The following is a 56,753-nucleotide window of genomic DNA, read 5'->3' on the forward strand; positions in this document are numbered from 1 at the left end:
GACTCAGAAGAAAGCCGCCGCGGAGCTCGGCCTGTCCGCAGCCACACTCGGGCACTTGGAACGGGGGAAACGGCGGTCGACGAAACTGGAGAGGAGGTATTACGAGCTCCTGTGCGAATTGGAGAGAGCGCTCCCGCAAACTGCCTCTTGACAACTTATAGGAGCGTCGGTTTTGATATTACCGATGACGGCATGCTCGGGGGGGGGTTCCCGGCCCGGCCCCGTAAACCGGCATGGTTTTGAAATCGCCGGGTCGGCGGGATCGCGATTGGCCCCGGTAATGGGCCCGGCGCCGGCAAGACGGCCGTTGGGCGGATGGCGGCCCGTGGGGTGGAAGCGAAAACCGGCGAGCGGCGGAACCCGAGATGCCCTGGGCGCGCCCCGCGGGCCGGATCCGGCATCGCGGGTCCCTTGCCCTCGAGTCCGTGCCGCGCTCTCGTCCCAGCGGCGCCCGCGCCTCCGGAAAGTTTTTCCAAAAATGTCCTTGCATCGTGGTCCGAGTTCCCGTATAGTACTTCTTCGCACGGGGGCGTAGCTCAGCTGGGAGAGCGCTTGACTGGCAGTCAAGAGGTCAGGGGTTCGATCCCCCTCGTCTCCACCCGAGCATTGAATGAGGCTCCAACGCAAGTTGGGGCCTTTTTTCATATTGGCACACAAGGTCAAAGGCGGCACCATGATCCTCCTGGTCGACAAGATCGTGCGTTGAACGGGCGCCGCGTGCATGGTAGTATTTCACGTCGTGGTTCAAGATGGGTGGCCTGTTCTATTGGCCTCTATTGCACGCGCCATTTTATAAGGGCTCTTGGCGCAACGGTTAGCGCAGGGGACTCATAATCCCTGGGTTCTGGGTTCGAATCCCGGAGGGCCCACCAGAGAATCAGAACCACCCTTAAAAAGGGTGGTTTGCTCTTAGGGTATAACCCACGGGCCCCGGGCTCGCGTCTAAAGGCGCGGGCCCGGACTTCGTCCAGGCCTAGTGCATCTTGACCCGTGGCGCGCCGGTCGAACCGGCAGCATCACCCCCTCTTGAAGGGGTCCTCGTACTCCTTCACGCTCAGCTTGTCCAGCGCGATGCCGTGGGACTCCTGCTCCCTGATGTACTTGGCGATCGTCGCCTCGTTCAGGCCGACGGCGGACACGTAGTAGCCCTCCGCCCAGAACTTCCTGTTGCCGAACTTGTACTTGAGGTTGGCGTGCCTGTCGAATATCATCAGCGAGCTCTTCCCCTTCAGGTAGCCCATGACGCTCGCGACGCTGTACTTCGGCGGGATCGCCAGCAGCACGTGCACGTGGTCGGGCATCAGGTGCCCCTCGATTATCTCGATCCCCTTGTACTCGCACAGCCTCCTGAGGATCTCCCCTATGTCGCTCCTGATTTGGTTGTAGATCACTTTGCGCCTATACTTCGGCGTGAACACGATGTGGTACTTGCACATCCACTTCGTGTGGGAAAGGCTGTAGGCCTTCTGGGCCATGGCGACCACCCCTTCGACTCGAATTCTTGACGGCCTGAACAATCGTCAATATCGGTCGGAGGGGTGGCTTTGTAAAGCCGTTTGTCTCCACCCGCGTAGCGGGTGGTTTAAAGCTGGCCGCTGCGCGGCCAGCGGACTAAAGTCTTGAATCAAGAAGCCGGGCAAATAGCCCGGCTTCTTTTTGCTAAAGTTCCCACTCCACATGCCTGCGAAATTGTCTTGATAAACGTTTTCGGTCAAATCCACGCAATAGTTAATGCTGATTGACAAGAACCATTTCAAAACTATGCCGGATTACGGGGCTGGACCCGGACCGGCCGTCCATACCCTGCATTTCACGGAATGCGCAAGTCATCTACCTGCGGTTTTGATTTTACCGATTACGGCATGCTCGGGGGTTCCCGGCCTGGCCCCGTAAACCGGCATGGTTTTGAAATCGCCGGGTCGGCGGGAGCGCGATTGGCCCCGATAATGGGCCCGGCGCCGGCGGGATGGTCGTTGGGCGGATGGCGGCCCGTGGGGTGGAAGCGAAAACCGGCGAGCGGCGGAGCCCGAGATGCCCTGGGCGCGCCCCGCGGGCCGGATCCGGCATCGCGGGTCCCTTGCCCTCGAGTCCGTGCCGCGCTCTCGTCCCAGCGGCGCCCGCGCCCCCGGAAAGTTTTTCCAAAATTGCCCTTGCATCGCCGTGAGAGTTCCCGTATAGTACTTTTTCGCACGGGGGCGTAGCTCAGCTGGGAGAGCGCTTGACTGGCAGTCAAGAGGTCAGGGGTTCGATCCCCCTCGTCTCCACCCGAGCATTGAATGAGGCTCCAACGCAAGTTGGAGCCTTTTTTCATATTGGCACACAAGGTCAAAGGCGGCACCATGATCCTCCTGGTCGACAAGATCGAAAAAAGCTTCGGCGCACGCGTCCTCTTTAGCGGCGCGTCCTTCCAGATCAACCCCGGCGAGCGCTTTGCGCTCGTGGGACCCAACGGCGCCGGCAAAACCACCATGCTCAAGATCATCATGGGCATCGACAGCCCAGACGCCGGCCAGGTCCAGTACGCCAAGGACTGCCAGGTAGGCTACCTAGAGCAGGAAACTAATCTGGAGCAAAAGGACACCACCATCCTTGCCGAGGTCATGGCCGCCGCCAAGGAAATCCGCCGCATGGGCGAGCGCGCCAACGAGCTGCAGGCCCAGATCACCGAGCTCTCCGAACAGGGGAAGGACGTCAACGCGCTCCTCAACGAGTACGGCCAGGTCCAGGACCGCTTTGAGCACCTGGGCGGCTACGAGCTCGAGAGCAACGCTCGCAAGATCCTGTCCGGCCTGGGCTTTAAGGTCGCCGACTTTGAGCGCCCGTGCTCCGAGTTCTCGGGCGGCTGGCAGATGCGCATCGCACTTGCTAAGCTCTTCCTGCGCCACCCCGACCTGCTGCTGCTCGACGAGCCCACCAACCACCTGGACCTCGAAAGCGTCCAGTGGCTGCGCGGCTTTATCGCCAACTACGACGGCGCCGTCCTCATCGTCAGCCACGACCGCGCCTTCATGGACGCCTGCGTCGACCACGTCGCCGCACTCGAAAACCGTCGCGTAACCACCTACACCGGCAACTACAGCAGCTACCTCAAGCAGCGCGAGGACAACCTGGAGCAGATGCGCGCCAAGCGCGCCGCCCAGGAGCGCGACATCGCCCACATGCAGGTCTTCGTCGATAAGTTCCGCTACAAGCCCACCAAGGCAGCCCAGGCCCAGGAGCGCATCCGCAAAATCGAGCAGATCAAAAAGGAGCTCGTCATCCTGCCCGAGGGCCACAAGCACATCGACTTTAAGTTCCCCGATCCGCCGCGCTCCGGCGACATGGTCGTGGGCCTCGAGGGTGTATCCAAGTCCTACGGCGACAAGCACATCTACAGCGACATCGACCTCAAGCTCTACCGCGGCGAGCACGTGGCGCTCGTCGGCCCCAACGGCGCCGGCAAGTCCACCCTCATGAAGATCCTCGCCGGCCTTGAGCCGCCCACCACCGGCACCCGGGACCTGGGCACCAACGTGGGCGTGGCCTACTACGCCCAGCACGCACTCGAGGGTATGACCGAGTCCAATACCGTCCTGCAAGAGATCGACACCGTCACGCCCAAGTGGACCGTGCCGCAGCAGCGCAGCCTGCTGGGCGCCTTCCTGTTTAGCGACAACGATTCCATCGAAAAGCAGGTCCGCGTCCTCTCCGGCGGCGAAAAGGCGCGCCTGGCGCTCGCCAAAATGCTCGTGGCCCCCGAGGCGCTCCTGTGCCTGGACGAGCCCACCAACCACCTGGACATCGACTCGGTGGATATGCTCGAGAACGCCCTGCAAAACTTCCCCGGCACCATCGTGCTGATCAGCCACGACGAGCACCTGGTACGCGCCGTGGCCAACCGCATCATCGACATCCGCGACGGTAAGGTCACGGTCTATGACGGCGACTACGACTACTACCTCTACAAGCGCGAGGACCTCGCAGCCCGCGCCGCCGCCGAGGTGGCAGGGGAGAGTGCACCGGCCGCGACCAAGTCCGCTAAGGTCACCGCGGCCCAGCCCGATGCGCCCGCCGCCGCTCCCAAACCGGCCGAAGGCAAAAAGACCAAGGAGCAAAAGCGCGCCGAGGCCCAGGCCCGAGCCGCGCTCAACAAAAAGCTCAAGGGCGTGCGTAACCAGCTCAAGAAGATCGAGACGGAGCTCGACAAAAAGCGCGCCCGCTATGACGAGCTTATGGAATTGATGGCAAGCGAAGAGCTTTATGCCGATCAAGACAAGTTCAACGCCGCGCTGGGGGAATATAACGGCCTTAAGCAAGAGCTGCCCAAGCTCGAGGACGAATGGCTGGAGCTTTCCACCCAGATCGAAGAGGAGACCGCGCGTGAACTCTCGTAAGGCCGCTGCCGTGGCGATGAGCATCATCGCCATCGCTTGTCGCATCTGCGGCATCTTTATGAGCGCGATGACCGTGCTGCTGTGCTTTAGCGGCCTCACCGCCAAGCTGCAGATCGTGGGCTTTGTCGTTGAGCTTTCTCGCGCACTGCCGAGCGCCATTGCCGGCTATGGCGTCATCACCTCACCTTTTGGCGGCGTGTTCCGCTTGGATTACGCCATCGTGGCCGTCATCCTGTTTGTGGCCGACTACTTGCTCACGCGCGCCTCGCGCCGCGTCCGCTAGGGGATCGACATGTCCGGCAGCTACCTCATGAACCTACTCGCCAGCGCGGTCGCCGTCATCGTGGGCATCGTTATCCACGAGAGCGCGCACGCAGCCGCGGCCTGGGCGCTTGGCGACAAGACGGCCCGCTCCCGTGGCCGCGTCTCGCTCAACCCGCTCAACCATATCGACCCGTTTGGCACCATCATCCTGCCTCTGCTCATGCTTGCCGCCGGCGGCCCGGTGTTCGCCTTCGCCAAGCCAGTGCCCGTCTACCTCAACAACCTCAAGCACCCCAAGCGCGACGAGGTCCTGGTGAGCGTGGCCGGCCCCGCGTCCAACATCGCACTCGCGTGTCTTGCCGCGGTCCTCATGCGCCTGGCCTATGGCAGCCTCTACACCAGCATGTCCTTTGCCCTGGCATCACAGATCATGAATTTCGGCGCTACGTTCATCGTGGTCAACCTGTCGCTTGCGTTCTTCAACCTCATCCCGATTCCGCCGCTCGATGGCTCATCGATCATCGTGCCCTTCCTCAAGGGCAAGGCGCTCAACAACTATTACCGCCTGCAGCAATACGCTATGCCCATACTCATCCTGGTGCTGTACCTGCTGCCCATGTGGACCGGCATCGACGTGATCGGCCGCTATTTCGACGTTACCGTGTATCCGCTTGCTGAGCAGCTGCTCAACTTCGCAATCGCCGGCATCTAAGGTAAACTAACAGGTCGACCGTGCAAAGCGGTCGTAACATGCACCCAAACCGCGCCGCGAAGGCGCCGTCAAAGGAGGTCGAATATGTCGTATCGCGTGTCGACGCAGGTCTACAGCGGACCGTTCGACCTGCTGCTGCAGCTGGTAACCCGCCAAAAAGTTGATATCGGTGCCATCTCGATCAGCGAGGTAGCCGAGCAATACCTTGCCGAGGCCGAGCGCATCGAGGCGCTGGACCTGGACGTGGCGAGCGACTTTTTGCTGGTCGCGGCAACTCTTTTGGACATCAAGGCCGCCTCGTTGGTGCCCCAGGAGGCCCCGCGCAAGACAGTCGACGATGACGAGGACGACGAAGACCTCGAGGAACTCAGTGCGCTCGACGGCGACGCCCTGCGCGAGGTCCTGATCCAGCGTCTGATCGCCTACAAGCAGTTTAAGGGCGCGGCGGCAGCCCTTGGCGCGCGGATGCAGGCCGAGAGCCGCATGCATCCGCGCGTGGCCGGCCCCGACCCCGAGTTCCTAGGCCTTATGCCCGACTATCTGGCCGGCATTACCCTGCGCGGCCTCGCCGTCATCTGCGCCGACCTGGACGGCAAACGCCAGACCTTCCTGCTGGAGGCCGAGCACGTGGCACCGCATCGCGTGCCGCTCGACCTGACGGTGGCCTCGGTCGACCGCTTTACCATGGCACACCAAGCCTGCACCTTCCGCGAGCTGCTGGACGGCGACGCCACCACCGAGCAGCTCGTCGTCACCTTCCTGGCCATGCTGGAGCTCGCCAAGCGCGGCTCGCTCACACTGAGCCAGGACGAGATCTTTGGAACCATTCATATCAACCGCGTCGAGGGCGCCGAGGCATACGTGCCCGGCGAGGGCCCCGAGCTCACCGAATAGGAGCGCCAACCATGTCAACCCTTTCCACGCTGGAGGCAAACAGCCTTAAAGGCGCCCTCGAGGCGCTGCTGCTGGTGTCGAGCGACCCCGTGAGCGCACCCGCGCTGGCAGGTGCGCTGGATATCGCCCCGGGCGAGTGCGCGTCGCTTTTGGCCGAGCTCAAGGTTGAATACGAGGAGGCCAACCGCGGTTTTCAGCTGCGCGAGGTCGCCGGTGGCTGGCGCCTGTTTACACACCCCGCCTACCACGATGTGGTCGAGGCCTATGTGCTGAGCTGGGACACGCAAAAGCTGTCGCAGGCGGCGCTCGAGACCCTGGCCGTGATCGCCTATCACCAGCCCGTCACGCGTGAGGTGGTCAAGGGCATCCGCGGCGTCAACTCCGACGGCGTTATCGCGTCACTCGTCGACAAGGGCCTAGTGCGCGAGCTGGGCCGCGACCCCCAGCGCGGTCAGGCCATCATCTATGGCACGACCAACGCCTTCTTGGAAAAGTTCGGCCTGCGCTCCACCCGCGACCTGCCCGACCTGGAGCAGTTTGCCCCCGACGAGCAGTCGCGTCAGTTTATCCGCGAGCGCCTGAGCGGCCGCAGTATTCAGTCCACGCTCGAGGAGCAGGCCGAAGATCTGGACGAAGAGCGCGAACTGCTCGATACCGATGTTGAAGATGTTGATGCAGTCGAGGACTTGGAAACCCTGGACGTCGACGAGACCTCGGAGGATTTGCATGACGAGGACTAACGAAGTGGGGGAGACGCGCGCCATGGGCAACGCAGTACCCGCAGCCGACGCCCAGCACGTCTACCCGCACACCATGCGCCTGCAGCGCTTTTTGGCACGCGCGGGCGTGGCGAGCCGCCGCGGCTCAGAGGACTTGATGACCGCCGGCCGCGTGACCGTCAACGGCCAGGTCGCGACCGAACTGGGCACCAAGGTCGATGTCGACCACGATTACATCGAGGTCGACGGCATGCCCGTCAAGCTCAACCAGGGCGCCGTTTACTTGATGCTCTACAAGCCGACCGGCTACCTCACCACCATGAGCGACCCGCAGGAGCGCCCTTGTGTGGCCGATCTGGTCCCCCGCGACCGCTTTCCGGGACTGTTCCCGGTGGGCCGCCTGGACCGTGACACCACGGGCCTTTTGCTCTTTACCACCGACGGCGACCTGTCGCAGGACCTGCTGCACCCCAGCAAGCACGTCTACAAGACCTACCAGGCACTCGTGGACGGGCAGCTAACCGACCGCGATCTTGAGCCGCTGCGTCGCGGCATAGAGCTCGACGACGGCCTATGCCAGCCGGCGATCTGCCGCGTCATTAACGCGCGCGAAGCAGAGGCTGTGGCTCCGCAAGGCGTCAAGCCCGGCACCACGGCCGTGGAGGTCATCATCCGCGAGGGCCGCAAGAATCAGGTCAAACGCATGCTGAGCAAGATCCACCACCCGGTGAACCGCCTGCACCGCTGCAACTTTGCCGGCCTGGAGCTCAAGGACGTGGCCAAGGGCTCCTGGCGCGAACTCACCGACCGCGAGGTGCAGATCCTCAAAAGCGGCGGTATCCCGCCCAAGCAGGCCAGCGCCAAGCGCGGCGGCAAGCCCCAAGACACGCCCGCCAGCCGCACGCGTCACCACGGCAGCCACGGCTCCGCTCCCAAGCGTAACACCTACCGCGAGCGCTACACGGGCTAGGCAACCCGCCGCGCCCCAACGCCCGCGAACCATACCAGCACGTCACCCATCGAAAGGAAGCATTGCATGATCGTCGCCATCGACGGCCCCGCCGGTTCCGGCAAGTCCACCATCGCCAAGGAGATCGCCCGCCAGCTGGGCTTTAACAAGCTCGACACGGGCGCCATGTATCGCGCCGTCACCTTCGCCGCGCTCGACCGTGGCATCGATTTGGACGACGAGGCGGCAATCGACGCCCTCGCCGAGCAAATCGAGATCCGCTTTACAAACGGCACCGGCGAGGACACGCGCCTGACCATTGACGGCCAGGACGCTTCGGCCGCCATCCGCACCCCGCAGGTCGACGCCAACGTGTCCAAGGTCTCGGCCTATCCGGGCGTGCGCGCCGCCATGCTCATCCACCAGCGCCGCGCCGCCGAGGACCGCGATATCGTGGCCGAGGGTCGCGACATCGGTACCGTCGTGTTCCCTAACGCGCAGGTCAAGGTCTTCCTAACCGCCGACCCGCGTGAGCGCGCCCGCCGCCGCGTACTGCAGCGTCACCAAAACGACGCCCAGCCGCTCACGACCGAGCAGCTCGAAGCCGAGGTCGACGAGACCCTCGACGCCCTTAAGCAGCGCGACAAGCTCGACAGCAGCCGCGAGGTCGCCCCGCTCGTGCCCGCCGAGGACGCCGTGCACGTCGACTCCACCGCCCACACCATCGACGAGGTCGTCTCGATAATCGAGGACCTCATCAACCAAAGGAGGTAGCCCATGCGCCTGTTTAAGCAGACGCCCGAGGATTATTACAACGCCCCCTACGCCGAGTTCCCAGCGCTCATCCGCGGCACCGTCGTCGTGGTCATGGCCATCCTTTGGGCCTTCTCCAAGCTCATGTGGCGCTGGAAGGTCGAGGATTCCGATCTGCTGTTTGAGCGCCAGGAAGGCCGCGGCAGCGTGGTCATCTGCAACCACACCTCAATGGCCGAGCTCTTGGCCGTGGAGACGGCGCTGTTTTTTGGGGGCCGCCGCATTCGTCCCATCTTTAAGTCCGAGTTCGCCAAGAGCAAGATTGTGCGTTGGGCCTTTAGCCGCGTTGGCGGCATCCCCGTCGAGCGCGGTACCGCCGACATGAAGTGCCTGCGCGCCGCTCAGCATGCGTTGAAGCGCGGCGAGGACGTCCTGATCTTCCCCGAGGGCACGCGCATCCGCTCGCGCGAGATCAAGCCCGAGATCCACGGCGGTTTTGCGCTCATCGCTCAGATGGGCAAGGCACCTGTGAACCCGCTCGCCATCTGCGGCTGGTCCGACATCACGCCCGCGGGCAAAAAGATCATGCGTCCCAAGAAGTGCTGGATCCGCGCCGGCGAGGCCGTCTCGCTTTCCGACGCACCGGCCGGGCTTAAGCGCACGGAGCGCCTGGCCTGGTTTGAATCCGAGGCCATGAACCGCGTCTATAAGATGCGCGATGAGCTGTGCACCGAGCATCCGGGCAGGTTCTAGCCATGAGCGAGAACGTGACGAACACTGCCGCGACTGCGTCCGACCAGGCAACCGCGCCCACCATCGAAATCGCTGCCCACGCCGGCACCTGCTATGGCGTGCAGCGTGCGCTCGATATGGCCCTAGCGGCCGCCCCGCAGGCAGGGGAGTGCGCTCAGGTCCATACCCTGGGTCCGCTCATCCATAACCCCATCGTGGTACGCGAGCTCGCTGAGGCAGGCGTTAGCTTGGCCGAGAACCTGGATAATGCCGCAACCGGCACCGTGATCATCCGCGCCCACGGTGTGGTGCCGCAGGTCATCGATGCCGCTCGCGAGCGTGGCCTTAACGTCGTCGACGCCACCTGCCCCTACGTGAAGAAGGTCCATATGGCAGCCGAGCGCCTGGTGCGCGAGGGCTACCGCGTGATGGTCATAGGCGAGCCGGGTCACCCTGAGGTCGAGGGTATTCTGGGCCACGCCGGCAATGATGCGCAGGTTGTGAGCTGTGCCGCCGACGCCAACGCCTTGTCGCTCAAGGGCAAGGTAGGCCTCGTCGTGCAGACCACCCAGACCGCGCAGAACCTCGCCGAGGTCGTGGCAGCTATCACCCCGCGCGTGCAGGAGCTGCGTGTGATCAACACCATCTGCGCCGCCACGAGCGAGCGTCAACAGGCAGCAGCCACACTTGCCAACCGCTGCGACTGCATGGTCGTGGTGGGCGGCAAGAACTCGGGCAACACCCGTCGCCTGGCGCAGATTTGCGCAGACGCTTGCGAGCGCACGCATCATATCGAGGAAGCTTCAGAGCTTGAGGCCGCGTGGTTTACCGACGCTCACCACATCGGTATCACCGCCGGAGCCTCCACCCCGCAAGAACACATCGAGCGCGCCGTCGCGCGCATCAAGGAGCTTTGCCGCTAATCATGGAACAGACCGTACCCGCATACGCCGCCGAGGTGGCCGATTACGGGCGCAGCCGCGACCCCGAGCCGGGTGAGGGCGCGCTCGTTAAGAACGTGCGTCCCGAGTCGCCCGCATGGGATGTGGGTATCGAGCCGGGCATGCGCGTGCTCACGGTCAACGGCGAGCAACTCACCGACATGATCGTATGGCTTTGGGAAGCAGACGACGACACCGTTGATTTGGAGGTTTTCGACCCGCGCGACAACAGCGTCACCCCCGTCGAGCTCGACCGCTTCCCGGGCGAGGACTGGGGCCTGGAGTTCGACGGCCCCATCTTTGACGGCATGCGTACCTGTGTGAACGCCTGCGTGTTCTGCTTTATGACCATGCTGCCCAAGGGCGGCCGCTCAACGCTGTATATTCGCGATGACGACTACCGCCTGAGCTTTTTGCAGGGCAACTTTGTCACGCTCACGAACCTCACCGACGAAGATGTTCAAAACGTCATCCAACGCAACATGAGCCCCATGAACGTGTCGGTCCACGCCGTGAGCCCCGACGTCCGCCGTCGTATGATGGGCCGCAACGCCGAGCGAGGCATGGACGTGCTCGAGACCATCATGGCCGCCGGCATCGAGATTCACGCGCAGATCGTGTTGTGCCCCGGCATGAACGACGGCGAAGAGCTGGAAAAGACCCTGCGCTTTTGCGAGGAGCACGAGCAAATCACAAGCCTGGGCATTGTGCCGCTCGGTTTTACCAAGCATCAGAACCGCTTTAGCTGGTCATACAGCGACAAGCCCGAACTGGCGCGCGAGACCATTGCCATGATCCGTCCCTACCAGGACCGCGCCTTCGAGCGTTTTGGCCGCCACACCTTCCAGATGAGCGACGAGTTCTACCTGGACGCCGGCATCGATCCTCCCGAGGCAGACTTTTACGACGGTTACCCGCAGTACTACGACGGCATCGGCATGATTCGCTCGTATCTGGACGAGACCGACGACGTGCTGACTACCGATGCCGAGCGACTGGCCCGCGTCCGCGAGGCCATCGCCGCCCGTGGCCAGCACCTGCTGTGCCTCTCGGGCGCCAGCGCGCGAGACACCGTGGCGCGCTTTGTGGAGTCGCCGCATGGTCTCGGCGGCACCGTCACAGCCATCAAGAACCGCTACTTTGGCGGCAACGTGGACGTGACCGGCCTCATCGTCGCGTGTGACATTCTGGAGCAGCTGCCGCAGGACCTCTCTGGGGTTATGCTCTTTGTGCCTAAGCTCATGTTCAACGCTGACGGCATGACGCTTGACGAGTATCATCGTGACGATTTACTCGCAAGCCTTACCAGTCGCGGCGCCGAGGTTCATGTGGTGTCGACCATGCCGCATGAGCTGCTCGATACCCTGGAGCACATCCTTGGCATTATGCCTGCCGACTCTACTAATTCCGCTGACCCTACCCATTAAAGGAGAGCAGATGAAACCTATCGTCGCCGTCGTCGGACGCCCCAACGTGGGCAAGTCCACGCTCGTTAACCGCCTGGCCCAGACCTCGGACGCCATCGTCCACGAGTCCCGCGGCGTCACGCGCGACCGCTCGTATCACACGGCCGATTGGAACGGCCGCGAGTTCACCATCGTCGACACGGGCGGTATCGAGCCGCTCAAGAGCGACGACGTCTTTGCCACGTCCATCCGCGACCAGGCCCTCGCCGCCGCCGAGGAAGCCGCCGTCATCCTGTTTGTGGTCGACGGTCGCACCGGCGTCACCGAGGAGGACGAGTCGGTCGCCCGCATGCTCAAGCGCTGCGACAAGCCGGTCTTTCTGCTGGTGAACAAGCTCGACAACCCCGATCGCGAGAATGACAGCATCTGGGAGTTCTATTCCCTCGGCATCGGTGAGCCCACGCCGCTCTCGGCCCTGCACGGCCACGGCACGGGCGACCTGCTCGACGACATCGTGGCCCTGTTGCCCGAGGAGGAGGACGAGATCGCCGACGAGTTCCCCGACGCGCTGAACGTCGCCATCATCGGCCGCCCCAACGCCGGTAAGTCCTCGTTGTTCAACCGCATCCTGGGCGCCGACCGCTCCATCGTGTCCAACATTGCCGGCACCACGCGCGACGCCATCGACACCGTCGTGGAGCGCAACGGCAAGCACTACCGCATGGTCGACACCGCGGGTATTCGCAAGAAGAGCACCGTGTACGAGAACATCGAGTACTACTCCATGGTCCGCGGCCTGCGCGCCATCGACCGCGCCGACGTGGCGCTGCTCGTCGTCGATGCCTCCGTGGGCGTCACTGAGCAGGACCAGAAGGTCATGGGTCTTGCCATCGAACGCGGCTGCGCCATCGTGGTGCTGCTCAACAAGTGGGATCTGCTCGACGACGACCGTAAGCGCGAGGCCTGCATGGAGACCATCGACCGCCGTCTGGGCGTCATGGCTCCCTGGGCCCAGTACCTGCGCATCTCTGCCCTCACTGGCCGCAGCGTCGAGAAGATCTGGGCGATGGTCGACGCCGCCGAAAAGACGCGCTCGCAAAAGATCAGCACCTCGCGCCTCAACACGTTCCTCACCGACCTGCGCGAGTTCGGTCATACCGTGGTGGACGGCAAGCGCCGCCTGCGTATGCACTACGTGACCCAGACGGGCGTCAACCCGCCGACGTTCACGTTCTTCGTCAACCACAGCGATCTGGTCAACGACACCTACCAGCGCTATGTGGAGAACCGTATGCGCTCGAGCTTCGACTTTGCCGGCACGCCCATTCGACTCTTCTTTAGAAAGAAGGAGCAAAAGGATGCATAATCCGATTCTGCTGACCGCCGTCTGCGCCGTGGTCTCGTTCTTTATCGGAGCGATTCCGTTTGGCCTGATCTTGGGCCGCGTGTTCAACCACACGGACATTCGCAAGGCGGGCTCCGGCAACATCGGCACCACCAACGCGCTGCGCGTGGCCGGCCCCAAGGTGGCCGCGCTCACGCTGCTGCTCGACTGCCTTAAGGGTGCCATCTGCGTCCTTATCGCGCGTCCGCTTATCGCCGACTTGGGCTATGGCTTCCCCGTGAGCATTATGGCCCCCGGCGCCGCCGGCGACTGGATGCTCGGCGTCATCTGCCTGGCAGCTGTGTGGGGCCATATCTTCTCGCCCTACCTCAATTTCCATGGCGGCAAGGGTATCGCGGTTGGTCTGGGCGTCATCCTCGCCTGGTACTGGCCTATTGGCCTGTCGTTGCTGGGCATGTTTATCGTGGCCGTCGCCATCACCAAGTTTGTGTCGGTGGGCTCGCTTGCCGCTACCATCGGTCTTCCCATCGCTGCCTGCGCGGTCTTTCCGTACAGCAGCCTGGGACTTAAGTTTTGCATGGCGATGATCGGCATCACCGTGGTGTGGGCCCATCGTGCGAACATCAAAAAGCTCATGACCGGTAAGGAATCCAAGCTCTCGTTTACCAAGCGCGTCACCGAGCCCGACGATAAGTAGGAGAGAGTCATGAATGTTGCGCTGATTGGCTCCGGCTCCTGGGGAACCGCCGTCGCCGGCCTTGCCGCCGCGCGAGCCGAGCGCGTGACCATGTGGGCCCACAGCGAGCAGACGGCCGCCGGCATCAATGGCGAGCACCGCAACCCCCGGTATTTGGTGGGCTACGAGCTGCCCGGCAACGTCGTCGCCACCACGAACCTGGTACAGGCGCTCGACGGCGCCGAGGCCATCATCTTCGCCGTTCCTTCGACGCACCTTCGCAGCGTGTGCCACCAGGCCGCGCCCTTTATCGCAGCCAATGCCCCGGTGCTCTGCCTCACCAAGGGCATTGAGCCCGAGTCCGGCCTGCTCATGAGCGAGGTCATCGCCAGCGAGATCGGCAACGAGGCGCGCGTGGCGGCGCTCTCGGGCCCCAACCATGCCGAGGAGATCTGTCGCGGCGGGCTTTCTGCCGCCGTCGTCGCCAGCAAAGATCCGCAGATAGGGGAGACCTTTAAGGACCTGCTCCTGTCCACGGCCTTCCGCATCTATCTGTCGCAAGACATGACCGGTGTCGAGGTTTGCGGCGCCATGAAAAATGTCATCGCCATCGTGTGCGGCATCTCCGCCGGCTCGGGCGCAGGCGACAACACGCTTGCCCTTATCATGACGCGCGGTCTGGCCGAGATCAGCCGTCTGGTGCACGCCCGCGGCGGTCAAGCTATGACCTGTATGGGACTTGCCGGCATGGGCGACCTCATTGCCACCTGCACCTCGGAGCATTCACGCAACCGCACCTTTGGCTACGAGTTTGCCCACGGCGTGTCGCTCGACGAGTATCAGGAGCGCACGCATATGGTGGTCGAGGGCGCCGTCGCGGCCCGCAGCGTCAGCGAACTTGCCCGTTCACTGGGCGTAGACATTCCGCTCACCTTTGCCGTGGAGCAAACGCTCTACAACGGTGTTACTTTGGATAGGGCGCTCGAGATTCTCACCGACCGCGTCCCTTCTCAAGAGTTCTACGGACTCACCGACTAGCGCAGAAAGGCTACTACAATGGGTTCCATCAAAATCGCTCCGTCCGTCCTTTCGGCCGACATGGCCAACCTCAAGGGCGAACTCGACAAGATTGCCGGCGCCGACTACGTGCACTTCGACGTCATGGACGGTCACTTTACCGGCAACCTCACCTTTGGCGTTGACATCCTCAAGGCCGTCAAGCGCTCCACCGATGTACCGGTCGACGCGCACTTGATGGTGTCGAACCCCGACGAAACGGTCGATTGGTACGCCGACGCCGGTGCCGACATGATCACCGTGCACTACGAGGCCTCCACGCACCTGCACCGCACGCTCACCCATCTGCAGCAGCGCGGCGTCAAGGCCGGCGTGGTGCTCAACCCCGCCACCCCCGTGTGCGTACTCGAGAGCATCATCGACGTCGTCGATATGGTGCTGCTGATGAGCGTGAACCCCGGCTTTGGCGGCCAGAGCTTTATCCCCGGTACCATTGCCAAACTGCACGAGCTCAAGGCCATGTGCGAGCGCCACGGCGTTTCGCCCATGATCGAGGTCGACGGCGGCATTTCTTCCAAGAACATCGCCGAGGTTGTCAAGGCTGGTGCCAACGTTCTCGTAGCCGGCTCTGCCGTATTTAAGTCCGAAGATCCCGCCGCTGAGGTTGCGCTGCTGCAGAAGCTGGGCAACGAGGCTGCACAGGAGGCATAAATCCTTATGACCGCAGGTCAAAACCGCATACCCGTGAATCTTGACTATGCCGCCTCGACGCCCATGCGCGCCGAGGCGCGCCTTGCGCAGCGCGAATACGACGACAGCGAGCTTGCCGGCGTCAACCCCAACTCGCTGCATTCGCTCGGCCGCAAGGCCGCTGCGCGCCTTGAAGTCGCGCGTCGCGAGATTGCCCGCAGCTTTGGCGAGCGCGTCCGTCCGTCCGAGATCATCTTGACCAACGGCGGTACCGAGGCAAACCAGCTGGCGCTCCTCGGACTTGCCGAGGGCGCCCGTCAGCGCGATCGCAAGCGCGACCGCGTGATCGTGTCGGCGATCGAGCACGATTCGATTCTGGACAACCTGCCGCTGCTGCGTGCCGCTGGCTTTACCGTCGACCTGGTGCAGCCCTGCCGCGCGGGCTACATTGAGCCTGCCGCGCTTGTCGAGCTGTTAGGCGACGACGTGGCACTCGTGAGCATCATGGTTGCCAACAACGAGACCGGCGTGGTGCAGCCCATCCGCGAGCTTGCCGCGGCCGCGCATACCGTGGGTGCCCTGTTCCACACCGATGCCATCCAGGGGTATCTGCATATTCCGCTCGATGTCACCGAGCTGGGCGTCGATGCTATGTCCGTCGCCGCCCATAAAATTGGCGGTCCTGTGGCATCCGGCGCGCTCTACCTTAAGAACCGCACGCCGCTGCGCCCGCGCATCTTTGGCGGCGGACAGGAGGCCGGTCGTCGTGCCGGCACGCAGGACCTGCGCACGCAGCTTGCCTTTGCCGCTGCCGCCCGTACGCTGGCGCCCCATGTGGCCCAGGAGCGCGAGAAGCTGCAAGCCCTTTCCGACAAGCTCTATGCCACGCTTACGGCCCATCCGCGCATTCACGCCACCACGGGCGACTACACGCAGGCCGACCGTCTGCCCGGCATGGTATCGATCTACATTGACGGCATGGACTCCGAGGAGCTCATCATCAAGCTCGACGCTGCCGGCTTTGAGGTATCGGCAGGCTCGGCGTGCTCGAGCGGCAGTATGGACCCCAGCCACGTTTTGAGCGCGATGGGCATCGGTCGCGAGCAAGCTCTCGGCGCTCTTCGCATCTCGTTCGATGACCGCGTGAATCCGGACGATCTGGACGAGTTTGCCCAGACGCTGCTCTCGATCGTAGGCGCCGCATGATCGTCGCCGAGCTTGAGCGCGCGCTGCTGGCACGCTATCCCAAGACTGATGCCGAGAGTTGGGACCATGTTGGGCTATCTGTGGGAGATCCGGCCGCGGAGATTACCGGCGTTGTCTGCGCGCTCGATGCGACCGAAGCCAATGTGCACCGCGCCCAGGAGGCCGGCGCCAACGTGCTGCTGACGCATCATCCCATCTATATCAAGGCGCCCGAGGCGTTTTGTCCGGCGGATGCCGCACGCCCCCAATGCAGCGCGGCGCTCTACGAGGCAGCGCGTTGCGGCGTGAGCATCATATCGCTCCACACCAACCTGGACCGCTCGCACGAAGCCCGTGTCTGCCTGAGCAAGCTGCTGGGTGCCGCACCCGTGAGCTCACTGGAGCACGTGGACGACCCCGAGGCCACCGGCCTGGGCGCGCTTGCAACGCTCAACGACCCGTGCACACTGCGCGATCTTGCTACCCGTGCTGCCACGGCCTTCGGCAGCGACCCGCGTTTGTGGGGCGAAGCCGAGCACGCATGCCGTACCGTCGCTATTTTGGGCGGCTCCGTGGGCGACTTTGGAGAGCTCGCCATCGACGCGGGCGCAGATGTCATCGTAACCGGCGAGGCGGGCTACCACGTGGCGCAAGACCTTGCCTTGCGCGGGCTGCCGGTGATTTTGCTCGGCCACGACCGCTCCGAAGAGCCGTTCGTTGATATATTGATGAACTCTGCAGTTGACGCCGGAGTCGACCCCCGTCATGCGATTAAAATACTGAACCCTTGCCAATGGTGGACTGTGACAAAAGGAGAGAACTTATGAGCGCCGGCGCTACGCTACTCAAGCTGCAACAGATCGATTTGGAGCTCGCCCGCAACAAGAGCGAACTTGCCAATATGCCGGAGCTCAAGGAGCTCGCTTCCAAGCGCAAGACTTATGTGAAGCTCAAGTCCGAGATGACCAAGCTCTACGCCCAGCGCAAGGACCTGGACATTGAGCTCGACGATCTCAACACCACCGAGATACAGACCAACAACGCCATCGAGGCCGCCAAGAAGCGCCACGTCGACGGCTCCGACTACCGCGAGGTTCAGGACCTAGAGAATGAACTCGCCACCCTGGCCAAGCGTCTGGACAAGATTGAGCACACCCGCAAGGACGTCGTTGTCGCCCACAAAGAGGCACTCGACCGCGAGACCCGTGCGCAGGCAATCATCGCCAAGTTCGAGGAGGGCGTGAAGGCCGATACCAAGGCCGCCCGCGCCAAGGCTGCCGACCTGCAAGCTCAGATCGAAGCCGCCACGAAGGAGCGCACCGCTCTTGCCGCCACGCTGCCGACCGAAGTACTCACCGACTACGAGCGTCTGCTCAAGCAGTTCCGCGGCCTGGCCGTCGAGACCATCCAGGGCAACATCCCCACGGTCTGCCACACCGCGCTGCAGGCATCGTCCATGAGCGACCTCAACCACGACGGTAGCGAGATTACGCACTGCCCGTACTGCCACCGCCTCCTGGTGCTCCTGAGCAAGGAAGCTTAAACGATGGCGGCACCCACCAATTCAATGCAACTTGAGGGAAAAACGATCCTGCTGGGCATTACCGGCGGGATCGCCGCCTATAAGTCGTGCAATATCGTGCGCCTTCTGCAAAAGCGCGGCGCGCACGTCAAGGTCGTTATGAGCGAGCATGCCACCGAGTTTGTGGGCCCGCTCACCTTTCGTGCACTCACCAACGAGCCGGTCGCCGTGGGCCTATTCGACGATCCCTCCGACCCCATCCACCACATTTCGCTGGCGCAGGAGCCCGATCTGGTGGTCCTGGCGCCCGCGACGGCCAATATCATCGCCAAGATGGCCAACGGCATCGCCGACGACCTCATCTCCACCACGCTGCTTGCGACGCCGCGACCCATCGTGATCGCGCCGGCCATGAACAACGGCATGTGGAAAGCGCCGGCGACGCAGGCCAACATGGCCACGCTGCGCGAGCGCGGTGTCCATGTGGTGGGTCCGGGCAGCGGCTACCTTGCCTGCGGCGACGTGGACACGGGACGCATGAGCGAGCCCGAGGACATCGTCGAGGCTGTCTGTGAGGTGCTCAACCCCGCGCCTCAGGACCTGGCGGGCAAGCGCATCGTCATCACCGCCGGCCCCACGCACGAACCGATCGACCCGGTGCGTTTCATCGGTAACCGGTCGTCGGGCAAGATGGGCGTCGCCCTGGCAGGGGAGGCCGCACGCCGCGGTGCCGAGGTCACGCTCGTGCTGGGACCGACATCGCTCGATGTTCCCCGCGGCGTGGCGTGCGTACGCGTGCAGACCGCCGCAGAGATGCTGCAGGCGGCGCTGAGCGCCTTCCAGACGGCCGATGCGGCAATTTGTGCGGCTGCCGTCGCCGACTATACCCCGGCGGCCCCTGCGGACCACAAACTCAAAAAAGCCAACGAACACCTGGATCGTATCGACCTTGTCGAGACGATCGATATTTTGGCCGAGCTCTCGCGCCAGAAGGACGAACGATGCGTGATCGGGTTTGCGGCCGAGACCGATAACGTTGTCGAGTACGCCGAGCGCAAATTGGCCCGCAAGGGTTGCGACGCCATTATCGCTAACGATGTCTCGCGCGCCGATTCGGGCTTTGGAACCGACACTAACAAGGCCTGGATTGTGAGCACAACGGGCACGCAAGAACTTCCCGTGCTAACAAAACCCCAGCTCGCAGATACAATTTTGGACTTGCTTCAAAATTTGTAAAAAAGTTCTTGCACAAGTCTAAAGTTTCGGGTTAATATACTCCCTGTTGCGAGCGAGAGCAGAGCAACAAACAAAAGCTTCGGGACGTGGCGCAGCTTGGTAGCGCACTTGACTGGGGGTCAAGGGGTCGCTGGTTCGAATCCAGTCGTCCCGACCAGAAGTTTGCAGGTCAGGCACCTAGTGCCTGACCTTTTTTGTTTTAATCACCATGATTATTTTGCTTAAAGCAACAACGTTCCCGCTCGATGTAATCACCGAATCAAAACGTGTACATCAGCCACCGAAATCGACATTTTTCGACATGTTTGGAGGCTGATGTACACGAATGCGAAATCCCCGCCGCCTAAAAACGCCCTCCACATGTCTGGACTCTCTATGCTTACGCTGGATAGACATCGCCGGAACGGGTATAGTATCGAAAGTTTTGTCGTTAACCAGCGGGGGAGTCCTGTGGGCATCAAAAAGAAGATCAAAAAGGAGCTTATCGGCACTTCCGATTACCCGTCGAATAAGATCTTTACGATCTCCAATTTCATCACCTTTACGCGCCTGATCCTCACCCTGGTATTTCTGTACCTGTTTGTGACGGATAACAATCGCGTCATCGCCATCGCAATCTACGCCGTTGCCGCCTCCACCGACTGGATGGACGGTCAGATCGCCCGCATGACTAAGACGGTCTCGTGGCTCGGCAAGGTCATGGATCCCATTTGCGACCGTGCACTGCTGTTTACCGGCGTGTTGGGCCTGGTAGTCCGCGGCGAGCTTCCCATCTGGGTCTGCGTGCTCATTATTGGCCGCGACATCTATCTGGGCATCGGCACACTTATCGTTCGCCATTACCACCCTCGTCCCATTGACGTCGTCTTCCCCGGAAAGATTGCGACAGCGCTGCTCATGACCGGCTTCTCGCTCATGCTGCTCGGGTTCCCCGTTATTGACGGCCTGCATCTTTTACCTTCAACCCTCACGGCCTTCCCGGGCCTCAACGGAAGCTCGGTGCCCCTCGGCATCTTCTTTGTGTACGGCGGCGTGATCTTCTCCATGCTCACGGCTGTCATCTACTCCATTAAGGGCGGAGCGGCCATTAAACAGGCTCTCGCGCATCCCGAGGACGAGGACATCGACTTTCTGAACCCTGAAATCGAAGACTGATTCGTTGGGGTATGATTACGTACGGTTCATTATTTGCGGCACGTCCGCGATAAGTTAGGGGTTGTCATGGACAACATGGTTAACAATATGCCTCAGAATGATAAGACTGCTGACGCTACCTGCGTATTCCGCGTGCCTTCAAGCGACGTCACCGTTCCCGACCTCATGGCCAACGTGCGCATCACCGCCCCCGTTCTGTCCATCGTCAAGGGTCCGCAGACGGGTGCCGCTTTTGAGCTCGAGGACGACGTGACCACCATCGGCCGCGATCCCGCGAACGGCATCTTCCTCAACGACATGACTGTTTCGCGCAGCCACGCGCGCATTATTCGCGAGGGCCTCGGCGCTCGCATCGAGGACTTGGGATCGCTCAATGGCACCTGGGTCGACGGTGCCATCGTCAATGCAGCCCCGCTGCACGACGGTTCTTCCGTTCAGATCGGTACGTTTACGCTCATCTACCACGAGAGCACGCCGGAGCGCATCGAAACCGGTGAGTAGGGCATGGCCGAACGCAACTATCTGAGTATCGGCCAAGTCGTCAACCTACTTCGAGGCGCATACCCCGATCTTTCGAACTCAAAAATAAGATTTCTAGAGGATGAGGGGCTCATTACCCCTCATCGTACGCCTAAGGGATACCGTCAGTACTCCAAGGAGGACGTTGATCGCCTGGAGGTCATTCTGCACTTGCAGAAGACTCGCTACATGCCGCTCAACGTGATTAAGCAGCGCTTGGAAAACGCCACGGACCTGTCAACGCTCGCCTACGAGGTGGGCTTGCTGTCCGATGTTCCACTCAAGACGGAGCCCAAGGAGACTAAGCAAAAGCTGCATCCCATCGAGACCATTCCCGATATGCTGGGCGTCGAGATTTCGTTTATCCGGTCGCTCGCCGAGAACGACCTCATTCGCATCATCAAGAGTCCGCAGAATCGTGAACTCGTCGATGGTCGCGATTTTCCGATCATCCGCTACTGCTCCGAGCTGTCACGCTTCCATATCGAGCCGCGCAACCTGCGTCAGTACGTATCTTCGGCAAACCGCGAGTCTTCGATGTTTGAGCAGGTGCTCGTGAGCATGCTCGGCATGGATACCTCCGATGACGAGCGCGACGCCAAGCTCGAGCGTGCGTTTAAGAAGCTTCACGACCTGACCGAGGGTGTGCACACTGCGCTGCTCAAGAACCGCGTTTTTGAGTCGCTCAACGCCGTGGTCGAGGACGCCGACATTGATGCACTCGATGAGGAAATCGCTCGCTCCGAGTCCACCAAGGCCAAAAACGAAGAAACTGCCGTGCCGGCTTCGCACGAGGATTCTCTCGTAAAGCCGCTCAAGGTCGTCGCCCCTTCGCAATCCGGCACCGTCACCGCGGGCAAATAACCGCTGCTGATATTTCGGCAACCCATTGAAAGGTCATGCAATGTACGACTTCGAATCTCAAATCGTCGACATCCCCGACTATCCCGAGCCCGGAGTCATCTTTAAAGACATCACGCCGCTCTTTGGCAATCCCGAGGCGCTCAAAGCCATGACCGATACCCTCGCCGAGCACTTTGCCGGCATGGGAATCACCAAGGTCGTGGGTCCCGAGGCTCGCGGCTTTATGGTTGGCGTACCGGTGGCTGTGGCCCTTGGTGCCGGCTTTGTTCCCGCACGTAAACCGGGCAAGCTGCCGCGCGAGACCGTAAGCCAGAGCTACGAGCTCGAGTACGGCACCGATTCAATTGAGATCCATGCCGACGCTATCAGCTCTAAAGATACCGTGTTGATTCTGGACGACTTGGTCGCGACGGGCGGAACCGTCGAGGCAACAGGTAAACTGGTGCGAGATATGGGCGCAAAGCTTATCGGTTACGGTTGTATACTTGAGCTTGCGTTTCTCAACCCGCGCGAGAAGCTCACGCCGTCTGATGACGATGTGGAGCTCTTTAGCCTGGTGACGGTAGACTAGCCGTTACCCTTAGTTACTGGAAAGGAAGCTACATGCGCACAGCAAACACGCACAAAAACATGGCACGCTGCGCTGCTACGGCAACCCTCGCTTGTGTTTTGGGCTTGGGCCTCGCGGCTCCTGCCTACGCCGACACCGCATCCGACCTTGCCGCTGCCCGTACGAAACTCGAGCAGATCGGCACCCAAACCCAGCAGATTTACGATGAGCTTGCCACGCAGACGCAGGCGCTCGATCAGACTGCCGGCGAGATCACGCAAAAGCAGCAGGAGATCGCCGATGGTCAGGCCAAGCTCTCGACCTATGTCGCCGGCGAGTACAAAACCGGCGGTCTGAGCCTGCTTCAGGTTTTGACGGGTGTCGATGATCTGAGCGATATGCTCAACCGCCTGTTCTACTACGGCAAGGTGTCCGACAAGCAGGCCAAGACCATCCAAGAGGTCAAGGAGCTTAAGCAGCAGCTCACCGATAAGCAGGCCGAGCAGGAGAAGAACGTCGCCACCACGCAAAAGAAGGTCGACGAGCTTAACGCCCAGCAGGCTGAAGCCCAGAACGTCGTAAACTCCCTGGATTCGCAGCTGCAGGCCGAGCTTGCCGCAGAGGCCGAGGCCAACGCCGCGCTGCAGGCCGGCATCAACGCCAGCACTGCCGAGAAGGCCACGGTGAGCAACGAGACTGCCGGTACAACCGAGAACACCAACAACGGTGGTCAGACCAGCAATAACAACAACCAGGGCGGCAACACTCCGGCTCCTACGCCGGCACCTGCTCCTACACCGCAGCCCTCCACGCCCGCTCCGGCTCCGACGCCTTCTGCTCCGAGCCAGTCCGTCGATGGCGGTTCTGTTGTCTCGCGTGCATACAGCAAGCTTGGTTGCGCCTATTCCTGGGGCGGAATTGGACCGAACAGCTTCGACTGCTCTGGTTTTGTTAGCTATTGCCTCACGGGTCGCTATTGCCGCCTCGGCACCACGGGTACCTTTATGGGCTGGACGCGTGTGTCCGATCCGCAGCCCGGTGACGTTGTGGTCAACTCGTACCACACCGGCATTTACATCGGTGGTGGTCAGATGATTCATGCTTCCGACTACAACACGGGTGTTATCATCAGCTCCGTTGCCGCCGGCATGAACAACAACTACATTTTCGTGCGCTACTAAGTATTCAGATAAAGCAAACGGATATGGACCTCGTGGCTTTGAGTCATGGGGTCCATTCTTTTGCCTTTAGTGCAGTCCGCTATCTAGTTTTGAATACTAGATAGCGGCCCAATCGGTCTGCAAGATGGCTATAATTGAATGGGAACGATTAGAAAGGACCCTCTATGAGCTGGGCACTTATCTCCGATTCAAGCTGCAACCTCCGCGATTGGCAACCGACCGCGCCCCATACCACCTTTGCATTTGCGCCCCTCAAAATTCGAGTGGGGGAGCGTGAATTCATCGATGACCTTTCGCTCGATGTTCATGAGCTCAACTGCGCTGTTCAGGCGGAGACGAACGCTTCTTCGAGCGCTTGTCCCAGCGTAGGGGAGTGGGCCGAGCTCTTCAAATTGGCAGACAAGACCATCTGCATGCCAATCTCTGAGGGCGTGTCGGGCAGCTACAATGCGGCAGCCACGGCTCGCGATATGGTTCTTGCCGAGGAGCCCGACCGGCAGATTCATCTAGTCAATTCGCGCGCAGCTGGCGGCAAAATGGACCTCATTTTCTTGCTGTTCGACCGCTATCTTGCAAGCAATCCGGATGTCTCATTCGAGGACGCTTGCGCATACTTCGATAGCCTCGAGCAAAACAGCAAGATCCTCTTTAGCCTGTGTAATTACGAGAACCTCGCCAAAGCCGGACGTATCCCTAAGGCAGCCGGCGTCATTGCCAACAAGCTCAATATTCGCATTTTGGGCACGGCGAGCGAGGCCGGTAAAATCGAGCTCGTCGGGCACACGCGTGGCGAAAAGAAGATGCTCAACAAGATCATCGACACCATGGAAGCCGAGGGCTTTACGGGCGGTGAGGTCGTCATCGACCACGTTGAGAACGAAGCTGGAGCCCAGGCGCTTACTGATCGCATAGTCGAACATTGGCCCGGCTCCAAGACCATCATCATGCCCTGCAACGGCCTGGATTCCTATTACGCCGAGATGCACGGCCTGATCATCGGCTACGGCATGGGCGTAGCTTCGGGCAAATAAAGTCCAACCAAGCAAAAAAACGGGCGGGACAAAGCGACAGATGGCTCTTTGTCCCGCCCGTTTTATACGTCGGCTAGCTATTAAACCCGTTGAACTTGAGATAGCTCATCAAGTAAGCCTTCGAAACAAAGGATGAAACCGCGCTGCGCACAAGCAGCGACTCACGCGTTACCTGATGCGCCGTATCGGGAACCGGCGTCTGCTCGACGGAAAACGCCGAACGAATCGATGCCTCGAGCTGATCGACCACATAATCAAAGGCAGTCGGGGCATCGTAGCTCAAACGCTGAATGTTAAAGAGTGCCTGCACCGCAGCAATAGGTAGCACCTGCTTAAAGATGCAGATAGCGATCAGGCGGGCAATCTGCTCGCGGCCATATTGCTTTTTGACCGGAGCAGGCACCAGGCCAACCTTTACGTAGTTATTGATCATCGATGGCGTAATGATAGGCTGCTCAACGCAAAGGGACAGCGGCTCCATCCACAGCGCGACATACTCAATGACCTGGTCGCGGTAGAGCGTCACATTGGGCAACTGGTCATAGCGCGGCAGACTCAACGTATTGAGTTTGCGTACGATATCGGACTGAATAAATGCATCGGGCAGCACAGTGGGCTGAATATCCTCAGGCTTAATGCTGACCGATGTATCGGACATCGGGATAACGCGTTTGGCGTGGTTCATAAGGATCCTCCGTTCATTTATATATTGTATTCTACGTTATCTAGTTTTGCATACCACATAGTCGCCAAGTAAAAGTGGTTGGACAGCACATTGATACACCGTCCAACCACTTTGTTAAAAGATAACAACCTTACATAAGATATATTATCGTACTTATCTACGGAGAAATGCGTATGCGCTGGTTGCCGCTATGGCTCCGTCAGAAACCGCGGTCACAACCTGGCGCAAACGCTTGGAACGGATATCGCCAGCGGCAAATAGACCCGGCGTGCGGGTCGCCATGGATTCATCAGTCAGAATGCCGCCATCAGGCGCCAGATCGACTAGATGCTCGACAAGTTCGGTATGGGGTTGCGTCCCGGTATAGACAAAGATGCCGAAAGAGCCGGGCTCAAATGACTCGGTATGAATTTCCCCGGATGAATTGTCCTTAAAGGCGATCGTCGTTGGCATGGCTTCGCCCGAGAGCTCCACAATACTAGTTTGGTACCTAACTGTAATATTGTCCTTTTCGAATACTTTCTGAACAACACCATCAGGCGCACGGAACTGGTCACGGCGCAGCACGATGGTCACACTGCTGGCAATGTCTGACAGGAACAGTGCCTCTTCGCATGCCGAATTGCCACCACCGATTACAAAGACCTGTTTGCCGCGGAAGAACATGCCGTCACATGTTGCGCAATATGAAACGCCACGACCGCGATAGGTATCCTCGCCAGCGAAACCTGCCGGACGCGGCGTGGCACCCATGCAAGCGATAACGCTCGAGGCCAGCGTATCGCCCATGTCGTGATGCACTGTAAACAGCGCTGCATCGGCATCGTAATCGATACCCGTAACCATGCTCCATGCGACCTGCGCTCCCAGGCCCTCTGCATGCTGCTGAAAACGCTCGCCGAGTTCGCCGCCACTCAAGAGCGGAATGCCCGGATAGTTCTCGACTTCATTGGTCGTGGCGATCTGTCCGCCCGACATGCCCTGTTCAATCACGGTCGTCGTTAGGTTGGAGCGCGCCGCATAAATGGCCGCAGCATAGCCCGCAGGGCCGCCACCGATAATCGCAACATCGATCGGCTGATGGGTAGTCATGAAGAGACCTCCTGTCGAAAGATTGGCGTTCTTTGCGCTCATACCCAAATTTAGGCGAACGTGACACTCATGCACTACAATGATTCATTGCGAAACAAAGATGAAGGGGAGTTATCGATGGATCAAACGCAGACGAGCAACGACGCTCCCCTGCCCACGCACAGCACTCCCCAATCGGAGCAGACCTCGCTCTTGGCTCAGCAAAAACCCCTCGTGACCATCGTGCACGCCTCGGTCGGCTCGGGCCACAAGGCCGCCGCAAATGCGATTGCACAGGCATTCGACCTCATCCGCGGCACCAATGGTATCCCCGAGGATGTTGAGATTGAAGTGCTCGATATCCTCGATTTTGGACGTATTAAATTCGACGGCAACAAAACGGCTGCCTCGTTTACCGGCGCCACGCGTCCAATATATGACTTGACCTGGCGTTATACCCTTACCGGACACTTGCTTTGGGGCGGAGGCACGGCATGGTCACGTATTATGTTCCCTGCCTTCAACGAATATGTCCGCACCCGCAGGCCCATAGCCGTGGTCGCAACACACATCACGGCGGCCAACGTCGCTGTGGGTGCCCGCGTTATCACGGGTATCGATTATCCAGTCATCTGCGTACCAACAGACTATGAAGTCGAAGGCTTTTGGCCCCACAAGGACACCGACCTGTTCTGCGTAGCCAACGAATTTATGGCCGAGACACTTCGCCCCCGTAAAGTTCCCGAGACCAAAATCCGCATCACAGGCATCCCCATTCGCGCCGGGTTTGATACGGACTACAATCGCGAGGAAGAACTCGAGAAGTTCAATCTCGCCGCTGACAAGACCGTTGTGTTGGTGATGGCCGGTGCCAGTTTGCCTCAACCGTACGTTCGCTTTCGCGCGGAGATGGACCGCACACTCCCCTTCCTGCGCAGCTTCGAGGACATGCACTTTGTCTTTTTGCCGGGCAAGGATGAGGAATACGCCACCCGCCTCAAGACGCTCTTCGACGCCATGAAGCTCGATAACGTCACGGTTCTGGACTACGTGGACGACATGGCGGCCCTCATGCACGGCTGCGACCTGGCAATCCTCAAATCGGGCGGACTCACCGTCACTGAGTGCCTGTGCGCGCATCTGCCGATGATTCTGCTGGGCAAATCATACGGTCAGGAAAAGGCCAACACAACGATGCTCACCGGCATGGGCGCCAGCATGCATGTCACCACAGCACGAGAACTCATCGTAACCCTGCGCCATCTGCACGATCATCCCGAATCACTCAAAGCCCTACTCATCAACGGCGAAGTACTACGCCGCCCCCACGCAGCCGAAGATATAGCCATCGCAACCATGGAGCTAGTAGGCAAACCCCAAAAGCGCAAACGAGCCTTCTGCCGCTTCTACTGGGGCGGAAAACCTGCTCATATCAGGTAGACGAAAGTCCGCTGCTCAGCGGGAGCCGCCCATATATCATTCCATGCTCAAACATTCTCGCTGCGCTGCGAAACTGCGCGTGGAACGATATATGGGCGGCTCCCGCTGAGCAGCTACGTTTACTTACTAGCAGCTACTTCGGTATCCCCTCCATTAGAACCTGCAAAGGTAAAACAGGAAAATATAAATAGAGTTAGCCGATGCGACAAAGGAGGCATCCCTTTATCGCATCGGCTAACTAGAAAGATTGTTTTATGTCAAGCATGTAGCCCTTTCGCCTGAGCCCCATACATATCGTCCCGCGCGCAGTTTCGCAGCGAAGCGAGAATGTTTGAGCACGGGATGATATGTATGGGGCTCAGGCGAAAGCGGGATACGTGCGCCCCTGCGAAGCGAGAATGTTTGAGCATGGAATGATATAGGTAAGCCCCGGGCGGGAGGGATACGAGCGCCCTAGGCGACGCCGCTGGAGCCGAAGCCTCCGTTGCCTCGGTCGGTTACGTCTAGTTCTTCTACTTCTATGAGGTTGACCGTGGGGGCTTCTTGGATGACGAGTTGGGCTATGCGGTCGCCTTTGTTGATTTGGATGTTGTTCGTGGGGTCTAGGTTAATGAGGATGACTTTGAGTTCTCCTCGGTAGTGGGCGTCGATGAGGCCCGGCGTGTTGACTATAGACAGGCCCTGCTTGATGGCCAAGCCGCTGCGGGGCTGGACGAAGCCGGCGTAGCCATCGGGCAGGGCGATGGCCAGCCCAGTAGAGACCAGACGGCGTTCGAAGGGCTTCAGGACGCAGTCCTCGTTGGAGCGCAGATCCAAGCCGGCATCGGTGGGATGGGCGTATTTGGGAAGCTCGACGGTGGGATCGAGACGCTTTATGTTGACGGTAATGTTGGACATAGAATCACCTTAGCTTGTCGAGCTCTTGCAGAAACTCATCGACGTCTTTGAAATCGCGGTAGACCGAGGCAAAACGGATGTACGCCACCTTGTCGATCTTTGCCAAGCGCTTGAGCACCATGTCACCCAGCTCATGGGACGTGACGGCCGTCAGCGTGCGAGAGCGCAGCTCGACCTCGATGTCGTCGATAATCTCATTGAGCTTCTTAGTGTCGATATCACGCTTGATGGTGGCACGCATCAAGCCGACGAGCAGCTTATTGCGATCGAACCGCTGCTTAGTTCCGTCCGACTTAATGACCTCAATTGGGTCTTCGCATCGCTCGAACGTTGTAAAGCGGTAGTTACACGAGCAACATTCGCGACGGCGCTTAATGGTGTTATTTGACTCCTGCATACGGGAATCAACGACGCGGGTATGTGCCTTACCGCATTTGGGACAGCGCATGGTACCTCCTCTTAAACGATAACAAGGGTACCATGCGCAGCGCGATAATGATTACGAACGAGCAGGAACCTTAAGATGCGCACCGGCGGCGAGCGAACCATGTTCCAGATGATTGACGTTACGGATCATGTCGGAAGTCTCTTGCGTGGAAAGGCCTTCGATAGGATATTCCTCGGCAAGCGACCAAAGAGAATCACCAGGCTGAACGCGAATAGTCTCGTAGGTAACGTTGGAAACGGACTCGGCATACGCGGCGTGACGAGCGCTAAAGACCGACGTAGCGAGGACAACGAAGAGCGTAAGCGCAACGGCAACGGCGACAATCGTCGGAACCTTCAGGGCAACGCGGGCCGGCGCAACTACAGCCTGCTGATTGCGAGCAGGCTTTACGGTCAAAGGCTGAAAGCCGGAGCGGCCACCCTGAACAACCGTAAAAGTGGGTTCTGCAGGCGTCTCGAGTTTAAGGGCAAGGTTTCCCTGGACCATATTCGTTGCGTTCATCATGTTCTCCTCTCGCGTGTTTTGCTGAGAACAGTTTTATCAAGCCGCGCGGACAAAAATGTCTAGCGCGAGAACGAATGTTCGGTTATTATTATCTTCGAACAGTTGTTCCTGTCAAGCAAAATTCGAACATTTGTTTGACATGGGTAGAGAGGATGCCCTGATGGCTCGCAAAATTACCAAGCGTCAGCAGCAAATTTACGACTTCATCAAGGAATATCAGCAGGAGAAAGGTTATCCGCCCAGCGTGCGCGAGATGGCTTCTGCCGTGGGCCTTTCCTCCCCCAGCACCGTGCACGCCCATCTATCTGCCCTGGAGGCGCGCGGGCTACTCAAGCGCGATGCCACCAAACCGCGCGCCCTGGAACTCTTTAACGAGGACGGTTCCTCTGTCTCAATTTCTAAATCTGACGAACCCACCGCACCTCGCGGAACGGTCTCGCTACCGCTCGTTGGTCGCGTCGCGGCTGGGATTCCCATTCTGGCCGAGCAGAATATAGAAGACACTTTTACTATCCCGACCGAAATCGCCACTGATCAGGGTTCCTTTATCCTTGAGGTGCATGGGAGCTCAATGATCAATGTCGGCATCTTCAATGGCGATTACATCATCGTCCGTGAACAAAAGAGTGCCATGAACGGCGAAATTGTCGTGGCCATGATTGATGGTTCAGCGACCGTCAAGACATTCTACAAGGAGCAGGGACGCGTACGCCTGCAGCCAGAGAATGACACCATGGAGCCTATCTATGCAACGAATCCCGCTATCTTGGGCAAAGTCGTCGGCTTGATGCGCCGGTTCTCGTAATGCAAAAACGCATCACCATCTTTGATACCGTCCGCGGGTTTACGATGATTTCAATGGCAGGTTTTCACGCTTGCTACGATCTCGCCTACCTGTACGGTTGGGATATGCCCTGGTTTACCCAGACTGTCTTTCAAGACATCTGGCGCGCCAGCATCAGCTGGGTATTTCTGTTTATCGCGGGTTGGATGTGCACCCTTTCGCGCAACAATATCAAACGTGCCGCCAAATACGCCTTAGCAGCACTCGTCGTCTGGTTGGTAACAACGCTTGTCTCAGTAGACGATTCGGTTAATTTTGGCATCATCTACTGCATGGCCGCATGTACCGGCATCGTGGCGTTGACCGATCCCGTCCTTAAGAGGATATCGGCGAGATGGGGCATGTCCCTATGCCTTGTGTTGTTCGCCCTCACCTGGAGCATCCCCAAAACAATCTACCCTGTCCCCTACCTGGCGTGGCTGGGATTTCCGAGCCCTGGGTTTGTTTCAGGTGATTACTACCCCATCATCCCGTTTATCTTTATGTATCTTGCAGGATACTTCGCCGCACATATAGCGCAGGGAATCGATAAGACCGTCCCTAGCTGGACCTACGCCAACCCCCTACCGGCGCTCGCCAGCCTTGGACGTCACGCACTCCCCTTTTATCTGCTGCATCAGCCCATCATACTGGGCATTTTGGAGCTCGCCTACTCGGTGCGATAACGCTCGAGCCGCGGCGCAATACGAGCCGGCAGCTTCGCCACAATACGAACGCCATCCTCGAGATATTCCTCGTGCAAAAGGGTTCCCTGCTCATGCACCAGCGTGATGAGGGCGCCCTCGCGATACGGGATATCAGCAGAGAGCAACACATCGGTGGCAGCCGCCTCGCGAGCAATGCGATCGACGAGATCGTCGAGCCCCTCGCCCGTTTGGGCCGAGAACAGAACGGCCTCGGGATAGCGACGACGGAAGCTCAGTCGATCAACGCTATCGAGAAGATCGATTTTATTGAATACGGTCAGCGTTAAACGCTCTCCAGCGCCGATCTCATCAAGCACGCGGTCGACAGCCTCCAGCTGTCGCTCATAGTCCTCGTCAGACGCATCTACGACTTTGAGAATTAGATCGGCACCCAACACCTCGGACAGCGTCGATTTAAAGGCATCGACCAAACCATGCGGCAGCTTTTGAATAAAGCCGACGGTATCGGTGATCGTCATGCCGCGACCGCCGGGCAGGTGATACGAACGCGTCGTCGGGTCGAGCGTAGCAAACAGCTTGTCCTGCGAAAGTACCGTAGAGCCGGTCAGGCGATTGAGCAACGTCGATTTACCGGCATTGGTATAACCGGCTAACGCGACGCGAAACGCCGGTGACTCAATGCGACTCTTGGACTGGACATCGCGACGCTGTTCAACCTGCTTAAGCTCACGACGAAGCGCGGCAATCTTATTGCGAATCAAGCGACGGTCAACCTCGAGCTGGCTTTCACCCTGGCCAAAGCGCGAACCGATGCCGCCGCGCGTCTGCTCCTTGGCAAGATGGCTCCACATGCCACGCAGACGAGGCAACAGATATTGAAGCTGTGCCAGCTGTACCTGTAGGCGTCCCTCACGCGTCTGAGCATGCAGGCCAAAGATATCCAAGATCAGTGCCGTACGATCGATAATCTTTACCGGCTCGCCCACGGCTTTCTCCAAATAGGATTGCTGCGAGGGCGTCAGGTCGTCGTCAAAGATAACAACATCGGCATCCATGCGATGCACCAGGCCGCACAGCTCTTCAACCTTACCGGAACCGATAAACGATTTAGGATACGGCTTTACCAAACGCTGAGACAAGCGCGCCACGCACCGGGCACCAGCCGTATGGGCAAGGCGCTCCAGCTCGTCAAGCGATCGATCGAGCGGCCATGCATTGTCGCGCCATTCAACACCAACCAAAATGGCACGCTCGGGCTCGGGTGCCGTGGAAACAAGAGGAAAACGAGCCATTAGACAGCCTCAATACGATGCAGGATGTCCTCAACGACCTCATCGATCGTAAACTCGTCCATATCGAACCACACGATACGGTCATCGCGTTTAAACCACGAAAGCTGACGCTTGGCATAGCGACGCGAACGCATCTTGATGAGTTCGCGAGCCTCATCCATAGAAATCACGCCGTTAAAGGCATCGATAATCTCTTTATAGCCAATCGCCTGCATCGAAGTCAGGGCATCTGCCAGCCCCTGGTCCGTAAGACCGCGAACCTCATCGACAAGGCCCTGCTCAAACATCAGGTCGACGCGCAGGTTAATGCGCTCGTAGAGCATCTCGCGATTACGCGTCAGACCAAACCACAGAGCGTGATAATGCTCGCGCGGAACACTAAACTGCGACTTTTGCTGCGCGTAGGACACTCCATCATCGTGCATTTCGAGAGCGCGAATCACGCGGCGAACATTATGGGGGTGGATGACCGCAGCGGACTCGGGGTCGCGCTCGGCAAGCAGAGCATGCAGTTCTTCCTCGCCAATACGCTCGGCAAGTTCCTGATACCCCGCGCGACGATCGTCCTCAAGCTCGCCCGAGGGAAAATCCATCTCATCCAGGGCGGCCTTGAGATACAAGCCTGTGCCCCCGCAAAACACCGGTAGGCGGCCCTCGCCAAGCAAACGCTCAACATGCGCGCGAGCGTCAGCCTGATAAAGCGCCGCAGAGTACGCCACACCCGGCTCTACAATGTCGACGAGACGCAGCGGCGCCGTACACTCATCGGGCGCCATCTTTGCGGTACCGATGTCCATGCCGCGATAGATTTGCATCGCATCGCACGACAGCACTTCGGACGAAAGACGAGCCGCCAAACGGTCGGCAACACCACTCTTACCAACCGCCGTCGGACCGACGATCGCAACGGCGGAAAGACCTGCCCCGGGAGAAACCATTAGCGCGGCTCGCCCACAACGGAGCCGGACAAATACCAGGTCTTGGCAACGTCAACGTCAACATCAACGATCTTGCCAACAAGCTGATCGATGCTGTAACCCTCGGGGATAGGCGCATGCACGGTCTGATTCTTGGGACTCTTGCCCAGCAGGACCGCGTCGTTCTTTTTACTCGTTCCCTCAATGAGCGCCGGCACCACAGTATGAAGCTCACCCTGGTTGTACTCGTGCGCCGTGGTCTCGATAACCTTAACCAGGCGGTTGAAACGCTCGAGAATAACCTCATGCGGCGTAGGATCGTCAATCTCGGCGGCCGGGGTACCGGCGCGCTTGGAATAGATGAAGGTATAGGCCTGAGCATAGCGGACCGTCTCGGCAAGTGAGAGCGTCTGCTCAAAGTCTTCTTCAGTCTCGCCCGGGAAGCCAACGATAATGTCGGTCGAGAGCGCGATATCGGGCATGCGGTTGCGAATGCGATCGACCAGGCCCAGATAGTCCTCGCGTGTATAACGGCGATTCATCTCTTTGAGGATCCGTGTCGAACCTGACTGGACGGCTAGGTGCAACTGCGGCATAACGGCAGGCGTCTCGGCCATGGCGTCGATGGTCTCGGGGAGCAGATCCTTGGGATGCGAAGACGTAAAGAAGATGCGCTCCACACCCGTATCGCCCACGGCACGCAGCAGATCGGCAAAACGCGGCTTGCCAAACAGATCGCGACCATAAGAGTTAACGTTTTGGCCCAGCAGCGTAATCTCACGCACGCCCTGACGCACCAAACCGGTCACCTCGTCGACAATCTCCTCGAAGGGGCGGCTTTTTTCGCGACCGCGCACGTACGGCACGATGCAATAGGTGCAGAAATTATTGCAGCCAGTCATGATGGGCACCCAGGCGTGATACTGGGTCTCGCGATGCCACGGCATGCACATGGCATCCGTATCCTCATGCTCATTGGTGCGGATATGACGCTTACCATCAAGGAACGCCTCGGCAATGAGCTCGGCCACATGTGCGATGGAATGCGTGCCAAAGATGACATTGACGTTATCGACGTTGGTGAGCAGACCCTCGCCATCACGCTGTGCGATGCAGCCGCCCACGGCAACCACACGCTTGCCCGAAGGCGAAGGCGGCAGGCTTTTGCAGGAATTGCACTGACCGTACAGGCGAGTATCGGCGGCCTCACGCACACAGCATGTCATGAAGACAACGATATCGGCATGCTCGGGATCGAGCGCCATGAGACAACCATACGAATCGAGCAGACCGCTCACGCGCTCGGAATCGTGCTGATTCATCTGGCAACCAAAGGTGCGGATAAAGTAGGTTTTACCGGCAAGAATATCGCGTACGGAACGCTGGTCCATGTGCATAAGTCCTAACGATGGAAGGGAGGCGAATCGAGGCAAGCAGAAGCTATGCCACAGGCTTAACATCATCCATGACGACGTTATCCATAGCAGCTCGATTGATCTGGTGAACGTAGATAGAAAGACGGATGGCCGTGCGCGACTCCCCGTTAATGAGGATGTCGGAGAACACAGGCGCGCAGGAAATATCAAAACCGGTTGGAATCAAAAAACCGCGCGCGATAGCAACGGCCTTAATGGCCTGGTTGACAGCACCGGCACCGACACACTGGATGTTGACGGGTACACCATCCTTGACCATGCCGGCGATGGCGCCGGCAACGGACGCGGGCGATGATTTGCTTGATACCTTCAGGCAATCCATGAAGAAACTCCTGCGTTTAAAAGTACGTTTTAACTGCAATAACTTTATCGTACCGAGTGGACTCGGTAAAGGCACTATTCCTCTTTGGCAAGATCGAAGGTCACGGTGATTCGATCACGCGAAACACGGATCTTTGGGCCGCCGCAAAGATTGAGATAGTACCGGGCGGCAAGGTCATTAAAGTCGCGCTCCACAGCACGCGAAAACTGTGCCATGTCATCCTTGGCAATACGCAGTCCACGACGATCCTTCGCGAGATCGACAGGAGCCGGCGCATGCGAGGATGAGTCACGCTCGCGCAGCAGACGCGCAGTCACACCGCGAACGGGCTTAATCTGCCCTGCCAAAATGCGATGGGCCGTGCGCTCGGACATTTCAAGACCCAAACCCGAACAAATACGAATAAAGTCCTCGGCATCAGAGGCAAGGCCTAAACGATCGACAACCGGAAGCTCGCTCTCATCATCAACAAACAGGAGACGAGACGTATCGAGCCGACTTGACGCCTGAGCATATAGGGTCGCGGCAATCTCAGACGGAGAACCAAGATAGACATCGCAACCACGCAACTCCTCGAGCGCAAACTCACAGGCAGCGCGAATAATATTATGCGGACCGCGAGCACAGGCATAACGTCCGTCCTCATCCTTGACGGCCTGGGGCCAGCTGGACTGATCGGCACGCTCACTGAGGCGGTCGGCCGCAACGCTCACCTTAAAGGCTGAGCCAAGATCGACACCAGACGTGACCACGCGGGCCTCGTCGGTGTTCTGCTTGATCGAAAACAATGCCATGCCACGACCGTGAACGCCCCAACGGTCCATCTTCATGCTCTCGAGCTTTGAGGTAACGCGAGCATCGAAGATTCGCTCTTGCATATCCTGCGGAACACCCGAGCCGTTATCCAGAAAGACAAGCGTGCGGACGCCATCTTCCTTGGTCGTGGCGAGATAGACCTTGTCGGCGCCGGCATCGCGAGCATTACGGAGCATTTCGATGACGATATCCTCGACATGCTGAATGTCGTGCTTTGCCTGGCGCCGCTCGGCCTCCGAAACGCGGAGGCGGACATACCCCTCGCCAAGGTTCTCCTCGACGCGAAGGTTGCCCTCCCCCGACATCGACGCGATAAATGAGATGAGCTCGTTCGCGTCGCTCATATTATTTAGCGATATCGACAGCGCGGCTCTCGCGAATCACGACGACGCGCACCTGACCGGGATACTCCATCTCTTCCTCGATCTGATGGGCGATATCGTGAGCCAGAACCGTGGACTGGGCATCGGAGATCTTGTCCGGCTGAACCATGACGTGGACCTCGCGACCGGCCTGCATGGCATAGGTACGCTCGACGCCGTCATGGGAGTTGGCGATCTCCTCGAGCTTCTCGAGACGCTTGATGTAGTTCTCGGCAGACTCGCGACGGGCACCGGGGCGAGAAGCAGAGACGGCATCAGCGGCCTGTACCAGGACATCGAGCACCGTGTTGGGGTCAACATCGGCGTGGTGAGCCTCGATAGCGTGGACGATAACGGGCTTCTCGCCATAACGGCGGGCAAGCTCGGCGCCGATGACGGCATGCGGGCCCTCGACGTCGTGGTCGATTGCCTTGCCCAGGTCATGAAGCAGGCCGGCGCGCTTGGCGGTCACAACGTCCAGGCCAAGCTCGGAAGCCATCACGCCGCAGAGATCAGAGACCTCGAGGGAGTGCTGAAGCACGTTCTGACCAAACGAGGTACGGTAGCGCAAGGCACCAAGGGTCTTGACGATCTCGGGGTGCAGGTCGTGGATGCCGGTATCGAAGGCAGCCTGCTCGCCAGCCTCGCGCACGCGCTGCTGAACCAGGTCGGCAGCCTTGTGATACATCTCCTCGATGCGGGCAGGGTGAATGCGGCCGTCGGCGATGAGGTTCTCGAGGGCGACACGGGCGGTCTCACGACGGACCGGGTCGAAGCTCGAAAGAACGACGGTCTCGGGCGTGTCGTCGATCACGAGGTTGACGCCGGAAACCTGCTCGAAGGTGCGGATGTTGCGACCCTCGCGACCGATGATACGGCCCTTGAGGTCATCAGAGGGAATGTGCACGGAGGTAACGGTGACCTCGGCAGTGTGGTCGGCAGCGCAGCGCTGAATCGCCAGGGAAAGAATCTCCTGGGCGGTCTTGTGGCACTCGGCGCGAACCTGCTGCTCGGACTCGCGAATGATCGTGGCGGCCTCGTGGGTGACCTCGCCGCGAACCTTATCGAGGAGCTCCTTGTGGGCATCCTCGCGGGTAAGGTCGGCGATACGCTCGAGCTCGGAGGTCTGCTTTGCGCAGAGCTCCTCGAGCTCGCGAGAGCGCTTCTCGACCTGACCGGCCTGGCTGGACAGCTGATGCTCGCGCTTGTCGAGAGCGTCGTTGCGGCGATCAAGGGATTCCTCGCGCTGCATCACGCGATTCTCGAGCGTACGAATCTCGTTCTTACGCTGCTTGTCCTCGGCCTCGGCGGTCTGCTTGTTCTTGATGATCTCCTCTTTAGCCTCGAGCAGAGCCTCTTTTTTGAGGGTCTCGGCCTGACGCTTTGCATCACCGATCAGGGACTCAGCCTGTGCGTGTGCCGACTGGATCTTTTCGTCGGCCTCGTGAAGACTACCCTGCTTGGCGGTGCGCATGTAGGCAATGGCGGCGATGGCACCCAAAACGATGCCAACGAGCGCTGCAATGATAGGCATGCTCACTCCTTTTTATGGATTCGTTACACAACAAAGCGAACCGTCCTTATGAACGGCTCGCGACATTTGAGTAATATGGGCGCAGCTTATGCGGGTCGGATACAGATAAACATATAAACAAACTCATCACAGATGAGCACATATCACAAAGCAAATGACAGTGTTTATCGTACGTTGAACCACAACAACTGTCAAATAAATGGCCCCAGCACGGCGGCTAAAACGCGGTGAACGGCAGGACCACAAAACTCATATGCCTAAACCGCACATTCCTCGCATTCGGCATCGAGGCGTGCCTTAACGGCATCGGCGGCAATGTGATACGAGAAGCCCTTGCCCATCAAAAACCGAACCAGTTTTTCGAATCCGCACGTCTCTGGAACACGCCGCTTGGCAAGCAGGGCTGACGCACGCGCCAAATCGTCTTCGACGGCAAAATATTCCTCGGGATAACCGGGAATGTCATCGAGCACGACATGGCGACGCTTGAGTTCGGTCTCGATTTTGCGCTGACCCCAACCGCGCCGCTTGCGTTCCTCGATAAAGTACGAGCAAAAGCGGTTCTCGTCTAAAAAGTGATACTCGGTGGCGCGCTCGACGGCGAAATCGATCGCGGGCTGGCGGAAGCCGTAGCAAGCCAGCTTGTCACGGACCTCACCCGTCGCATGGTCACGGCGTGATAACATCTCGGTCACCATGGTAAGTGCACATTTACGCTCGATGAGCTGCACAGCCTCACGAAAGTTATCCCAATCACAGGGAAAATCGGGGCGGTTTTTGAGATACAGCCGCGCAACCCGCACGGGAATCCAAATGGACCGTTCAAAACCGCCCTCAAGCTCACAATCGATATGCGCGCAGGGCTTTTTAGACGCATACCCGCTCGAGAACGAGGAGGCCGCCTTCTTATCGGGAAAGACGACCGTAGCCTCGGTCACCGTATACGACATGAGCGTAACCGCTACTCGTCGTCATCATCGAGCATGGCGGAACCATCGATGGCGTAAAGCTCATCAAACTCCTCAGGCGCAGGCTGATCGGTCAGCTCGACCTCGGACGGAGCATCGTCATCAAACTCAAGTCCGCAGGCAAGGCGGACCTTATGCTCAATCTCGTCGGCACAATCGGGGTGTTCGCGCAGGAACGCCTTGGCGGCCTCGCGACCGTTGCCGAGCTTGTCCTCACCATAGGCAAACCAGGAGCCCATCTTCTTGCAGATGCCGCACTCGACAGCCATGTCCAGAATCGAGCCCTCCTTAGAGATGCCCGTACCGTACATGATGTCGAACTCAGCAGAACGGAACGGAGCCGCCACCTTGTTCTTAACGACCTTGGCGCGCACGCGGTTACCGATAACCTCGTCCTTAAGCTTAATGCTGTCGATGCGGCGAATGTCGATACGAACCGAAGAGAAGAACTTAAGGGCGCGGCCGCCCGTCGTAGTCTCGGGGTTGCCGAACATGACGCCGATCTTCTCACGCAGCTGGTTAATGAAGATGCACGTCGTGTTGGACTTGGACAGCGAGCCGGCGAGCTTGCGGAGCGCCTGGCTCATCAGGCGAGCCTGAAGACCGACCGTAGTGTCGCCGATTTCTCCCTCGATCTCGGCACGCGGGGTCAGCGCGGCGACGGAGTCGACGACGATGGCATCGATGGCACCAGAACGCACAAGCATGTCAACGATTTCGAGCGCCTGCTCACCCGTATCGGGCTGGGAAATGAGCACCTCGTCGATATCCACACCGATGCGCGCGGCATACGTGGGATCGAGCGCGTGCTCGGCATCGATAAATGCCACAACGCCACCCATTGCCTGGGCCTCGGCCAAGATCTCGAGCGAAAGCGTCGTCTTACCGGAGGACTCGGGACCGTAGATCTCGACGATTCGGCCGCGCGGCACACCGCCGATACCCAGAGCGGCATCGAGTGCCAGAGCGCCCGTAGGGATGGCCTCGACCTCGAGCTCGGGGCCACCGTCGCCGTACCTCATGATGGAACCCTGGCCGAATTTCTTCTCGATCTCGGCCTTGGTGGTGGCGATCATCTCATCGCGCTCTTTACCCGTCGTGCGAGCATGAACGGTACGTACGGGACCTGAATTCTTGGCCATGAATAGCCCTCCTCTTAACAACCTGCATCGATAATAAACGAACGGCTGTTCGTGGTCAACCGTTCAGATAAATCATATGCAGGCGGTCTTTCCAAAAACCAACCAAACGCCGACCAAACACTGACCAAATGCTTGACCACAAAGGACCAAATATGAACAAGGCAGGCAAAATTACATCTACAACCAGCACAAACGCCAAATGAGCCTAAGGTCCCTATCTCCACAATTAAGGGGCCCGGAGGCCCCTTAAAACACGTCTATTCCATAGAGTTGAGCACAAGGGCAATGCGACCCAATGCCTCCGCGACCGCATGGGCACGAACACACGAACGGTCGCCCTCATAGTGGCAGCGCACAGAGTCCACGACCGGCACTCCCCCATCGGCGGAACGATGCGCCCAGCCAATATAGAAAGTGCCCGCAGGATCGTCCTCAGTACCACCGCCGGGGCCGGCATAACCCGTTGCGCTCACTGCAATATCGCTCTGGTACAGCTCCAGCGAACCCACCGCCATCTCGCGCGCGGTCTGATGCGACACCGCGGTATAGCGGTCGAGCGTCTCCTGCTCAACACCCAACACACGATGCTTGATCTCATCGCAGTAGGTCACCGCACCGCCACGCAGCGCCGCCGAGGCGCCCGGGATATCCGCAATCGTCGAGGCGATCATACCCGCCGTCAGCGACTCAGCCGTCGAAACCGTCACGCCCCGAGCGCTCGCACGCTCGACAATATCGCGCGCCAGCTCCTCGTTATGTGCGGAAATCTGCTCAAAAGAGACCGTCATACCCACCAGGACCTAGACCGAAAAGACGATCTTGCGGCAGTTCCAGAAGTACTGGGCACCCGAGATAACGGTCAGGACAACGGCAACGGCGTACAAGAAGCGCGACACCGAGTAGATGCCGAGCGTCAGTGCCACCGGGCCAAGGTGCAAGCCGGCCATAGCAAAAACGCACAGGTAACCGCAGATGGAGACCATCGTGGTTGCCGTCTTGTACTTGCCGAGCTTATCGGCCGCAACGACCACACCGGCCGCACTCGCGACCATGCGAAGGGCGCTCACCAGCAGCTCACGGAATAGGATAATGAACACGGACCACACGGTCACCGCGCCAAAATCCAAGAACAGCAGCAGGGCCGAGAACACCAGTAGCTTGTCGGCGATGGGGTCCAAGAACTTACCGAAGTCGGTGATCTCGTTGCGCGAGCGCGCCAGATAACCGTCGACCTTATCGGTGCACGACAGGATCACATACAGAATGAAGGCAGCGGCGGCGAGCGGGCCGTCGAAAGTGCTCCAATCCGTACCGGCAACACTCGTGTGAGACAGCGCTGAGACGATCATGAACACCGGGATAAAGACGATGCGAACGCACGTCACGATGTTGGCGGGCGTCCAGACACTCGTCAGTTCCTTATTGCTCTCGTTTGCCACGATGCTCTCCTACTCCACAACATGGCCGATAAGCTCATAGCAGAAGCTATCGGTAAACTCGACAGTCAGAATATCGCCCACGGACGCCTCGCTGGCGTCCAAGTGCACCGCACCATCGGAATCGGGCGCCTGGAACCAGGCATGGCCGATCAGCTCGGCGCCATCCTCGGTCTCTTCGATACCGTCGACGATCACCTGGGCGCGCTCGCCCACATGTGCGGCGGTAGCGGCAAAACCGAGCGACTCGGCCAGATCCATGGCCTCCTGGGCGCGCTCAAGCTTGACCTCCTCATCGACCTGGCCCTCCATCTTGGCGGCCAGGCTACCTTCCTCACGCGAGTAGGCAAAGACGCTCGTGTAGTCAAAGCCGACGGTGTCCATAAAGTCGATAAGGTCGCGGAACTCGTCGTCGGTCTCGGTCGGGAAGCCGACCATGGCCGTGGAACGAATCACGATGCCGGGGATGCGCTCGCGAAGGTCGCGGAACAGATCCTCGAGCTCCTGGCGCGAACCGGAGCGACGCATGGCCTTGAGAATGCGCGCGTCGCAGTGCTGCACGGGGATATCGATATAGGGCAGCACCTCGGGCGTATCGCGAATCGTCTCGATGAGTTCGTCAGTCATGCCCTCGGGCTGCAGATAGAGCACGCGGACCCAGACGTTGTGCGGGCGCACGGCCTCGGCGACGGCACACAGCAGCTGCGCCAGATTGCGCGGCGAGCCATCGGCGACGTCCTCGTCGGCAAAGTCGGTACCCCAGATGCCCGTGTCCTGGCCGATCAGCACGATCTCGCGCACACCGCCGGCAACCAGGTCGCGCACCTCGGAGATGATGCTCTCGGCATTGCGCGAATGATAGCGGCCGCGGATGTAGGGGATCATGCAGAAGCTGCAGAAGCGGTTGCAGCCATCGGAAATCTTGACGTAGGCGACAGCACCCTCGACGGTACGTTTGACCTGCGGGATATAGGCTGCAATCTCGCGCTCGACACCCAGCACGCCATCGATGACCGCCACGATGCCGTCTTCCTCGTCGGCCTTCACAAAGGCAGCGACCTCGGGCAGCTCGTCAGGCAGGTCATCGCCATAGCGCGACGGCACGCAGCCGCACATGACGATGGGGCAAGAACGAACGCCGTCCTGAACCTCGTTGGCGAGCTCGAGCGTGGTCTCGATGCTCTCGGACGTTGCGGAGGCGAGGAACGAGCAAGTATTGACGATGGCGATATCGGCATCCTGCGGGTCGAATGCCTCCTCGTAGCCCGCGGCGGTCAAAAGAGAACGCATGCGGTCGGTGTCAACCTCGTTCTTAGCGCACCCGAGGGTGATGTAGAGCACGGAGCCCAACGGTGTATCCATGTTGGAGAGCAGTCCTTTCGATTGATATTAGCGGTAGTTGGTGAACTGCAGCGGCTGGCCGTAGTCCTGGTCGCGCAGGAACTGGATCACGGTCTGCAACGCGTCCTTCGAAGCAGAGGAAACACGCAGCTTGTCGGCCTCGATGGTCACCTTGACCTTGAGCTTTTGATCCTTGATGTCCTTGTTGATCTTCTTGGCGGTCGCCTGGTCAATACCCTCGACGATATGGCCGAGCACGCGCACGGTGCCGCCCGATGCCGCCTGCGGAGCATCCCACGAGACGGCCTTGAGGTCGATGCCGCGCTTGATGAGCTTGGAGCTCAGCACGTCGACAATCTGTTTGGAGACAAAGTCGGCCGGGGCGTTTATCGTAAAGAGCTTGTCGCCCTTCGAAAGCTCGATCGTGGCGCCGGAATCCTTAAGGTCATAGCGCTGGGAAATCTCGCGCGTGGTCTGCTGGAAGGCGTTGTCGACCTCTTGCATGTTGACCTCGGACACGACGTCGAAGCTGGAATCTTTAGCCATGATGTTTCCTTTCGCGTACGAGCGGCCTAGTAGCTATCGTACGAATTGTCGGTAGAATCGGTGGGTGTCTGACCGTCAGTTGCGGTATCGGCGCCATCCGTGGACTGGGCATCGGTACCGTCGGTGGTATCGGTACCATCGGTGGTGTCGGTACTATCAGAACTTTCACCATTCTCGGAATCAGACGTCTCCTTCTTGGGAACGGTGATCGTCACGCGCGCCACGCCCGAGGTCTTGGTATCGTAACGGACCTTTTCACCGTTCTTGGTAACGGTGACATCGGAAGGCTTGGACGTGGTGATCTCGATCGAGGACTCGGGCGTATACTCCTGCTCAAAGGGGCCAGTCGCCTGGGCGCCATAGACCGACTTGCCGTCGACCTTGACCTCAATCCACGCGGTCTTTCCCTTGGCAACGGAGACCTTGACCTTCGTGACCTCGCTCTCTTCCTTCTTGGCCGTCGTCTTGGTAGCGTCCGAATCAGTCGACTCATCCGTCGCCTCATCGGTGTCTTCGTCCTCGTCGACCGTTTCGGTCTTCTTAGAAGACTTCTTGGTCGAAGTCTTGGTAGCAGTGGGCGTCTCGGGCGTGTTCTCGGGCGCCGAAGAAGCGCAGCCGCGCAGAAGCACCACGATGAGCACAATCAGCAGCAACACCACGGCACCGATGCCGGCGTAGACGATACGCGGATCGAGCCCGTTGTTTTGAGGAGTACGTGATCCGCCGCGTCCACGACTGGAACTGTTGCGGCCGCCTCCCTGAGGCATACGACCACGATTGCTATCGGAACGGCCGCGATAGCCGCCCTGGCCCTGAAGGCTGCGCTGACCCGAGCGGGACGCAAGTTCACCGCGGCCTTGATAGCCACGTTGGCCCGAACGCGGAGCCGAAGAGCGCTGGCCATACGGCTGTGATTGAGAGCGAAGACGCGGCGTCACCTGCGTGGTATCGGCATCCGCATAGCCACCGCGAGAGCGTCCGGTGGAGACACCACGGTGACCGCGATCGGAATAGCCGCCGTCGCCGTAGCCGGCACGAGGGTCACGCGCCACGCCGCGGGCAGCGGGAAGTGCACGGTCCTCGGGCATCGGCGTACTGCGGAACCGGTCACGCTGTGAGCGAATCTCCTCGCCCGAACCCGTCTCAGTAATATAACCGGCCTGCTGAGGACGCTGTCCATAGCGGGTCGAACGACCGCCCTGAACCATCAGGAAGCGCCCGTTATCGACCGAGGAACGCGAATTGACGTAGCCGGCGGCGTCCTGAAAACGACCGCCCTGCTGCGACGTCTCGCGTTCGTATGCCATCAGGTCGTCAAAGTAGGCATTGACGACCTCACGCGGATTGAGGCCCAAAAAGCGAGCATAGCTCGAAATCATGCCCTGCGCATAGCCGCGCGGCGGCATCGAAGCAAAGTTACCGGTCTCGAAAAACTCGATGATCTGCGGCCTGATTTTGATGGTGTTGGCGACCTGCTGAATGGAAAGGCCCATTCGGCGACGCTGCTCGAGCAGCATGTCACCAAAGCGTGCAGCCATCAGAATCCTCCAAACTCACGATCTTCACGTGCCATCTCGGCGTCGACAGATTCCAGCGCGGCAAGCCCCTCCTCGTCCAACAGGACCTCGCGCGGCTTGGAACCGTCGGGCGGGCCGACGACACCCTTTTCTTCCAGCATGTCCATAATACGCCCGGCACGCGCATAGCCAACCTTCAGACGACGTTGCAGGCCAGATGTGGAGCCAAGCTGCGATTCCACCACAATATGGGCGGCTTCCCAAATGAGCGGATCATCGTCTTGCGGCTCGGCGACTCCGGTGCGGACAATGCCGCCGCCACCCGCCATGGACATGGAAGCGGGCGCCACGGCAGACAGAATCTCCTCGTGGTAGTCAGGCTCACTCTGCGACTTGACGAACTCGACAATCTCGTTGATTTCGTCGTCCGAGACAAAGCAGCCCTGGATACGGCGAGGCTTGCCCCAGTCGACCTTGGAGAACAGCATGTCGCCCAAACCGGTGAGCTTTTCGGCACCCATCTGGTCGATGATGACGCGCGAGTCGATGCCCGTGGCGACATTAAAGGCGATGCGGTTGGTGATGTTGGCCTTGATAAGGCCCGTCACTACGTTGGAACTGGGGCGCTGCGTGGCCACGATAAGATGAATGCCGGCGGCACGGCCCAGCTGCGCAATACGCACAATCGAGGCCTCGACATCCTTACCGGCGACCATCATCAGGTCCGAGAGCTCGTCAATGATGATGACCAGGTAGGGCATCTTTTGCGGCGGGTTGTCGTAATGCTCAAACTCGCCGGCGGCCTGCTTTTCGTTGTAGGTCGAGATCTTACGCACGTTGAGACGCTCGAAGACCTTCAGGCGACGCTCCATCTCGGACACGGCCCATTGCAGAGCGCTCGCGGCCTGCTTGGGCTCGGTCACCACGGGCACATAGAGATGCGGCAAACCGTTATAGCCCGCAAGCTCGACGCGCTTGGGGTCGACCATGATCAGGCGAACGTCCTCGGGAAGCGCGCGCATGAGCAGGGTCGTGATGATGGAGTTGATCATCACCGACTTACCAGAACCGGTCGTGCCGGCGATCAGCAGGTGGGGCATCTTGGCAAGGTCGGCGACGACCGGCGTGCCCTCGGCATCTCGACCGATGGCCAGCTCGAGCGGACCGCCCTTCACATAGGGCAACACGTCGCCCAGGTTGACGTTCTGGCGCTTGCGGTTGGGAATCTCGATGCCCACGAGCGAGGTGCCGGGGATCGGGGCAAAGATACGCACCGACTGGGCAGCAAGCGATAGCGCGATATCGTCCTCGAGGCTCGAAATCTTGCTCACGCGCTCGCCCTCGCCAGGTTGCAGCTTAAAGGTCGTCACCGTGGGGCCGGCGATCCAGCCGACCACGCGGGCACTACGACCAAACTCCAGCAAGGTGGACTGAAGCGACTCGGCAGTCTGTTCCAGCTCCTTGTCAGAAGACGCGGAGGAAGCCGACTGCGGGTTGGCATGCAGAATCTCAAGTGGCGGAAGTTTGAGGCCGTCCTCTTCTTCGCCCTCGTTATCTGCGGCGCCGCCGTCCGCTCCCCCATCGCTAGCCGCAGCCGATTCGACAGCACTCAAGGCAGGCGCATCGGCAACCTTGGGATGCTTCAAGAAGTCGGGGATCTGAGGTGCTGCCGAGACAGGATTCACGGCAAACGGCGGCTCGGACTCGTCGATCTTATCGGGGTCGTCTTCCATCGAAAGCTGACCGGTTACCTGGTCGCGCTTTGCATGGCGACGCGGCAGCAAAGTTGTCTTTGCGATCTCAATCGGAGCCTCGTCGTCCTCGTCATCGCCCTCGGTGAGCTCAATCTCGCTCTCGGACCAAGACGGGTCGGGCTCACTCGTATTGAGCTTGGGAACCGTCTTGCCCTTCTTGGCATGACGGCGTGGTAGCAGCGTCGTCTTAGCGCGCTCGGCCTCCACGGCATCGGACACGTCGACAAACGGATCCTCATCCTCGTCGTCATCGTCCAAAACCGGGTCCGCATCGTTGCCCATGACCATGGTCACGGCAGCATCGGAACCCTTTTGACGAAGAATGCTCAGGTGCGGACGGGCAACGCCGGGCACCGACAGAGCTTCGTCGTCACCCCACGGACTCGCGTTGACGTCGGCACGACGGCGCTCGGCAAAATCTGCCGCACGGTCGCGGGCAGAGCGCAAAACGCCGCCCACCGAAAAGCCAATGATGACCAAGCCCACGACGACAAGGCCCAGCAGGACTACCATCGCGATAGGCTTACCCAGGGCATTTTGCAGCGCACTCGCAATAAACGCACCGATGTAGCCACCCGAGGCGGACAGATTTTGCGGCGTGAACATAAGGTCACACGAGTCGCTCGTACCCGGCACCATCAGAGAAAGAATGGAGACAACGGCGATAAAGACCACGGCTCCGCCCGCGACCGAGCGCGCGTTGAGCGGCGAGTCCTCACCTAAAAAGAGCGTGGCGGCAAACAGCAAAATGACGATCGGCAGCACGTAGGCGCCCAGACCAAAGCCCAGGTGGTAGAAACCGGCAACCGCAGCCGTAACGGGTGCGGTCGCCGGCGAAATCACGGCAATGAAGGACGCAATCGCCAAAACGGCGATGACCACGCCGGCGATATCGCGGTTGGCCGAGGGCTCGACCAGGGGCTCAAAATCGTCGAAGTCGGCCTCGTGGCCCTTATTGGCACGCAGATGGGAACCGGCACCCTTAGCAGATGCCGGTTGGTTATTGGCCTTATTGCCTTTGGCGTTTTGTGCAGATCCGCGCGCCAAACTAAACCTCCATGACGACCGGGATGATCATCGGACGGGTGCGCGTACGGCTCCAAATAAAGTTGGAGAGCGAATCGCGCACGGCCTTGCGAATGGCATCGGAGCCGCTGCTCGTAAAGCTAAACTTGCCCTTCTCGATCGTCTTCATAATGGACGCGGAGGCATCCTCGGAGAACTGGTCGTCGATGGCAAACGAGACGCCGCGGCCCGAGAACTCGATGGCCTCGATCTTCTTGTGCTTGAGCGAGACGATAGCAACGGCCGTGACCATGCCGTCGTTGGCGAGCTTCTGGCGATCGCGCAGGACAATGGGGTCGGTATCGCCGATACGCAGGCCGTCGACGTAGACGACGCCGGACTCGACGGGCGTACCGCGTTTGACGATACCGCCGCGCATCTCGAGCGTGTCGCCGTTATCGAGGATAAAGATATGATCGTCCTTGATGCCCATCTTGCGAGCCAGCTGGGCATGGGCGCGCAGATGCACGGCTTCACCGTGAACCGGCATAAAGTACGTGGGCTTGGCCATGGCCATCAGGAGCTTGAGCTCCTCCTGGCTACCGTGGCCCGAGACGTGGACAAGAGCGCGGTTCTTATCCCACACGTCGCAACCGAGCTTGGCCAGGCTGTTGACGACCTGCTGGACGGCCTTCTCGTTGCCGGGAACAGGAGTTGCCGAGAGGATGACGGTATCGCCCTCGTGGATGGAGAGCGTCTTGTGCTCTCCGTTGGCCATGCGGGACAGGGCCGACAGCGGCTCGCCCTGCGAACCGGTGCACATGACGACGATCTTGTCGTCGGGCAGGTTATCGATATCGAAGGCATCGATGATATCGGCATCGTCGATGTTGAGGTAGCCCAGCTCGCGCGCAACGCGGGTGTTGGTGAGCATGGAGCGACCGGTCACAACGACCTTACGGCCGCACTTGCGGGCGGCATCGCAGATCTGCTGCAGGCGATGGATATGGCTCGAGAACGACGCGACGAACACGCGACCCGGGGCGTTCTTGATGGCGTGCAGCAAGTTGGGACCAACCTCGGCCTCGGACTTGGTAAAGCCGGGAACCGTGGCATTGGTGGAGTCGGAAAGCAGCAGATCGATGCCCTGCTTGGCAAAGCGGCTGATAGCGGCATAGTCGGGCGTGACGCCGTCGATGGGCGTCTGGTCGAGCTTAAAGTCGCCGGTGTGCATAACGGTGCCCTGATTGGTGCGGATGAACACGCCCAGAGCGCCGGGGATGGAGTGCGTCATCGAGAAGAAGTCGAGCGAGATGCCACCGAGGTTGACATGGCTGCCGCCCTTGACCTCGCGGAACTTGGGTGCGCGAATGCGGAACTCAGAAAGCTTGCCCTCGATAAAGCCAAGCGTCAGCTTGCTCGAGAAGATGGGCACCTTGTTGTTGAGGTCCTGCAGCAGGTACGGAAGCGAACCGGTGTGGTCCTCGTGGCCGTGGGTGACGACGATACCGCGGAGCTTCTCCTCGTTTTCAAGAACGTAGGTGTAGTCAGGAAGCACCAGGTCGATACCGGGCTGGGAGTCGTCGGGGAACATGAGGCCAGCGTCGACGAGTACCATGTCGTCGCCGCACTCGAAGACCGTCATGTTCTTGCCGATACCGTCAAGGCCGCCAAGCGGGATGATCTTCAAGGGAGATGATTTTTTAGCTGCCATAGGTGAGTGCTGTTTCCTTTCTTCGAAACGGGTCTGGAACAACCGACGGGGCGCTTCTGGCAAACCGACCGTCGGGAACGTACAAACATGCATCATGGAGTCGACGCATTAACCACAGTATGATACCCATTTGCACAACAACAGACCACCCATGCATCAAAGCCCCATCTGAGCCCAGACCTGCCAAAAAGGGTCAGGTATATTTTGGTAGGTTTTATCTGGGGAAATGCTGCACATACAATTATCTAGAGATCTAATATCTGATCACTCAATAGACTTTCTGACAAAATTGCAGCCCGCACCAACCAGCCCTTTTGCCATTCCCGGCGGGGTCCGCGGGTAAAGTTTATCGCGAGTTCCGCACGAACAGGAGGCCACTTAATGTGGCCTCCGTCGTGAGCAGGACTGTAGAGCAGGAAACTTTACCCGCGGACCCCGCCGGGAATGGCAAAAGGGCGACCCCATAACGGAGTCGCCCTAGGTGAGCTGCTTATGTGCGGCTGTTACTCGGCGTCGTGGTGACGGCGGGGCTTGCGGCCTCCGTTGTCGCCGGGACGGCGCGGACGGTCGCTGCGCTCGGAGCGCTCGCGACGCGGACGCTCACGGCGCTGGAAGTGCTCGCCGTCGCCCTCGGGGGCACCCTCGGCGCGAGCCGGGGCCTCGGGCTTATCCAGGCGATCGAGCGAGATCTTACCGCGATCGTCGACCTCGATGACGACGACCTTGACCTCATCGCCCACGTTGAGGACATCCTCGACCTTCTCCACGCGGCCCTTGGCGACGCGGGAGATGTGCAGCAGGCCGTCCTTACCGGGCAGCAGGTTCACGAAGGCGCCGAACGGCTGGATGGAGACAACGCGACCGGTGTACTCCTCGCCCGGCTCGGGAACCTTGATGATGAGCTTGATGCGCTCGACGGCCTGGTCGACGGACTCGCCGGTGCCGCCGACAAAGACGGTGCCGTCCTCCTGGATGTCGACCGAAGCGCCGGTCTCGTCCTGGATGCCGCGGATGACCTTGCCGCCGGAACCGATGACGTCGCGGATCTTGTCGGTCGGGACCTGGATGGAGACGATGCGCGGGGCGGTGCTGCGCGTGGTGTGGCGCGGCTCGGGGATCACATCGAGCATCTTCTGCAGGATGTACGCACGACCCTCCTTGGCCTGCTGCAGGGCGCGGGCCAGGATGTCAAAGGTAAGGCCGGTGGCCTTGTTGTCCATCTGCAGGGCGGTGATGCCCTCGGTGGTGCCGGTGACCTTAAAGTCCATGTCGCCCAGGAAGTCCTCGAGACCCTGGATGTCGGACAGGACCACGGTCTTGCCCTCCTCCTGGATCAGGCCCATGGCGATACCGGAGACCGGGCGCTTAATGGGCACGCCGCCGTCCATAAGGGCGAGCGTGGAGCCGCAGGTCGAAGCCATCGAAGAGGAGCCGTTGGACTCCATGACCTCGGAGACGACGCGGATGGCGTAGGGGAACTCGTTCTCGTCGGGGAGCACCGGAAGCAGAGCGCGCTCGGCCAGGTTGCCGTGGCCGATCTCGCGGCGCTTGGGGCTGCCCATGCGGCCGGTCTCGCCGGTGCAGAACGGCGGGAAGTTGTAGTGGTGCATGTAGCGCTTGCCCTCGGTGGGCTCGATGGTATCCAGACGCTGGCCCTCGTTGAGCATACCGAGCGACAGGACGGAAAGCACCTGGGTCTGGCCACGCTGGAACAGACCGGAGCCGTGAACGAGCGGCAGGTAGTTATCCTTCACCATGATGGGGCGAATCTCATCGGCGGCACGGCCGTCGACGCGCTCACCGGTCTCGACGACCATGGTGCGCATAGCCTTCTTCTCGAGCTTCTTGAGCGCCACGGGGATCTCGCGCTCCCAAGCGGCCTGCTCCTCCTCGGTGAACTCGGCACGGATGGACTCCTTCAGAGCCTCGACCTTACCGATACGGGAGAGCTTGTCGGCGTCGCGAAGGGCGGCTGCCATCTCGTCGTAGTGGGCGAAGATGCGCTCCTGGACCTCCTCGACGGGCTGGTCGAGCGGGTACTCCTTCTTGACGATGGCGCCGTTGACCTGCTCCCACTCGGCGACAAACTCGTCCTGAGCCTGGCAGAAGGCAGCAAGGGCCTCCTGGCCAAACTTCATGGCGGCGAGCATGTCGTCCTCGGAGATCTCCTCGGCGCCGGCCTCGACCATCGAGATGAAGTCGGCGGAGCCACCCAGCTCCAGATCCAGATCGGAGTTCTCGCGCTCCTCATAGGTGGGGTTGACGATAAACTCGCCGGTCTCCACGTTACGGCCGATGCGCACGCAGGCAAGCGGGCCCTCAAAGGGCACGCCGCCGAGCGTCATGGCCAGGGAAGCACCCATGACGTTGATGACGTCAAAGGGGTTGACCTGGTCGGCGACGAGCGAGGTGGCGACGATGTGCACCTCGTTGCGGAAGCCGTCCGGGAAGCTCGGACGAATCGGGCGGTCGATCATACGGGCCGTGAGCGTGGCCTTCTCGCTGGGACGGCCCTCACGCTTGAGGTAGCCACCCGGGATGCGGCCGGCGGCGTACATCTTCTCGTTGAAGTCGACGGTCAGCGGAAAGAAGTCGTAGTTCTTACGCTCCTTGGAGACGACCACGGTGTCGAGCATCGTGGTGTCGCCCTGCTTGACCAGACAGGCGCCGGTGGCCTGCTTGGCAAGCTCGCCCGACTCAAAGGTGTAGGTCTTGCCGTACAGCTCAAAGGTCTTGGATACGAGTGTCATTGTTCTCCTTTACCCCACAGGCCCCTTGCCTGCGGGCTTCTCATGTGACGCGGGCCCCCTGCCCCCGCCACGCTTCAGAGCGTGATTGTTCACGCCCTTACACAAAAAGAGCGCCCCGCTACGCAGGACGCTCTTAGCATGTACAAATCCTACTGGATGTTGTCGCGGATGCCCAGAGCCTTGATGAGCTCACGGTACTCGACGATGTCGTTCTTCTTGATGTAGGAGAGAAGACGACGACGACGGCCGACGAGCATGAGCAGGCCACGACGGGTATGGAAGTCCTTCTGGTGGGACTTCATGTGCTCGGTCAGCTCCTTGATGCGCTCGCTCAGGATGGCGACCTGAACCTTGGGGTTGCCGGTGTCGACCGGGGTGTTACCGAACTGTGCAGTCAGCTCCGCCTTGCGCTCTTTGGAAACAGTCATTGTTTCACCTTTCGTTTTACGTCGCCCGCGGGCGACTCGATTCGCCTCGGACTGGGAAGCCGCCGGTGGAGCGAGCAACCAAGGTCGAGGTACCAACAGGTCGGTATGTTACCACAAGCAGCCTGCGCCTGCGCATCATCACCGACCCAACATGAATTCCATCGCACGGAGCCGCTGATCGGTATGTGTTGCCGCCCAGACATGCGAAAGCCCGAGCAAAAACGCCGCAGTATGCGGGTCGATCTTTTGAACCATAAGCTCGTCGAAGGTCATGCCCATAAGGGCGCGCAGCCAGGCGACCTCACCGGTCGACACCAGCTCGGCACCGGGCACGCTCGACGCGCACGACCCGCACATGAGGCCGCCCGCCTGGGGCGAAAAATACGACAGCATCGGGTCTCCGCACAGCACGCATGCCGAAAAATCGGGTCGGTAGCCAACGTGCGACAGCAATTTAAAAACAAAGGCCGCCACGAGCAGGTCCATATGTGCCGCGTCGAGCCCGCTGCCGACAAGTGTGAGCGCCCGCTGCGTGATGGCAAAGGTAAACGGGTCCTCGGCGTCCTCGAACGAGCACACGCGCGCGACCTCGGCGATCGCGCTTGCGGCGCATGTCATCTCGTAATCGGGAGCAGCGCCGAGCGGCGCCTCCATAAGCTCGGCCTGGGAAACCACGTCGAGCGACCGTCCATGCGCAAGCAGCAGATCAACGGTACAGAACATCTCGCAGCGCGCAGCCAGGCGTCCGCCGGGTTTGCGGGCGCCCTTTGCCACGGCACGAACCTGCCGACCCCGCTCGTCAAGCATCGTCAGGATCAGGTCCGTCTCTTTGAGCTTCGCCTTATCGAGGACGAGCACCATCGTGCGATATGTCCGGGAGCCTGCCATTCGCGCCGCGTGTCCCTAATCCTCGGCGTTATAGCCAAAGCGGCGAATCTGGGCCTCGTCGTCACGCCAGCCGGCCTTGACCTTCACGTCCAGCTCCAAAAAGACCTGGGTGCCAAAAATGCGCTCAAGGTCGCGACGGGCGTCGATGCCGATATGTTTGATCATCTCGCCGCCCTTGCCGATGATGATGCCCTTTTGGCCCTCGCGCTCGACGTAAATGGTGGCGTGCACGCGCAGCACCTTCTTGGTCTGCTCAAGCGCATCGCAAATCACGCCCACGGAGTGCGGGATCTCATCACGGGTACGGCGCAAGACCTTCTCGCGCACAAACTCGGCAACGAGCGTCTCATCGGAAGCGTCGGTACCCATGTCCTCGGGGAACCAACGCGGACCCTCGGGCAAAAAGTGCGCAACGGTCTCGATGAAGGCATCGACGTTAAAGTTCTTGACCGACGACGTCACGATCTCGTCGTCATATTCCATAAGCTCGTGGGCGGCCTTAAGCTGCTCCATGACCTGTGCGGGGTCGGCTTCATCGGCCTTGGTGAGCACCAGGACCTTCTTGCAACGGGCGCATCTGACACGCTCGGCAACCCAGGCGTCTCCCCTGCCGATCGGTTTGGTGGCATCAATCAAAAACGCGACAACATCGACATCGTTCAGCTCGAACAGTGCACTTTTATTGAGCTCAGACCCTAGACCGTCCTTGGGCTTGTGGATACCCGGGGTATCGACAAAGACCAGCTGGTAGCCGGGGCGGTTGACGACGGCGCGCATGCGGCGGCGGGTCGTCTGGGCCACCGGCGAGGTGATGGCGACCTTTTTGCCATAGCAGGCGTTGAGCAGCGTTGACTTACCGGCGTTGGGGCGGCCGACCAAGGCCACGAAGCCACTGCGGAAACCGGGCTCAACGTCGCCAAAGCCCGCGAGGCTGTCGTCCTCGTCGCACAGGGCGTCGAGTTCCTCGTCGCTCATGCCCTCAAACGGGTCGAACTCCTCGACTTCCTCATAGGCCTCGGTCGCCTTAGCATCCGGGGACTCGTCGTCCAAAATTTCATCGATAGGCTGCATATTGTCGGACATGGGAATCCCTTTCTAAATAAAGCCGAGCGCGTGGGCAAATACCAGCAAGCCCACAATCGCGGCGGTGATTGAAAGTACGTATACCGAGGCGGCGGCGATGTCCTTGGCGCGTTTTGCCAGCGGATGGAGCTCCTGGGTCGCCAGATCGACAATGGCCTCCATGGCGGTATTGCACAGCTCGCCGTGAATCACCAGGCCGCAGCAGATGATAATCGTGGCCCACTCGGCAATGTCGAGCCCCACAATGCAGCCGGCAATGATGGTGCACACGCCCGCTACGAGCATAACCTTAATGTTGCGCTCGGTCTTGACGGCGGTGACGAAGCCCTCCATGGCGTAGGAGAACGACTTTAAAAAGGACGGATGGTCCTTGTTCGATCCGGGAATCATAAGCGGCTCCTAGTCGTGGGCATGATTGGTGATGGGGCCGACGTGAACGAGTTTGGGGTCCTCGCCGCGCTCGAGCGCCAGATCGCGCAGGATGGCGTCCTCGCGGGCCTCCATGACCTCGGCCTCGTCGTCCTCGATGTGGTCATAGCCCAGCAGGTGCAGCATGCCGTGTACGAGCATCAGACGGCACTCGTCAGCAGGGCTATTGCCAAAACCGGGGGCCTGACGGGCAATAACCTGCGGGGCCAAGATAATATCGCCGAGCTCGAGCGTCTCATCGGCGGGAATGTCATCGTCAAAGGCCGAATCGCACTCAAACGAGAGCACATCGGTGGTGCGGTCGATACCGCGCCACTCGTGGTTGAGCTCGCGCATCTCGTCCTCGTCGACATACGAAAGGGAAATCTCGACTTCACGTTCAACGCCCTCGGCGGCAAGCACGACCTCGCAGATGTGCTCTACCTCCTGCGCGTCGAGCAGCGTATCGAGCTCGGCATCGTTGCTGATCAATACACTCAACGGGACTCCTTTCGGTCACGTACGCGTTTCTCGCGCACATCATCATAAGCATCGTATGCCTCGACGATACGCCCCACCAAGGCATGGCGCACCACGTCGGCACGCTCGAGGTGAGAAAATGCGACATCGTCGACACGGCCCAAAATCTGCTCAACGTCGGCAAGACCGCCGCGACGACCCACCAGGTCACGCTGGCTCAGGTCGCCGGTAATCACGAACTTGGAGTTGAAGCCCAGGCGCGTCAGGAACATCTTCATCTGCTCGGGCGTGGTATTTTGTGCCTCGTCGAGCACCACGAAGGCATCACTCAGCGTGCGGCCGCGCATGTAGGCAAGCGGGGCGATCTCGATCACGCCGCGCTCCATAAGCTCATCGGTGCGCTCGCGATCCATCATGTCAAAAAGGGCGTCGTAAAGCGGACGCATGTAGGGATCGATCTTTTCCTCGAGGGTGCCGGGCAAAAAGCCCAGATTCTCCCCCGCCTCGACAACCGGACGCGTCAAGATCAGACGGCCCACCTCGTGACGCTTGAGCGCGGCAACGGCGAGCGCCATGGCCAGATAGGTCTTACCGGTGCCGGCAGGACCCAGGCCAAACGTGATGGTATGCGTGCGGATGGCATCCACATAGCGCTTTTGGCCGAGCGTCTTGGGGCGAATGACGCGGCCGCGATACGAAAGCAGCACGTCATCGCGAAGCGACGTAGCCTCGTGCTCACCGTCGCGCAAGACGGCCAGGCAGCGAGAGACATCGTCGGCAGACAGCGTGCGCCCGGCGGCCGCCTCGCAAAAAGCGTGCTCGAAAAAGCGCGCCACGAGTTCGACCTCGTCCGGGTCGCCGCTCACGGAGATGCTATCGCCACGGGCGACCACATGAGCGCGAACCAAACTCTCGAGCGCACGAAGGACGCCGTCGCCGGCGCCCAAAACGCGCGAGGGATCAATCCCCTCGGGAACGGTAAGTCTAATCTTCGAGGCTTCCATGAACCTCCCTGCGTGCATGGACCAAGCCGGAATCATCGACTCCGATGATAGCAACATCGAGCAGGCACGGGGCTGTAAGTCCACAGGTATCGTCAAGACGGGCATGATGGAACGAGCCGAGCGTCAGGTTGTCGCCATACTCGAGCACGGCACGCTCGACCGTGCCCACGCGACGGCGAGCGTCGGCAATAGCGAGCTCCTGTGCAGCGGCCCGCATACGGCGGCTGCGCTCGGCCATAACCTCGGGCGGAACCTGGTCGGGCATGTCGGCAGCAAGGGTACCGGGACGCTTGCTGTAGCGGAACACGTGCATACGCGAGAAACCCACACGGCGGCACAGCGCCAGCGACTCCTCGAACT

General features: G+C 60.1%; 56 protein-coding genes and 4 tRNA genes (1 of these 60 running past the window's edge). 31 read left to right on the forward strand and 29 right to left on the reverse strand.

Annotated elements, in window-relative coordinates; all coding sequences use genetic code 11:
• The first annotated feature begins 525 nt into the window (after positions 1–525).
• Positions 526–598 (forward strand) — tRNA-Ala (locus tag AAAX59_RS00005).
• Positions 599–796: 198 nt separating this feature from the next.
• Positions 797–872 (forward strand) — tRNA-Ile (locus tag AAAX59_RS00010).
• A 144-nt stretch (positions 873–1,016) separates the two neighbouring features.
• Here AAAX59_RS00010 and tnpA read toward each other — a convergent pair.
• The gene (gene tnpA / locus AAAX59_RS00015; protein ID WP_349069845.1) at positions 1,017–1,475 is read right to left on the reverse strand and encodes an IS200/IS605 family transposase; all 459 of its coding nucleotides are present in this window, start codon (positions 1,473–1,475) and stop codon (positions 1,017–1,019) included.
• Positions 1,476–2,191: 716 nt separating this feature from the next.
• Here tnpA and AAAX59_RS00020 point away from each other — a divergent pair.
• The 26 genes from AAAX59_RS00020 (at position 2,192) to AAAX59_RS00145 (ending at position 24,714) form a co-directional block, all read left to right on the forward strand.
• A tRNA-Ala gene (locus AAAX59_RS00020) sits at positions 2,192–2,264 on the forward strand.
• A gap of 75 nt (positions 2,265–2,339) precedes the next feature.
• The gene (locus AAAX59_RS00025) at positions 2,340–4,373 is read left to right on the forward strand and encodes an ABC-F family ATP-binding cassette domain-containing protein (RefSeq protein ID WP_349069847.1); all 2,034 of its coding nucleotides are present in this window, start codon (positions 2,340–2,342) and stop codon (positions 4,371–4,373) included.
• The gene (locus AAAX59_RS00030; protein WP_164473297.1) at positions 4,360–4,656 is read left to right on the forward strand and encodes a hypothetical protein; all 297 of its coding nucleotides are present in this window, start codon (positions 4,360–4,362) and stop codon (positions 4,654–4,656) included. The genes AAAX59_RS00025 and AAAX59_RS00030 overlap by 14 nt, the downstream gene beginning before the upstream one ends.
• A gap of 9 nt (positions 4,657–4,665) precedes the next feature.
• On the forward strand, positions 4,666–5,349 hold the full coding sequence (locus tag AAAX59_RS00035; RefSeq protein ID WP_118098825.1) for a site-2 protease family protein: 684 nt from the start codon (positions 4,666–4,668) through the stop codon (positions 5,347–5,349).
• A gap of 84 nt (positions 5,350–5,433) precedes the next feature.
• Positions 5,434–6,243 carry a segregation/condensation protein A gene (locus AAAX59_RS00040; protein WP_349069850.1) on the forward strand — a complete coding sequence of 270 codons (810 nt, stop codon included), beginning with the start codon at positions 5,434–5,436 and terminating at the stop codon, positions 6,241–6,243.
• A gap of 11 nt (positions 6,244–6,254) precedes the next feature.
• Positions 6,255–6,983, forward strand: a complete 729-nt coding sequence (gene scpB / locus AAAX59_RS00045) for an SMC-Scp complex subunit ScpB (RefSeq protein ID WP_349069852.1) — start codon at positions 6,255–6,257, stop codon at positions 6,981–6,983.
• Between the two features lie 22 nt (positions 6,984–7,005).
• Positions 7,006–7,932 carry a pseudouridine synthase gene (locus tag AAAX59_RS00050; protein WP_349070021.1) on the forward strand — a complete coding sequence of 309 codons (927 nt, stop codon included), beginning with the start codon at positions 7,006–7,008 and terminating at the stop codon, positions 7,930–7,932.
• A 66-nt stretch (positions 7,933–7,998) separates the two neighbouring features.
• Positions 7,999–8,685, forward strand: coding sequence for a (d)CMP kinase (cmk, locus tag AAAX59_RS00055; protein ID WP_152077534.1), 687 nt, complete (start codon positions 7,999–8,001; stop codon positions 8,683–8,685).
• Between the two features lie 3 nt (positions 8,686–8,688).
• Positions 8,689–9,417, forward strand: a complete 729-nt coding sequence (locus tag AAAX59_RS00060) for a lysophospholipid acyltransferase family protein (protein WP_349069853.1) — start codon at positions 8,689–8,691, stop codon at positions 9,415–9,417.
• Between the two features lie 2 nt (positions 9,418–9,419).
• Positions 9,420–10,319 (forward strand): 4-hydroxy-3-methylbut-2-enyl diphosphate reductase, encoded by a 900-nt coding sequence (locus AAAX59_RS00065; RefSeq protein WP_349069856.1) that lies wholly within the window; start codon positions 9,420–9,422, stop codon positions 10,317–10,319.
• A gap of 2 nt (positions 10,320–10,321) precedes the next feature.
• Positions 10,322–11,764 carry a DUF512 domain-containing protein gene (locus AAAX59_RS00070; RefSeq protein ID WP_349069857.1) on the forward strand — a complete coding sequence of 481 codons (1,443 nt, stop codon included), beginning with the start codon at positions 10,322–10,324 and terminating at the stop codon, positions 11,762–11,764.
• A 10-nt stretch (positions 11,765–11,774) separates the two neighbouring features.
• Positions 11,775–13,109 carry a ribosome biogenesis GTPase Der gene (gene der, locus AAAX59_RS00075; protein ID WP_349069859.1) on the forward strand — a complete coding sequence of 445 codons (1,335 nt, stop codon included), beginning with the start codon at positions 11,775–11,777 and terminating at the stop codon, positions 13,107–13,109.
• Entirely contained in the window at positions 13,102–13,785 is a 684-nt protein-coding gene (plsY, locus tag AAAX59_RS00080) for a glycerol-3-phosphate 1-O-acyltransferase PlsY (RefSeq protein WP_349069861.1), read from the forward strand. Before der ends, plsY begins: the two co-directional genes overlap by 8 nt.
• 9 nt (positions 13,786–13,794) lie before the next feature.
• Positions 13,795–14,802: an NAD(P)H-dependent glycerol-3-phosphate dehydrogenase gene (locus AAAX59_RS00085; RefSeq protein ID WP_349069864.1), complete on the forward strand. Its 1,008-nt coding sequence runs from the start codon at positions 13,795–13,797 to the stop codon at positions 14,800–14,802.
• An 18-nt stretch (positions 14,803–14,820) separates the two neighbouring features.
• Positions 14,821–15,492, forward strand: a complete 672-nt coding sequence (gene rpe, locus AAAX59_RS00090; RefSeq protein ID WP_196031248.1) for a ribulose-phosphate 3-epimerase — start codon at positions 14,821–14,823, stop codon at positions 15,490–15,492.
• 6 nt (positions 15,493–15,498) lie between these two features.
• A complete protein-coding gene (locus AAAX59_RS00095; protein WP_349069866.1) occupies positions 15,499–16,677 on the forward strand; it encodes a cysteine desulfurase family protein in 1,179 nt (392 codons plus the stop codon).
• A complete protein-coding gene (locus tag AAAX59_RS00100; protein ID WP_349069869.1) occupies positions 16,674–17,483 on the forward strand; it encodes a Nif3-like dinuclear metal center hexameric protein in 810 nt (269 codons plus the stop codon). Before AAAX59_RS00095 ends, AAAX59_RS00100 begins: the two co-directional genes overlap by 4 nt.
• Positions 17,480–18,199 carry a hypothetical protein gene (locus tag AAAX59_RS00105; RefSeq protein ID WP_138341006.1) on the forward strand — a complete coding sequence of 240 codons (720 nt, stop codon included), beginning with the start codon at positions 17,480–17,482 and terminating at the stop codon, positions 18,197–18,199. The genes AAAX59_RS00100 and AAAX59_RS00105 overlap by 4 nt, the downstream gene beginning before the upstream one ends.
• 3 nt (positions 18,200–18,202) lie before the next feature.
• Positions 18,203–19,414 (forward strand): bifunctional phosphopantothenoylcysteine decarboxylase/phosphopantothenate--cysteine ligase CoaBC, encoded by a 1,212-nt coding sequence (coaBC, locus tag AAAX59_RS00110; protein ID WP_349069871.1) that lies wholly within the window; start codon positions 18,203–18,205, stop codon positions 19,412–19,414.
• 80 nt (positions 19,415–19,494) lie between these two features.
• A tRNA-Pro gene (locus AAAX59_RS00115) sits at positions 19,495–19,571 on the forward strand.
• Positions 19,572–19,864: 293 nt separating this feature from the next.
• On the forward strand, positions 19,865–20,569 hold the full coding sequence (locus AAAX59_RS00120; RefSeq protein ID WP_161160296.1) for a CDP-alcohol phosphatidyltransferase family protein: 705 nt from the start codon (positions 19,865–19,867) through the stop codon (positions 20,567–20,569).
• A gap of 66 nt (positions 20,570–20,635) precedes the next feature.
• A complete protein-coding gene (locus tag AAAX59_RS00125; protein ID WP_006236002.1) occupies positions 20,636–21,070 on the forward strand; it encodes an FHA domain-containing protein in 435 nt (144 codons plus the stop codon).
• Positions 21,071–21,073: 3 nt separating this feature from the next.
• A complete protein-coding gene (locus tag AAAX59_RS00130; protein ID WP_349069873.1) occupies positions 21,074–21,952 on the forward strand; it encodes a MerR family transcriptional regulator in 879 nt (292 codons plus the stop codon).
• Between the two features lie 40 nt (positions 21,953–21,992).
• A complete protein-coding gene (locus AAAX59_RS00135) occupies positions 21,993–22,523 on the forward strand; it encodes an adenine phosphoribosyltransferase (RefSeq protein WP_089573365.1) in 531 nt (176 codons plus the stop codon).
• 32 nt (positions 22,524–22,555) lie between these two features.
• Positions 22,556–23,683: an NlpC/P60 family protein gene (locus AAAX59_RS00140; RefSeq protein ID WP_349069875.1), complete on the forward strand. Its 1,128-nt coding sequence runs from the start codon at positions 22,556–22,558 to the stop codon at positions 23,681–23,683.
• A gap of 164 nt (positions 23,684–23,847) precedes the next feature.
• Complete coding sequence (locus AAAX59_RS00145) at positions 23,848–24,714, forward strand: DegV family protein (RefSeq protein WP_349069877.1); 867 nt, start codon at positions 23,848–23,850, stop codon at positions 24,712–24,714.
• A 73-nt stretch (positions 24,715–24,787) separates the two neighbouring features.
• Here the strand turns inward: AAAX59_RS00145 and AAAX59_RS00150 are convergent, their stop codons facing one another.
• Together AAAX59_RS00150 and AAAX59_RS00155 are read right to left on the reverse strand one after the other, a co-directional pair.
• A complete protein-coding gene (locus AAAX59_RS00150) occupies positions 24,788–25,399 on the reverse strand; it encodes a DUF1836 domain-containing protein (protein WP_006235996.1) in 612 nt (203 codons plus the stop codon).
• A gap of 153 nt (positions 25,400–25,552) precedes the next feature.
• Positions 25,553–26,491 (reverse strand): FAD-dependent oxidoreductase, encoded by a 939-nt coding sequence (locus tag AAAX59_RS00155; protein ID WP_349069880.1) that lies wholly within the window; start codon positions 26,489–26,491, stop codon positions 25,553–25,555.
• A gap of 69 nt (positions 26,492–26,560) precedes the next feature.
• Between AAAX59_RS00155 and AAAX59_RS00160 the strand changes: the two genes are divergently transcribed.
• Complete coding sequence (locus tag AAAX59_RS00160; protein WP_349069882.1) at positions 26,561–27,910, forward strand: glycosyltransferase; 1,350 nt, start codon at positions 26,561–26,563, stop codon at positions 27,908–27,910.
• Positions 27,911–28,363: 453 nt separating this feature from the next.
• Here the strand turns inward: AAAX59_RS00160 and dut are convergent, their stop codons facing one another.
• The 3 genes from dut to AAAX59_RS00175 are packed head-to-tail and all read right to left on the reverse strand — an operon-like array spanning position 28,364 to position 29,756.
• Positions 28,364–28,807: a dUTP diphosphatase gene (gene dut / locus AAAX59_RS00165; RefSeq protein ID WP_349069883.1), complete on the reverse strand. Its 444-nt coding sequence runs from the start codon at positions 28,805–28,807 to the stop codon at positions 28,364–28,366.
• Positions 28,808–28,811: 4 nt separating this feature from the next.
• Positions 28,812–29,255, reverse strand: a complete 444-nt coding sequence (gene nrdR / locus AAAX59_RS00170; protein ID WP_022093781.1) for a transcriptional regulator NrdR — start codon at positions 29,253–29,255, stop codon at positions 28,812–28,814.
• A gap of 51 nt (positions 29,256–29,306) precedes the next feature.
• Entirely contained in the window at positions 29,307–29,756 is a 450-nt protein-coding gene (locus tag AAAX59_RS00175; RefSeq protein WP_349069886.1) for a LysM peptidoglycan-binding domain-containing protein, read from the reverse strand.
• 163 nt (positions 29,757–29,919) lie between these two features.
• On the opposite strand from AAAX59_RS00175, the gene lexA reads away from it, so the two are divergent.
• Together lexA and AAAX59_RS00185 are read left to right on the forward strand one after the other, a co-directional pair.
• On the forward strand, positions 29,920–30,564 hold the full coding sequence (gene lexA / locus AAAX59_RS00180) for a transcriptional repressor LexA (protein WP_271759157.1): 645 nt from the start codon (positions 29,920–29,922) through the stop codon (positions 30,562–30,564).
• Positions 30,564–31,268 carry a heparan-alpha-glucosaminide N-acetyltransferase gene (locus AAAX59_RS00185; protein ID WP_195233665.1) on the forward strand — a complete coding sequence of 235 codons (705 nt, stop codon included), beginning with the start codon at positions 30,564–30,566 and terminating at the stop codon, positions 31,266–31,268. Before lexA ends, AAAX59_RS00185 begins: the two co-directional genes overlap by 1 nt.
• On the opposite strand, the gene hflX is transcribed toward AAAX59_RS00185, so the two are convergent.
• From hflX to AAAX59_RS00300, 23 genes are all read right to left on the reverse strand, one after another.
• Positions 31,253–32,542 carry a GTPase HflX gene (gene hflX, locus AAAX59_RS00190; RefSeq protein WP_195233663.1) on the reverse strand — a complete coding sequence of 430 codons (1,290 nt, stop codon included), beginning with the start codon at positions 32,540–32,542 and terminating at the stop codon, positions 31,253–31,255. The genes AAAX59_RS00185 and hflX overlap by 16 nt on opposite strands.
• Positions 32,542–33,480: a tRNA (adenosine(37)-N6)-dimethylallyltransferase MiaA gene (gene miaA / locus AAAX59_RS00195; RefSeq protein WP_349069887.1), complete on the reverse strand. Its 939-nt coding sequence runs from the start codon at positions 33,478–33,480 to the stop codon at positions 32,542–32,544. The genes hflX and miaA overlap by 1 nt, the downstream gene beginning before the upstream one ends.
• Positions 33,480–34,850 carry a tRNA (N6-isopentenyl adenosine(37)-C2)-methylthiotransferase MiaB gene (miaB, locus tag AAAX59_RS00200; protein ID WP_349069888.1) on the reverse strand — a complete coding sequence of 457 codons (1,371 nt, stop codon included), beginning with the start codon at positions 34,848–34,850 and terminating at the stop codon, positions 33,480–33,482. Before miaB ends, miaA begins: the two co-directional genes overlap by 1 nt.
• A 49-nt stretch (positions 34,851–34,899) precedes the next feature.
• Entirely contained in the window at positions 34,900–35,217 is a 318-nt protein-coding gene (locus AAAX59_RS00205; protein ID WP_006235982.1) for a stage V sporulation protein S, read from the reverse strand.
• Between the two features lie 74 nt (positions 35,218–35,291).
• Positions 35,292–36,377, reverse strand: a complete 1,086-nt coding sequence (locus AAAX59_RS00210) for an ATP-binding protein (protein WP_349069890.1) — start codon at positions 36,375–36,377, stop codon at positions 35,292–35,294.
• 1 nt (position 36,378) lies between these two features.
• Positions 36,379–37,929, reverse strand: coding sequence for a ribonuclease Y (rny, locus tag AAAX59_RS00215; protein WP_349069892.1), 1,551 nt, complete (start codon positions 37,927–37,929; stop codon positions 36,379–36,381).
• Positions 37,930–38,186: 257 nt separating this feature from the next.
• A complete protein-coding gene (locus AAAX59_RS00220) occupies positions 38,187–38,879 on the reverse strand; it encodes a regulatory protein RecX (protein ID WP_349069894.1) in 693 nt (230 codons plus the stop codon).
• An 11-nt stretch (positions 38,880–38,890) separates the two neighbouring features.
• Positions 38,891–40,039, reverse strand: a complete 1,149-nt coding sequence (recA, locus tag AAAX59_RS00225; RefSeq protein WP_022094695.1) for a recombinase RecA — start codon at positions 40,037–40,039, stop codon at positions 38,891–38,893.
• A gap of 257 nt (positions 40,040–40,296) precedes the next feature.
• On the reverse strand, positions 40,297–40,827 hold the full coding sequence (locus tag AAAX59_RS00230; RefSeq protein ID WP_349069896.1) for a CinA family protein: 531 nt from the start codon (positions 40,825–40,827) through the stop codon (positions 40,297–40,299).
• Between the two features lie 12 nt (positions 40,828–40,839).
• Positions 40,840–41,478 (reverse strand): CDP-diacylglycerol--glycerol-3-phosphate 3-phosphatidyltransferase, encoded by a 639-nt coding sequence (gene pgsA / locus AAAX59_RS00235; RefSeq protein WP_040359858.1) that lies wholly within the window; start codon positions 41,476–41,478, stop codon positions 40,840–40,842.
• 9 nt (positions 41,479–41,487) lie between these two features.
• A complete protein-coding gene (gene rimO, locus AAAX59_RS00240) occupies positions 41,488–42,837 on the reverse strand; it encodes a 30S ribosomal protein S12 methylthiotransferase RimO (RefSeq protein ID WP_349069899.1) in 1,350 nt (449 codons plus the stop codon).
• Positions 42,838–42,864: 27 nt separating this feature from the next.
• Positions 42,865–43,362: a YajQ family cyclic di-GMP-binding protein gene (locus AAAX59_RS00245; RefSeq protein WP_006235971.1), complete on the reverse strand. Its 498-nt coding sequence runs from the start codon at positions 43,360–43,362 to the stop codon at positions 42,865–42,867.
• A gap of 26 nt (positions 43,363–43,388) precedes the next feature.
• Positions 43,389–44,900 (reverse strand): RodZ domain-containing protein, encoded by a 1,512-nt coding sequence (locus tag AAAX59_RS00250; RefSeq protein ID WP_349069901.1) that lies wholly within the window; start codon positions 44,898–44,900, stop codon positions 43,389–43,391.
• Positions 44,900–47,680 carry a DNA translocase FtsK 4TM domain-containing protein gene (locus AAAX59_RS00255; protein WP_349069904.1) on the reverse strand — a complete coding sequence of 927 codons (2,781 nt, stop codon included), beginning with the start codon at positions 47,678–47,680 and terminating at the stop codon, positions 44,900–44,902. The genes AAAX59_RS00250 and AAAX59_RS00255 overlap by 1 nt, the downstream gene beginning before the upstream one ends.
• A gap of 1 nt (position 47,681) precedes the next feature.
• Positions 47,682–49,352 (reverse strand): ribonuclease J, encoded by a 1,671-nt coding sequence (locus AAAX59_RS00260; protein ID WP_006235967.1) that lies wholly within the window; start codon positions 49,350–49,352, stop codon positions 47,682–47,684.
• 503 nt (positions 49,353–49,855) lie between these two features.
• A complete protein-coding gene (locus AAAX59_RS00265) occupies positions 49,856–52,102 on the reverse strand; it encodes a polyribonucleotide nucleotidyltransferase (RefSeq protein ID WP_349069907.1) in 2,247 nt (748 codons plus the stop codon).
• Between the two features lie 149 nt (positions 52,103–52,251).
• A complete protein-coding gene (rpsO, locus tag AAAX59_RS00270) occupies positions 52,252–52,530 on the reverse strand; it encodes a 30S ribosomal protein S15 (RefSeq protein ID WP_035138510.1) in 279 nt (92 codons plus the stop codon).
• 138 nt (positions 52,531–52,668) lie between these two features.
• The gene (gene recO / locus AAAX59_RS00275) at positions 52,669–53,418 is read right to left on the reverse strand and encodes a DNA repair protein RecO (RefSeq protein WP_349069908.1); all 750 of its coding nucleotides are present in this window, start codon (positions 53,416–53,418) and stop codon (positions 52,669–52,671) included.
• A gap of 15 nt (positions 53,419–53,433) precedes the next feature.
• Complete coding sequence (era, locus tag AAAX59_RS00280; RefSeq protein WP_199579890.1) at positions 53,434–54,501, reverse strand: GTPase Era; 1,068 nt, start codon at positions 54,499–54,501, stop codon at positions 53,434–53,436.
• A 12-nt stretch (positions 54,502–54,513) separates the two neighbouring features.
• The gene (locus AAAX59_RS00285; RefSeq protein WP_117635248.1) at positions 54,514–54,891 is read right to left on the reverse strand and encodes a diacylglycerol kinase family protein; all 378 of its coding nucleotides are present in this window, start codon (positions 54,889–54,891) and stop codon (positions 54,514–54,516) included.
• Between the two features lie 9 nt (positions 54,892–54,900).
• On the reverse strand, positions 54,901–55,410 hold the full coding sequence (gene ybeY, locus AAAX59_RS00290; RefSeq protein ID WP_349069911.1) for an rRNA maturation RNase YbeY: 510 nt from the start codon (positions 55,408–55,410) through the stop codon (positions 54,901–54,903).
• A complete protein-coding gene (locus tag AAAX59_RS00295; RefSeq protein WP_349069913.1) occupies positions 55,407–56,393 on the reverse strand; it encodes a PhoH family protein in 987 nt (328 codons plus the stop codon). Before AAAX59_RS00295 ends, ybeY begins: the two co-directional genes overlap by 4 nt.
• Positions 56,374–56,753 carry the 3' end of a MiaB/RimO family radical SAM methylthiotransferase gene (locus AAAX59_RS00300; protein ID WP_349069916.1) on the reverse strand. 913 nt of this gene lie beyond the right edge of the window, so 380 of the gene's 1,293 nt are visible here — the last part of the coding sequence; its start codon lies beyond the right edge, outside the window; its stop codon occupies positions 56,374–56,376. Before AAAX59_RS00300 ends, AAAX59_RS00295 begins: the two co-directional genes overlap by 20 nt.

The sequence above is a fragment of the Collinsella sp. CLA-ER-H2 genome (assembly GCF_040092405.1).
Lineage (GTDB): Bacteria > Actinomycetota > Coriobacteriia > Coriobacteriales > Coriobacteriaceae > Collinsella.

What these genes read in the sequence shown, in the direction of transcription:
- dut (WP_349069883.1), bottom strand. Translation starts at nt 28,807, where the DNA reads ATGTCCAACATTACCGTCAACATAAAGCGTCTCGATCCCACCGTCGAG.
- AAAX59_RS00065 (WP_349069856.1), top strand. Translation starts at nt 9,420, where the DNA reads ATGAGCGAGAACGTGACGAACACTGCCGCGACTGCGTCCGACCAGGCA.
- AAAX59_RS00260 (WP_006235967.1), bottom strand. Translation starts at nt 49,352, where the DNA reads ATGGCAGCTAAAAAATCATCTCCCTTGAAGATCATCCCGCTTGGCGGC.
- AAAX59_RS00025 (WP_349069847.1), top strand. Translation starts at nt 2,340, where the DNA reads ATGATCCTCCTGGTCGACAAGATCGAAAAAAGCTTCGGCGCACGCGTC.
- AAAX59_RS00035 (WP_118098825.1), top strand. Translation starts at nt 4,666, where the DNA reads ATGTCCGGCAGCTACCTCATGAACCTACTCGCCAGCGCGGTCGCCGTC.
- AAAX59_RS00100 (WP_349069869.1), top strand. Translation starts at nt 16,674, where the DNA reads ATGATCGTCGCCGAGCTTGAGCGCGCGCTGCTGGCACGCTATCCCAAG.
- AAAX59_RS00060 (WP_349069853.1), top strand. Translation starts at nt 8,689, where the DNA reads ATGCGCCTGTTTAAGCAGACGCCCGAGGATTATTACAACGCCCCCTAC.
- AAAX59_RS00140 (WP_349069875.1), top strand. Translation starts at nt 22,556, where the DNA reads ATGCGCACAGCAAACACGCACAAAAACATGGCACGCTGCGCTGCTACG.
- AAAX59_RS00105 (WP_138341006.1), top strand. Translation starts at nt 17,480, where the DNA reads ATGAGCGCCGGCGCTACGCTACTCAAGCTGCAACAGATCGATTTGGAG.
- AAAX59_RS00205 (WP_006235982.1), bottom strand. Translation starts at nt 35,217, where the DNA reads ATGGATTGCCTGAAGGTATCAAGCAAATCATCGCCCGCGTCCGTTGCC.
- coaBC (WP_349069871.1), top strand. Translation starts at nt 18,203, where the DNA reads ATGGCGGCACCCACCAATTCAATGCAACTTGAGGGAAAAACGATCCTG.
- AAAX59_RS00265 (WP_349069907.1), bottom strand. Translation starts at nt 52,102, where the DNA reads ATGACACTCGTATCCAAGACCTTTGAGCTGTACGGCAAGACCTACACC.
- rny (WP_349069892.1), bottom strand. Translation starts at nt 37,929, where the DNA reads ATGCCTATCATTGCAGCGCTCGTTGGCATCGTTTTGGGTGCCATCGCC.
- der (WP_349069859.1), top strand. Translation starts at nt 11,775, where the DNA reads ATGAAACCTATCGTCGCCGTCGTCGGACGCCCCAACGTGGGCAAGTCC.
- AAAX59_RS00155 (WP_349069880.1), bottom strand. Translation starts at nt 26,491, where the DNA reads ATGACTACCCATCAGCCGATCGATGTTGCGATTATCGGTGGCGGCCCT.
- tnpA (WP_349069845.1), bottom strand. Translation starts at nt 1,475, where the DNA reads ATGGCCCAGAAGGCCTACAGCCTTTCCCACACGAAGTGGATGTGCAAG.
- AAAX59_RS00135 (WP_089573365.1), top strand. Translation starts at nt 21,993, where the DNA reads ATGTACGACTTCGAATCTCAAATCGTCGACATCCCCGACTATCCCGAG.
- nrdR (WP_022093781.1), bottom strand. Translation starts at nt 29,255, where the DNA reads ATGCGCTGTCCCAAATGCGGTAAGGCACATACCCGCGTCGTTGATTCC.
- AAAX59_RS00285 (WP_117635248.1), bottom strand. Translation starts at nt 54,891, where the DNA reads ATGATTCCCGGATCGAACAAGGACCATCCGTCCTTTTTAAAGTCGTTC.
- AAAX59_RS00085 (WP_349069864.1), top strand. Translation starts at nt 13,795, where the DNA reads ATGAATGTTGCGCTGATTGGCTCCGGCTCCTGGGGAACCGCCGTCGCC.
- lexA (WP_271759157.1), top strand. Translation starts at nt 29,920, where the DNA reads ATGGCTCGCAAAATTACCAAGCGTCAGCAGCAAATTTACGACTTCATC.
- AAAX59_RS00130 (WP_349069873.1), top strand. Translation starts at nt 21,074, where the DNA reads ATGGCCGAACGCAACTATCTGAGTATCGGCCAAGTCGTCAACCTACTT.
- AAAX59_RS00050 (WP_349070021.1), top strand. Translation starts at nt 7,006, where the DNA reads ATGGGCAACGCAGTACCCGCAGCCGACGCCCAGCACGTCTACCCGCAC.
- AAAX59_RS00125 (WP_006236002.1), top strand. Translation starts at nt 20,636, where the DNA reads ATGGACAACATGGTTAACAATATGCCTCAGAATGATAAGACTGCTGAC.
- miaA (WP_349069887.1), bottom strand. Translation starts at nt 33,480, where the DNA reads ATGGTTTCTCCCGGGGCAGGTCTTTCCGCCGTTGCGATCGTCGGTCCG.
- recA (WP_022094695.1), bottom strand. Translation starts at nt 40,039, where the DNA reads ATGGCCAAGAATTCAGGTCCCGTACGTACCGTTCATGCTCGCACGACG.
- AAAX59_RS00095 (WP_349069866.1), top strand. Translation starts at nt 15,499, where the DNA reads ATGACCGCAGGTCAAAACCGCATACCCGTGAATCTTGACTATGCCGCC.
- AAAX59_RS00230 (WP_349069896.1), bottom strand. Translation starts at nt 40,827, where the DNA reads ATGACGGTCTCTTTTGAGCAGATTTCCGCACATAACGAGGAGCTGGCG.
- AAAX59_RS00295 (WP_349069913.1), bottom strand. Translation starts at nt 56,393, where the DNA reads ATGGAAGCCTCGAAGATTAGACTTACCGTTCCCGAGGGGATTGATCCC.
- rpsO (WP_035138510.1), bottom strand. Translation starts at nt 52,530, where the DNA reads ATGACTGTTTCCAAAGAGCGCAAGGCGGAGCTGACTGCACAGTTCGGT.
- cmk (WP_152077534.1), top strand. Translation starts at nt 7,999, where the DNA reads ATGATCGTCGCCATCGACGGCCCCGCCGGTTCCGGCAAGTCCACCATC.
- AAAX59_RS00150 (WP_006235996.1), bottom strand. Translation starts at nt 25,399, where the DNA reads ATGAACCACGCCAAACGCGTTATCCCGATGTCCGATACATCGGTCAGC.
- scpB (WP_349069852.1), top strand. Translation starts at nt 6,255, where the DNA reads ATGTCAACCCTTTCCACGCTGGAGGCAAACAGCCTTAAAGGCGCCCTC.
- AAAX59_RS00185 (WP_195233665.1), top strand. Translation starts at nt 30,564, where the DNA reads ATGCAAAAACGCATCACCATCTTTGATACCGTCCGCGGGTTTACGATG.
- hflX (WP_195233663.1), bottom strand. Translation starts at nt 32,542, where the DNA reads ATGGCTCGTTTTCCTCTTGTTTCCACGGCACCCGAGCCCGAGCGTGCC.
- AAAX59_RS00175 (WP_349069886.1), bottom strand. Translation starts at nt 29,756, where the DNA reads ATGAACGCAACGAATATGGTCCAGGGAAACCTTGCCCTTAAACTCGAG.
- AAAX59_RS00040 (WP_349069850.1), top strand. Translation starts at nt 5,434, where the DNA reads ATGTCGTATCGCGTGTCGACGCAGGTCTACAGCGGACCGTTCGACCTG.
- recO (WP_349069908.1), bottom strand. Translation starts at nt 53,418, where the DNA reads ATGGCAGGCTCCCGGACATATCGCACGATGGTGCTCGTCCTCGATAAG.
- AAAX59_RS00245 (WP_006235971.1), bottom strand. Translation starts at nt 43,362, where the DNA reads ATGGCTAAAGATTCCAGCTTCGACGTCGTGTCCGAGGTCAACATGCAA.
- AAAX59_RS00160 (WP_349069882.1), top strand. Translation starts at nt 26,561, where the DNA reads ATGCACTACAATGATTCATTGCGAAACAAAGATGAAGGGGAGTTATCG.
- AAAX59_RS00250 (WP_349069901.1), bottom strand. Translation starts at nt 44,900, where the DNA reads ATGGCTGCACGCTTTGGTGACATGCTGCTCGAGCAGCGTCGCCGAATG.
- plsY (WP_349069861.1), top strand. Translation starts at nt 13,102, where the DNA reads ATGCATAATCCGATTCTGCTGACCGCCGTCTGCGCCGTGGTCTCGTTC.
- rpe (WP_196031248.1), top strand. Translation starts at nt 14,821, where the DNA reads ATGGGTTCCATCAAAATCGCTCCGTCCGTCCTTTCGGCCGACATGGCC.
- AAAX59_RS00070 (WP_349069857.1), top strand. Translation starts at nt 10,322, where the DNA reads ATGGAACAGACCGTACCCGCATACGCCGCCGAGGTGGCCGATTACGGG.
- miaB (WP_349069888.1), bottom strand. Translation starts at nt 34,850, where the DNA reads ATGGACCAGCGTTCCGTACGCGATATTCTTGCCGGTAAAACCTACTTT.
- era (WP_199579890.1), bottom strand. Translation starts at nt 54,501, where the DNA reads ATGTCCGACAATATGCAGCCTATCGATGAAATTTTGGACGACGAGTCC.
- AAAX59_RS00210 (WP_349069890.1), bottom strand. Translation starts at nt 36,377, where the DNA reads ATGAGCGACGCGAACGAGCTCATCTCATTTATCGCGTCGATGTCGGGG.
- AAAX59_RS00145 (WP_349069877.1), top strand. Translation starts at nt 23,848, where the DNA reads ATGAGCTGGGCACTTATCTCCGATTCAAGCTGCAACCTCCGCGATTGG.
- AAAX59_RS00220 (WP_349069894.1), bottom strand. Translation starts at nt 38,879, where the DNA reads ATGTCGTATACGGTGACCGAGGCTACGGTCGTCTTTCCCGATAAGAAG.
- rimO (WP_349069899.1), bottom strand. Translation starts at nt 42,837, where the DNA reads ATGGATACACCGTTGGGCTCCGTGCTCTACATCACCCTCGGGTGCGCT.